The sequence below is a fragment of the uncultured Chryseobacterium sp. genome, from assembly GCF_936933875.1.
In the GTDB taxonomy this organism is placed as follows: Bacteria; Bacteroidota; Bacteroidia; order Flavobacteriales; family Weeksellaceae; genus CAKZIK01.
Genome location: NZ_CAKZIK010000078.1, coordinates 1 through 42,126 on the forward strand (window position 1 = coordinate 1; position 42,126 = coordinate 42,126).

Consider the following 42,126-nt stretch of genomic DNA (forward strand, 5'->3'; position numbering starts at 1 on the left):
TAAAGCTAGAATGCAAAAATCTATCGACAACTTATCACGTGAATTAGCTAATATTAGTGCTGGTCGTGCTAATTCAAACTTATTAAATGGTGTAACTGTTGATTACTATGGTGCACCAACTCCAGTACAACAATTAGCAAGTATCAATGTTCCTGAAGCGCGTTTATTAGTCATTTCACCATATGACAAAACTTCAGTTGATGATATTGAGAAAGCAATCATCGCCGCAAACTTAGGTGTTAATCCAACTAGTGACGGTGAGGTTATTCGAATTTCAGTTCCTGCATTAACAGAAGAAAGACGTAAAGAACTAGTTAAAAACGTTAAGAAAATTGGTGAAGATGCTAAGGTTTCAATCAGAAATATTCGCCGTGACATTAATGACCACCTTAAAAAGCAAGAAAAAAAGGGTGACATTACTGAAGATGACTTACGAAGCCAAACTGATGACGTTCAAAAAGCTACTGATAATTCTATTAAAGAAATAGATCAGTTAGTAGAGGATAAAGAACAAGATATCATGTCTGTTTAATAAAGAGATTGAGTGAATTAAAAATATTTAATTTAAAAATGACCTTCGACAGGCTGATTTTTTTTTAAAATAGATTTTTTTACTAATTAGAATGTATGTAAATGAAGAATAAAATGGCATTGTTTTATATTTCTGTATAATTTAATTAACAAAAATTAACAAATTTATTATGATAAATCAAATTTTGTTAGTTTAGTTAAAATTAAATTATCAATAAGTTAGTGTTATGATTATTAATTTTTTTTCAATAATTAATTATTTATTAATTATTATAAAATAAAACTGATTTTATAATGAATAATTTATTGTGAATTGAGAGTTTTTGAAATCTTAAAAAGGGTGTTTTCACCCTTTTTGTTGTAAAATAGAACATATTTTAGAATTTCTTGTGTAGAATATCCTTTGTGTTTATTACCTTTGATGAAAATTATTTCTTTAAGAAATGATTTGAAAAAAACACAAACACAAGCTTGAAAGAAAAATTATTCTTTAGAGCAACAAAATCAATAATCCAAAATTGGAAATTTAATTCCTTGTTTTTGAAATTGATTTTATTGCCTCTTCTTTGCATATCTTCATTTTTTAATGCGACTGCATTAGAGATTAATGAGCCGCAGCAAGACCAACAACCTATAATTTATGTTTCGGGTGCTTCTATTGTAATTGAAATAGGAGAGGCAACTAACTCAAAAGTTGTAAAGATAAATGATTCTTTGGATGGTAAAATTGCTAAAGAAGTTCGAACGGTTAAGATCAAGAAACAGATACCCGTTTCCAAGGAAGAATCTAAAAATCAAATTAAAAATCTCCCGAAAAGTCCTGCGCCCAGATTTGTTTTTAAAAGTACCAAATTAGAAGATTTTTTTAATACAGCTACTTTTACCAATACTAAAAACTCGGTAATTTCTCTTACTTTTTTTTCAAAGAATATCGTTGCTTATTATGTTATTGCAAGTAATATTCATGTGTTCACCTATTTAATGAATATTTATACAGTAGATTTTGAGAGAACAGAAGAGTTATCCCAATTTTTGTTTTCCAGACCGCCACCTACTTGTTAATATAAAAATTATTTCTAAATGAAATTATATACAAACAATTTACTTTTTTATAGTTTTCATTTTTTTAATACAAAATATTAACAAAACAAACAAATTCATGAAATTAATAATATACTCATGTCAAGAATCTCTACGTTTATTTCGCGTAATGATGATTTTTGCCGCCATCCTCTGCAGCAATTCTCTGTTTGCCGATGGATCCAAAGATCTTTATCCATCTGGCGCTACAGGTGTACGAGCCTATCTTCGATCCAGCAACGCAACTACGGTTAGCTGGCCTTTTGCAAACCAAGGATTTCATTATGTTTATGCCAAAGCTGGTGAAAGGATTACAATGGCTTCTAGTGCACAAAATACTGGGGGAAATGCCAAAATAAGATTGTATTCTCCAAATGGAACTCTAGTAGTTGATAATACTTCTGCTGGAGTAATAACTAATCGTACGGCAGAATTAGCAGGCCCGCAATTATCTGGACAAACTGGTGGGAATAGTTATACACCTATCTATTATTTAGTACCTAATGGAGGTGATGGAATTTATAGGGTAGAATTTGTAGCAAGAGCAACAAATGATCCCCAAAATACTTTTAATGCAAATGATAATTGGACTCAAAGTATTGGTGATGCAGGTATTATGGCTTGGGACGTTTCAGTAATTAACCCCGGCAATACCGCATTTATTCCTGGAAGGGTTTATACTAATGTTCTAAATTTAACTAACGGAATAGGGCAAGCTAACTCTAGTGGCTTTTATGGGAAATTATACACTCTTACCAAAGATGGCTATACCTACCGGGTGAGCAATAATGGAAATAATGGTTTTTACTTTACTTTTTTTGTAAATAACAATGGTTTTTTGGATGCCAATACTCAGCTCCCTATTTATCAGAGTTTGCCGAGTTCCTCAGCATCAGATTTGGCGGGCAAAGTGCAAAACCCAAACAATGCAGATACTAACCAAAACATTACTCACAAAATGTTTTATACTTTGCCAAGCTCAGATTTGCCTGCTTCGTCTGTTGGTGCAGTTCCTGGTAATACAACATGGTTGAAAAACACCGTGGTGACACCGCATGTTAGTAATGTAACCTTAACCGGGGTTGAAGGTACTCCGGGGCAGGTGAGTAATAAAGGGGGTTATATTAAATTCAATGCAGATGTGCAAGGCAATTACACCATCTCAATTACGGGAACTCCTGCAAACCCAAGTTTTGTAACCCGTGTACTCACAGGAGCTTCTTCAGCAGGATTAAATCAAATTTATTGGGATAGCAAAGATGGTGCTAATAACGCATCCCCAGTAGGCACGTTTCCGGTTACAATTACCATCAGATTACAAGGTGCAGAAGTGCATTTCCCTTATATGGATATGGAATACAATAGATTTGGAACCATTGTAGAATTATTGAATTATGCCAATTTGAATCAAGTTGTTTCAGATATTGTTTATTGGAATGATAGTAATATCCCAAATGCGTCAAATGGTTCTAATCCAAATCCTAAAAACAACAGCCATTTGCCACCTGCAAATAGCACGGGACTTAGCAGTAATACAAATGGTCATATCTGGGGAGTTGGAGGATCCGGGACTTCTGGGCAATTTGGAGATATGCGAGCTATTGATACGTGGACATTTATTAAAGGTCAAGAAACATCAGTAACAGCAAGTGTTGTAGTGAAAAGTGCAGATTTAATGGTTTCTTCAATAACTCCTGATCAAACAAACCTTCATCTAGGTGAAGCAGTAGCCTATACGGTGAAAGTGAAAAATGGGGGTCCAAGTGATGTAACGGGCGCTCCTTTTACCTTTAAAATTCCGAGTGGTTTGTCGCCTCAAAATATTCAGTTTATTGCAAATGGATGCGGAAGCGAAAGTGTGGCATTGAGTTATAATGCAGGTACAAATACCTATTCTTCGTCTCTTAACCTCCCAAATGGTTGTGAAATTACATACGTTATTACAGTAACGGTGAGTAATACTGCAACAGCAGGAAATCAATTTGTAGAAGCAGCAATTCTGCGTACCAATGATGTTACAGATCCTGATGCTACGGATCCCAATATTAATACGCTTCCAACAAGCGCTCAATCTGAATGTGCTAATAATGGATTAGGAGGTTCTTGTAATAATATTAAGAACAATAATGCTGTATTAGTAACCCTTCCGTGTTATAATAATCCAAATACAACAAATGCTGGAGTCCCAGTGGTACACGGTATTACCTTGTTGCAAAGAGCTGGCACCGACAACGGAAACTGGCCGATGATTAGAAATTCGGCGTACACCGTTTTAGAATCCAATACCAAAGGTTTCGTTATTACAAGAATGACATCTGACCCTGCACAATCTACGGCAGCTAATTATATTACAAAAATTACAAATCCTGTTGAAGGGATGATGGTTTACGATACCTTCAGCAAATGTTTAAAAATTTACTCAGACGGTGCTTGGAAATGTTTCAACAAACCCGCTTGTCCGTAATAATTAGTGGGAAAGAAGCATCTGCATAATAAGGATGCTTCTTGAATCCTATTTTAACATTAAATATCATTAAAAATGAAAAATTTATTAATCATAATAACAGTAGTATTTTCGGGGACACTGTTTTCTCAAGTAATTATTGGAGATAATATAGGAACTGCAAGCAATAAAACGTCGGTTTTGTTGGAGTTTGCAAATACCAATAACAAAGGCTTGATTCTTCCTTATGTTCGGACTTTAGCAAGTAGCCCAACACAAGGTGCTATCGTTTTAGATGCTTCTAATTCCTCAGATGCGAGAGTGAAATATTATAACGGTGGTTGGGTAGATCTTAGTGGGCAAGGCGCAAACATAACAACTGTTTTATCCAGCCAGCCAACAACGGCTCAGGTCTCAGAAGCTGTAACAGCTAAAACCATTATTGGCGCAAATTCTTCTGCCGTGAACGATGGGGTTTTGGTTTTAGAATCAAATACAAAAGCAATGGTTTTACCCCAGGTTTCGGATGTTAACAATATCCCAAGCCCTTCGCCGGGTATGATGGTTTATGTTAATAAAGCAACTGCAAAACGCCTTGCTGTTTATAATGGCAGCAAATGGTCGTTTTGGGAACCCTAAAATAACATTTTATAATGAAGAAGCCGTCTCAATATTGAGGCGGCTTTTTTTTATTTTTTAATTAAAACTTTAACAAAAAAGATAAACAAAATCAAAGTTTTCAAAATAGGTTTTATTTGTGTAACTACTTAAAAATGCGTATATTTGCACTCGTTTTGGCGCTAATAATTGTTTGTAAATCAGTAAAATATTGAAATTCAACTCTTTCGGTAGATCCGGAAGGGGTTTCGTGTTTTAGGGATCTATGTCCTTTTATCGCCCAAAGCAAAAATTCAAGAAAAATATTTTGCACTACTCCGTGAAAAGATATACCGGCGTTGCAGTTAGATGGTACATGTGGGAGAGTTTGTGAGGGGGAGCGTTTGAGAGTTGCTGATTATTCTAAAAAATCGCAGCGAAAAGAAGCCAAAAGACAACAGCGCCAAAAGTTTTCTGCATCTTCTTTTATTCTAACCTTACACCCTGCATCCTTCACCCAACATCCAGCCATTTAATATTTTTTAAATAAATCAAAATATTTTTTAACCCTCATTTATCTTAATTTTTATGAGTAAATCAAAAGCAGTTGCAAAGGCTCAGGAAAAAAGGATTAATTTCTCTTCTTCGAAAGGAAGAATTGAAACTCCGAATTTCCTTGATATCCAATTGCAGTCTTTTAAAGAGTTTTTCCAACTCGAGACGCTTCCGGAACAAAGGGTGAACGAAGGATTGTACAAAACTTTCCAAGAAAATTTCCCTATTACGGATTCCAGAAACCAGTTCGTACTGGAGTTCTTGGATTATTTGGTAGATTCTCCACGTTATTCTATTGACGAGTGTGTTGAGAGAGGTCTTACCTATTCAGTTCCGTTAAAAGCGAGACTTAAATTGTATTGTACAGACCCGGAACACGAAGATTTCCAAACGGTAATCCAGGATGTGTATTTGGGACCTGTTCCTTACATGACTCCAAGTGGTTCGTTTATCATCAACGGTGCAGAACGTGTAATTGTAACACAGTTGCACAGGTCTCCGGGTGTATTCTTCGGACAAACTTACCACGCAAACGGTACTAAATTGTACTATTCCAGAATTATCCCTTTCAAAGGATCATGGATGGAATTTACAACCGATATCAACAATGTGATGTATGCGTACATCGACCGTAAGAAAAAATTACCTCTTACAACTTTATTGAGAGCTATCGGTTACGAATCTGATAAAGATATCCTTCAGATTTTTGACCTTGCAGAAGAAGTGAAAGTTTCTAAAGCAGCTTTGAAAAAAGTTGAAGGAAGAACTTTGGCTGCGAGAGTTTTGAACACTTGGTTCGAAGATTTCGTGGACGAAGATACAGGAGAGGTAGTTTCTATCGAAAGAAATGAAATCATCCTTGATCGTGAAACAATTCTTGAAAAAGAACACCTTGATCTTATTTTGGATGCAGGAGTGAAATCAATTTTGATTCATAAAGAAAATTCAAACGAATTCTCTATCATCCAGAATACACTTCAAAAAGACCCTACAAATTCTGAAAAAGAAGCTGTAGAATACATCTACCGTCAGTTGAGAAATGCTGATCCACCAGATGAGGAAACTGCAAGAGGAATTATCGAGAAATTGTTCTTCTCAGAGCAGCGTTATTCATTAGGAGAAGTAGGACGTTACAGGCTAAACAAAAAATTAGGTCTTAACATCCCTGAAACTACCGAAGTTTTAACAAAAGAAGATATCATCGCGATTGTAAGACACTTGATCGAGTTGGTAAATTCTAAAGCTGAAGTAGATGATATCGATCACCTTTCTAACAGACGTATTAAAACTGTTGGTGAGCAATTAGCAGGTCAGTTCGGAGTAGGTCTTTCTAGAATTGCAAGAACCATCCGCGAGAGAATGAACGTTCGTGATAACGAAATCTTTACTCCGGTTGACCTTGTTAACGCAAAAACTTTAACATCAGTAATTAACTCGTTCTTTGGTACCAACCAGCTTTCTCAGTTCATGGACCAAACCAATCCGCTTTCAGAAATCACGCACAAGCGTCGTCTTTCTGCTTTAGGACCTGGTGGTTTATCGAGAGAAAGAGCAGGTTTCGAGGTTCGAGACGTTCACCATACACACTACGGAAGAATTTGTCCGATTGAAACTCCGGAAGGACCCAACATCGGTTTGATTTCATCTTTGGGTATCTACGCTAAAATCAACAGTTTAGGTTTCATTGAAACTCCGTACAGAAAAGTTGATAACGGTAAAGTAGACCTTAAAACTTCTGCAGTTTTCTTAAATGCTGAAGACGAAGAAGAAAAAGTAATCGCACAGGCAAACGTTGAGTTGAACGACGACGGAACTTTCGCTACAGACAGAATTATTGCTCGTTTGGATGGTGATTATCCGGTTGTTGAACCACAACAGGTTGATTTGATCGATGTTGCACCGAACCAGATTTCCGGTATTTCTGCATCTTTGATTCCGTTCTTGGAGCATGATGATGCAAACCGTGCTTTGATGGGATCGAACATGATGCGTCAGGCTGTACCATTGTTGAAACCTCAGGCTCCAATTGTTGGAACTGGGTTGGAACAGCAGGTTGCAAAAGATTCAAGAATCTTAATCAATGCAGAAGGAAACGGTGTTGTAGAATACGTTGATGCTGATAAAATCACCATTAAATACGAAAGAAGCGAAGATGAAGATTTAATTTCATTCGATTCTGCGGTGAAGACATACAACCTTACCAAATTCAGAAAAACCAACCAATCTACTACAATTACTTTGAGACCAAACGTAAGAGTAGGAGATAAAGTGGTAGAAGGACAGGTTCTTTGCGACGGTTATGCAACTGAAGACGGAGAATTGGCATTGGGTAGAAACCTTACCGTTGCCTTCATGCCTTGGAAAGGATACAACTTTGAGGATGCAATTGTAATTAACGAAAAAGTTGTACGTGAAGACTGGTTTACTTCAATCCACGTGGATGAATATTCTTTGGAAGTTCGTGATACAAAATTGGGTATGGAAGAATTAACTTCTGATATTCCGAACGTTTCTGAAGAGGCTACTAAAGACCTTGACGAAAACGGTATGGTAAGAATTGGTGCTGAAATTAAGCCTGGCGATATCATGATAGGTAAGATTACACCGAAAGGTGAATCTGATCCAACTCCGGAAGAAAAACTATTGAGAGCAATCTTTGGTGATAAAGCTGGTGATGTGAAGGATGCTTCTTTGAAAGCAGATTCTTCATTGAGAGGCGTTGTGATCAACAAAAAACTATTCTCAAGAAATATTAAGGATAAAAAGAAGAGAACCGAAGAGAAAATCAAACTTGAAGAAATCGAAAACAGCTACAAAGCGAAATTTGATGATTTAAGAAATACCCTTCTTGAAAAATTAGGAACTCTTGTAAACGGTAAAACTTCACAGGGTGTGAAAAACGACCTTGAAGAAGAAATTATCGGCAAAGGTGTGAAATTCACTACTAAATTGCTTCAGAGTGTTGAAGATTATGTTAACGTAAGCGGTGCAGACTGGACTGTTGATGCGGACAAAAATGAATTAATCAAACAGTTGATTCACAACTACAAAATCAAGTTCAACGATCTTTCAGGTGTTAAAAACCGCGAGAAATTTGCAATATCCATCGGAGATGAACTTCCTGCAGGGATTATGAAGTTGGCTAAAGTTTACATCGCTAAGAAACGTAAACTGAATGTGGGAGATAAAATGGCAGGCCGTCACGGTAACAAAGGTATCGTATCACGTATCGTACGTGAAGAAGATATGCCATTCCTGGAAGACGGAACTCCAGTTGACATTGTATTGAACCCACTTGGTGTACCTTCCCGTATGAACATCGGACAGATTTACGAAACTGTTTTGGGTTGGGCTGGTAAAAAACTGGGTATGAAGTTCGCTACGCCAATCTTCGACGGTGCAAACCTTGATCAAATTACTGAATATACTGAACAGGCAGGTCTTCCTAAATTCGGAAACACTTATCTATACGACGGTGGTACCGGAGAAAGATTTACACAACCTGCAACTGTTGGTGTAATTTATATGTTGAAGTTGGGTCACATGGTTGATGATAAAATGCACGCACGTTCTATCGGACCTTATTCATTAATTACGCAGCAGCCTCTTGGAGGTAAAGCGCAGTTTGGTGGACAGCGTTTTGGAGAGATGGAGGTTTGGGCTCTTGAAGCATTCGGAGCGTCTAACATCTTGAGAGAAATCCTGACAGTGAAGTCGGATGACGTGATTGGTAGAGCGAAAACTTACGAAGCAATCGCTAAAGGTGAAGCAATGCCTGAACCTGGAATTCCTGAATCTTTCAACGTATTGCTTCATGAATTACAAGGTCTTGGTCTTGATGTAAGACTTGAGGAATAATTTTAAATATTTAGTTAATTAATTATGAAATATTCAATTTTATGTATGTTACCTTTCTTGGTTCTAATTATTTCATGTAATAGAGATGATTTTCAAAATGTTACCAAGAAGGAAATTAACCTTTCAGATAAAGAATATATTAAAAATGCAAGCAAGTCCGAACAATTAGTCTATAAGGAATATTATTTAAAACAGGCGCTTTTGGAAATTACTCAGCATAAAATAGATATCAAAAATATTGCATTTGATACTAAAAGAAAGGGCACAAAAAATGTGATTTTGTTAAGCGAAATTTTTTCTGAAATTAGAAAAAATGATAAAAATTTAACTAAACGAACAGAAGATAAATTTAATGAAATTGAAGATGCATTCAATGGTTTGGACGGGCATAATTATGAAATTTCTTTTTATATACCTTTTGATTATTTATTGGATAAATCTCTAGCAAAGGGTATTACCAGTCAAATGGAACCTGAAAATATCTATATATTTGAAAAAGAAGAAATCTCTGAACAAGTTTCTTTTGAGGGGGTAATTCTAAATGAAGATGGTGAATTTGTTTCTTATGAGCATTTAATTACTGAAGAGATGGCTGAAGACTTTGCTGAAGCAGGAAAAGCTGTAATTATTGTAGGATTACAAGAAGAAAGTTTTATTAACCCTGAAGTTGCAACAAGTACACAAATGTCATCTTATAACCCTTACTTTAATATGCTTGACATGGCAATTAAGCAACATAAGGAAAGTTGGATTGGCGGGCGTTCCGAAATTACGTTCGATGGTAATATGATTGCAGGAGGTTATGTAGGAGGAATAAATCTAGCTAGTTGGAATTATTTTACGCAATATCAATTTTGGACTCCAAGCAGAAAACAAGTAAGAGATCAACAGATGTTTTCTGTAAATAGAACTTTGGGTTATATTTTTACTGAAAATCCAAATGCACAATTTTATACTCCTGTCTTTCAGGACGATTATGCACTAAATAGTTTAATCTATGAATATGATAATTGGCCAACAGGTAATAGATCAGTAACTTTTAATTATAAAGGAACAAGTGTTAATATTTTATATAGATCTGCCGATCCTCCATATGATTATCGTTCATTCATAGGGCATAACGTTCCTCAATCCTTTATTGAAAATGAGGGAATTAAATACAGATTGAGTTATGGATCTAAAAATTTAACTTACCCATACTAATGAAAAGAATATTAATTTTTCTAATGTACCTATATTCCCTATCGTATTTTCAATCACAAAATGTAGATGGGAAAAAAAAATTTGACTTGAATATGGGTTTGGAATATAGAATGACACCATTTAATTTCGATAGTAATAGTACACAATATAGTCAAAATGTTACATATGATAGAGATAATCAATTAAACGGAACATCTTTGCTTATTGAGATTAATTATGAAATACTAAAAAAAATTAAGATAGGGTTAGGACAATCAGTTAGATACGATGAATTATATTATTCTCAAACTGATGCAAAAATGATTAACAGCCTTATATTTGATACTCATGTGAGTTTAAAATATCCATTTTTTATAGGTAAACAAAAATTATTTGCTTTATTTGGATATTCGTTCATGAATAATAATTCAAAATATAAAGAAGAAAAAATCTTTGAAACCGATGAAAATGGCAATCCAATTTTATCAGCATCAACACTAAATGATTTTACTTTCGATGCGTATCACTTAGGTTTGGGTTACACATATAAAAAATTTAATTTTTTGATAGGAACTTACTATATTGAAAAAGAACATAATTTTTCTGCTTATGGCACTTCTGCTATAGGTATGCCATATTTGCAAGTTAATTATAACCTATACAATTTTTAAGTTTATATAGAAAAATTATTAACCAGATTTTAACTAAATCTAAAATTTCAAAAATGTCAAATAAAAATAAATCAAGCAGATTTACAAAAATCACCATTGGTTTGGCTTCGCCGGAATCTATCCTGCAGGAGTCTCGTGGTGAAGTTCTAAAACCTGAAACCATCAACTACAGAACGCACAAGCCGGAAAGAGACGGTTTGTTCTGTGAAAAAATCTTCGGTCCTGTGAAGGATTACGAATGTGCTTGTGGTAAATACAAAAGAATCCGTTATAAGGGTATCGTTTGTGACCGTTGTGGTGTGGAAGTTACTGAAAAGAAAGTGCGTCGTGAAAGAATCGGGCACATCAACTTGGTAGTTCCAATCGCGCATATTTGGTATTTCCGTTCATTGCCGAACAAAATCGGTTACCTTTTGGGATTGCCTTCCAAAAAGTTGGATATGATTATCTACTATGAAAGATATGTAGTTATCCAGCAAGGTATCGCGAAAAAAGCAGACGGTTCCGATTTCGACGAAATGGAATTCCTTACAGAAGAAGAATATTTGGACGTATTGGAAACCCTTCCAGTTGAAAACCAGTATCTTGACGATTCTGACCCTAATAAATTCATCGCGAAAATGGGTGCAGAAGCTGTTGAAGAATTGTTGAAGAGAATCGACCTTGATGCCTTGTCTTTCGATTTGAGACACAAAGCACACAACGAAGGTTCAAAACAAAGAAGAACAGAAGCGTTGAAGCGTCTTAACGTTGTTGAAGCATTAAGAGGTGCAAACACAAGAATGATCAACCGTCCGGAATGGATGATTATGAGAGTTCTTCCTGTTATTCCACCAGAATTGAGACCATTGGTTCCGTTGGATGGTGGACGTTTCGCAACTTCCGATTTGAACGACCTCTACAGAAGGGTAATCATCAGAAACAACCGTTTGAAGAGACTTTTGGAAATAAAAGCTCCTGAAGTAATCTTGAGAAACGAGAAGCGTATGCTTCAGGAGTCAGTTGACTCACTTTTCGATAATACAAGAAAATCTTCAGCCGTAAAATCTGAATCAAACAGACCTTTGAAATCTCTTTCAGATTCATTGAAAGGTAAGCAAGGTCGTTTCCGTCAGAACCTTTTGGGTAAAAGGGTAGATTATTCAGCGCGTTCGGTAATTGTTGTTGGTCCAAACTTGCAACTTCACGAGTGCGGTATCCCGAAAGATATGGCTGCAGAATTGTACAAACCGTTCATCATCAGAAAACTGATTGAAAGAGGTATTGTAAAAACCGTAAAATCAGCAAAAAGAATCATCGACAGAAAAGAACCTGTTGTTTATGATATCCTTGAAAACGTGATGAAAGGACACCCGGTTCTTCTGAACAGGGCACCTACTTTGCACAGATTGGGTATTCAGGCGTTCCAACCAAAAATGATCGAAGGAAAAGCAATTCAACTTCATCCATTGGTAACAACGGCCTTCAACGCCGACTTCGATGGTGACCAGATGGCGGTTCACTTGCCTTTGGGACCTGAAGCAATTTTGGAAGCTCAGTTGTTGATGTTAGGTTCTCAAAATATCTTGAACCCTGCAAACGGTTCTCCAATCACCGTACCTTCGCAGGACATGGTACTTGGTCTTTATTTCATGACTAAAGAAGCGTCTTCAACAGAAGATCACAAAGTGAAAGGAGAAGGTTTGGCGTTCTATTCTCCGGAAGAAGCAGAAATCGCTTATGCAGAAGGAAAAGTTTCCCTGAATGCAAAAGTAAGATGTAAACTTCCTGTGAAAAACGAAGAAGGACAGCTTGAAACCAAACTGATTGAAACAACTGTTGGTAGAATTCTTTTCAACCAAATTGTACCGAAAGAAGTAGGATACATCAACGAATTGTTGACGAAGAAATCTTTGAGAAACGTTATCGGTAGAATTTTGGCTGATACAGATTTCCCTACTACTGTGAAGTTCTTGGATGATATGAAAAACCTTGGATATTCTAACGCATTCAAAGGTGGTCTTTCATTCTCGCTTGGTGATATCGTAATCCCTGCTGAGAAAAAGCAAATGATTGCTCAGGCTGTTGAAAATGTGGATGAAATCAAGGCAAACTATAACATGGGTCTTATTACAGACACCGAAAGATATAACCAGGTAATCGACGTTTGGACAAATACCAACGCGGGATTAACAGAAATGATTATGAGCAGAATGAAAACCGACCAAGGTGGATTCAACTCTGTTTATATGATGCTTGATTCCGGAGCAAGGGGTTCTAAAGAGCAGATTCGTCAGCTTTCAGGGATGAGAGGTTTGATGGCAAAACCACAAAAAGCAGGTTCTACAGGTGCTGAAATTATCGAAAACCCAATTGTTGCAAACTTTAAAGAAGGTCTTTCCATCTTGGAGTACTTTATCTCTACTCACGGTGCTCGTAAAGGACTTGCGGATACCGCTCTTAAAACTGCTGATGCTGGTTATTTGACCAGAAGATTGGTAGACGTGGCACAGGACGTTATCATTACTGAAGACGACTGTGGAACTTTGAGAGGTACTGAAGTTTCTGCATTGAAGAAAAACGACGAAATTGTTGAGAAAATCTCTGAAAGAATCTTAGGTAGAGTTTCTCTTCATAACGTATACGACCCGGAAACTGATGAATTAATTGTAAACGCTGATGAGTTGATTAACGAAGCATTGGCGAAGAGAATTGAAGAATCAGGAATTGAATTTGTAGAAGTACGTTCTCCGCTTACTTGTGAAGCGAAGAAAGGTATCTGTGCAAAATGTTACGGACGTAACTTGGCAACAGGTAAGATGATTCACATGGGAGAAGCTGTAGGTGTAATCGCAGCACAGTCTATTGGTGAACCAGGAACTCAGTTAACACTTAGAACTTTCCACCAAGGGGGTACTGCAGGAAACATTTCAGAAAATCCTTCTATCGTTGCAAGAAGAGACGGTATCGTAGAAATGGACGAAGTAAGAACCATTACTTCTGAAGACGAAAACGGTAACAAAGCTGAGGTTTTGGTGTCTCGTTCAACTGAATTCCGTTTGGTTGCAGATAATGAATCCAGAACTCCGCTTATGGTTGCGAACGTTCCTTACGGTTCCATCCTTTCTGTAAAACCGGGTGATAAAGTGAAAAAAGGAGATCTTATTGCGAAATGGGATCCTTATAACGCGGTAATCATTGCGGAAACTGCAGGTAAAGTTGAGTATGAAGATATCATCCAAGGTATTTCATTCCAATTGGAAATCGACGAACAGACAGGTTTCGAAGAGAAAGTAATTTCAGAATCAAGAAACAAAAAAGCGGTTCCTACCCTTAAAGTTGTAGATTCCAAAGGTGTTGAGCAGAAAGCATACAACCTTCCTGTTGGAGCCCACTTGATGGTTAACGATGGTGAAAAAATTAAGGCTGGTAAAGTCTTGATTAAAATCCCAAGAAAATCTGCAAAAGCGGGGGATATCACCGGAGGTCTTCCAAGAGTTACCGAATTGTTCGAAGCAAGAAATCCTTCTAACCCAGCGGTTGTTACAGAAATCGACGGTGTAGTTTCTTACGGAAAAATCAAGAGAGGTAACCGTGAATTGATCGTTGAAGCAAAAACAGGAGAAATCAGAAAATATTTGGTGAAGCTATCCAACCAGATTTTGGTACAGGAGAACGACTTCGTAAGAGCGGGTGGAGCACTTTCTGACGGTTCTGTTACACCGGATGATATCCTTAAAATCAAAGGGCCAACTGCGGTTCAGGAATATTTGGTGAATGAAATTCAGGAAGTTTACCGTTTGCAAGGGGTAAAAATCGACGACAAGCATTTCGAAATTATCGTTCGTCAGATGATGACGAAAGTAGAAATCGTGGACGGAGGGGATACTCAGTTCTTGGAAGGAGCGCTTGAACACAAGTACGATTTCTTGGAAGAAAACAACAGAGTATTCGGACTGAAAGTAGTTGTTGAAGCTGGAGATTCTAAAGAATTCAAGCCAGGTCAGATGATTACCGCAAGAGAACTTCGTGACGAAAACTCTAAACTGAAGCGTGAAGACCAAGCTTTGGTAGAAGTAAGAGAAGCACTTCCTGCAACAGCAATGCCTGTATTGCAAGGGATTACGAGAGCGGCACTTCAAACCAAGTCCTTCATGTCTGCAGCATCGTTCCAGGAAACTACAAAAGTTCTTAACGAAGCAGCCGTAGCTGGAAAAGTAGATGAACTAAACGGACTGAAAGAAAACGTTATCGTAGGACACAGAATTCCTGCAGGTACGGGTCTTAAAGATTACCAAAGCTTCATCGTTGGTTCTAAGAAAGAATTCGAAGACCTTAACTAAATAATTATGAATTTTGAATTATGGATTTTGAATTAATTTCAATTTCCATAGTTCAGAATCATTTAAAATTAATAATTCAAAATTAAAAAAAGAAAATGGACAACAATCAGAATCCACAAGACGGAAACATCAACATTCAATTGAACGAAATGGTAGCAGGAGGAGTATATTGCAACCTTGCATTGGTAAACCACTCTCCATCAGAATTTGTATTGGATTTCATCCAATTGATGCCGGGAGTTCAGCAAGCAAACGTAAGATCAAGAGTAATCTTGGCTCCACTTCACGCGAAGAGAGTTCTTACAGCGCTTCAGCAAAACATCCAAAACTACGAGCAACAGTACGGAGAAATCAAAGAAGTTGAGCCTTTCGTTGTTGGACAAAATAACGTGAACGCTTAATTCTTTTAAGAATTTAAATATGAATCCCGGTCAGTTTTGGCCGGGATTTTTTTTATTGAATATTTAACAGAATATTAATTTCTGATTTTTTAAATCGTTGTAATTTTGTTGTGTAAAATTCAGTGATGAAAAATATACTTCAAATCTTATTTCTTCTTTTTACGACCCTGGTATTTGCTCAGAAAAAAGAAGCCGATACCGTACAGGTTGTCATTTCCAACCGCTACAATTCGGTAGAAGCACAAACCAAACCTTATGTCATTATGATTTCTGCAGATGGTTTCCGTTACGATTATGCGAAAAAATATAACGCCCAAAACCTTCTGAGATTATCAGAGAACGGCGTTGCAGCAAAAGCTATGATTCCAAGTTATCCAACGATTACCTTTCCAAATCACTGGAGTTTAATTACCGGTCTTTATCCCTCGCATCACGGACTGATTGATAATTTTTTCTACGATTATAAGCGGAAGCAATTTTATGCGATGAGCAGTAAGGAAAATGCCGAAGATGGAAGTTGGTACGGCGGAACTCCTCTTTGGAGTTTGGCCGAAAAGCAGGGAATGCTTTCGGCGTCTATGCATTGGGTAGGTTCTGCCAGTGATGCAGGTGGAATGAGACCGTCGTATTATTACCATTATCATGAAAAATTTAGCCCGAATGAAAAAGTGGAAAAAGTAGTGAACTGGTTGAAATTGCCAATGGACAAAAGACCGCACTTTATTACCCTATATTTCCCGGAAGTGGATGGAAACGGACACAAATTCGGGCCTGAATCCGGCAAGACAAAGAATTCTGTGCAGCTGATCGATGCTGCAGTTGGAAGTCTGGTTCAAAAAGTTCAGAATTTGGGTTTGAAAAACGTCAACTTTGTTTTTGTTTCCGACCACGGAATGCTGGATGTGGACAATGAACATCCAATAGAAATTCCGGAAATGTTATTAAACAAAGAAAAATTTGACATCTATAATTCCAATACGCTGCTGAGAGTTGTGGTGAAAAATCCGGCAGAAATTAATTCTGTATATAAAGAATTGAAGAAAAGTAAAAATGCCGAATACAAAGTAATTTTGGACAAAAGGCTGAAACGAAAACTGTATTTCGCCAAACGTGATGACAAGTACAACCGTATCGGAGATATTCTTCTCATTCCAAATGCACCAAAAGTTTTTGTTGAAAAAGGCAAAACCACTTCTGACGGAAAACATGGCTACAATCCTTTCACAACTCCGGAAATGAAAGCTACTTTTTTCGCTTGGGGAAATAATTTTAAACAAAATCTAAAAATTGATGAGTTCCGAAACGTAAATGTTTATCCTTTAGTTGCTGAAATTTTGGGATTGAAAATTAATGAGAAGATTGATGGTGATATTAAGGTATTGGAGAAGGTTTTGAAGTAGAAAAGCTCCGAATTTCGGAGCTTTTTTTTTAAAATTTAATTCTATCTACATTGGTCAAAAAATTCGATATCTCCAACTTTATTTTTATCCGATGATTTTCCTCCAGAAGGTATATTATAAAGATGAGGCCAACCTGTACAATTATAATCGATATATAAATCATTGGTTTTATTTATAGAAACATTTGAATTGTTTCCAGAGCTACTCATACCTTGAGCTCCATAAACATAATTTGGATATCCACCATTAAGTAATATTGTTGGCATATAATTTCCTGTTCCCCAAACAATATCATCTGTTACAAAGCTAGAACCAACTTCTCTGTCACTATAATCTACACCTCCTGCAGAGTTTCTTCCTTTTAAGTAAATGGGATTTGAAAATGATAAATCACCACCTAAATAAAAATTATTTCCTGAAGACCAAGTTCCACCACTGTTAACAAACTCAAAAATTCCTGATGCATGTGCATTTCCACGTTCTGCAACTAGCATTCTTCCAGAATTTGAGAAAGCGATATCCGTTACTTTTGTTTGTGTTCCCGTTGTTAAGGAGATTTCTTTTTTTATTAAACCGCTCGCAATAGTTGCTGTAAAATTTCCAATGCTGGAACCAGGAGTTGCTACAAATTCACCATTTGAATCTAATGCTACAGACCAAATTTCTACACCACCTGGAGCAAGACTATTACTAACGTGAGGTAATGTTGTTCTAGCAAAATAAACTTTCGTTATACCCATATTTGTATAAACTCCAATTCCCCATAATTGATCTCCCACTGGAGAAATGCCAGCCATTCCACTATCTGAATTAAATGGATCTAAAGTACTCTTAACTTTTCCTGATGTTGGATCAATTCTATAAATTTTTCCGTCTTCCAGATTTGTTGCAAAAAGCTGATTATTTTCAAAATCAAAAGCAATATTTCCGATGCTGTTTCCAACAGAAGTTGAAAAACCTGTGCTAGGAATTTGATTAGTTCCAACTGTATTAGCATTAGAACTATTTAGTGTAGTTACTAATGAAGTAGTTGTATTTATTGTATTGTAATTGGTGTAATAAATTCCTGCTGCTCCTGCAGAACCAATTCCAGATGCGTCTCCTATTCCAGGATTGTAAGGAAAATTTTGCAAATAATCAAAATGGTACACATCTGTTGCACTTAGATAAATTCCGTTATTGTGATCCAATGCAATACCGAAGACTTCGCCAATTTTGTTGGAAACCCAGCCTAAAGGTTGTATTGCTTGTACTCTGTTTGGAGCTGCAGTTGGATCATTCCAATTGTTTCCAACAGGAGCTACAGCATTATGCAAAGTTTTATAAAGAGTTGCAACTTGGTTGATAGGAGATGCATTTGGATCTGATGCTTTTGTAGCAATCATAAAACCTCCAGTTTCCTGATTTGTACAAGAAGGTATAGAAGTATAAGTACACGCTTCATTTCTACAGCTTTGAAACATTAAAATCATTAATGAAAAAGAGAAACTGCAATAAACTATTTTTTTTACATATGATTTATTATTCATGATTTTTTAAGTTATTAAAGCATTTGGGAAATAAAACTCCCCAAATGCTTTGATTACAATTTTATTTAGGACAAATAACTTTTACTTCTGTTCTTCTGTTGATTTGGTGTTCTGGTTCTGTACAAGGAACACCATCAGCACATCTGTTTAGAAGTCTGGTTTCACCATAACCAATACCTGTTAATCTGCTTCTGGAAATGCCTTGCGAAACAATATAATCTACAGCAGCATTTGCACGATTTTGAGATAATGTTGCATTGTATTTATTGGAAGCTCTGGAATCTGTATGTGATGAAAGTTCCACGCTTACTCCAGGATTATCTGTCATGAATTGTACTAACCTATTAAGTTCTGGTTTTGCATCATCTCTTATGAAATATTTATCTAAATCATAATGAATATTTTTCAAAACTATTGCTTTACCACAATCTGCAGGATCTAAACAGATTTCTAATTTTATAAATAAAGTTTTATTTCTGTCATAATCTTTAGTAGAAACTATTTCAGTTTGAGAAAGATAGTTGGATTTTTTGCCATATATAGAATAGTTAGCATTTTGTAAAGCATGGAAAATAAATTCGCCCTTATCATTAGTGTTAGTAGATTTTTGTACACCTAAATTATTATTTTTTAACACAACCGAAACCCCATTTACAGCACTATTTGTATTACAAACCACTACTTTTCCTTTTACAATGAAGTTTTCGTCTGTAAATAGAATTTCTTTTTGGATAGATTTACCATCTACTTGGCAGTTTTTAAATTCATCTGCAGAAATAGAACTTTGCTCTAGATTAATATCATTTAATTTACCTTTTACAGTATAATTTCCTGAAGGCACATTATTGAAAACTACTACACCATAAGAATTAGTAGTGGCAGATTGTGCTACATTACCTTTATCATCTAATAAAACCACATCTGTATCTTCTAATAATGTATTTGTAAATTTATCTTTAGCAGTAATGGTAATAGTGCATCCACAAGTTTTACAACATCTAGGATAATGGTCTTTACCACATACTTCGCATACTTCTACTTTCTTTTCTTTAGCCCCAAATTTGTAAACCAAACCAGCATAAACACCAATAGAATGAATTTCACAATTACAAGCTTCTTCTCTTACACTTAAACCAGATTGAGGGTTTACAAAATTCATGTCCTGTTCATTTGTAAAAGGCATATAACCTGCAGAAATACCCTGTGTAGCATCTACCAATTCTGTTCCGTCAAAATGCTGTAAATAATAGGCTCCTAAATGGAATCCCCAATTATTAGAGAAAAATTTATTAAACTGTAATGAAGCTTTTGCGGCGAGAGAATTTTTTAAATCATAACCAGCATGGAAATTTAATAAAGTAGCAGGAGGAACCACACCATACAATTCTGTTTTACCTCCTTTTATAGTAGATAATCCACCTCTTAATTTAAATTCAAAATCTGAAGTTGGTTTTTTTAGAAATCTAAAACTAGGACCTATTCCGTAGAACATTCTGGTAATTTTATTTTCTGTAAGAGTAAAATTGGTCAGAGGTGTAGAACCAATCATTAGATTAGTAGTAGGATAAGTGCTTTGCGGTTTATTATTAATATAATCGAAATCAGCACCGATACCAATCCAATTCCAATAGTAATCTAGAGAAGCTCCAGCTTCCAAACCACCTTTATAGTCAATATAAGGCGTGTTGTTTCCAAAAGCTGGGATATCATATCCAGCACGAATGGAAAGTCTAAGTCCAGAATTATTAGTTTGTGAAAAACCAATAAAACTAATTCCGAGTAAAACAATACATAGAAGGTTTTTTAAGATTTTTGTTTTCATAATTTATTAATTTAAAGTTTTTTAATTTTTAAGAATTTTTCTTCAAAATTTCAAAAATCCCAAACACAAAAAAATCCCTAATTGTAGGGATTATAATTCTATGAAGATATTTTCTATACTCCTCTTATGTTTTTAAAATACCAAGCTACAGCTTCACCAAGAGAAGAAACATGAAGTTTATTATAGATGTTTTTGATATGTGAATTTACAGTAGAATAAGACACCCCTAATTTATCTGCAATCATTTTATAACTTAAACCATCAGAAAGAAGTTTGAGAACTTCTTTCTCTTTTTGGGTTAAGATTTTTTCTACTGATTTTGGCTGAAAATATTCTAATATTTTCTGTGCAATAGCAGGATTCATACTTGCGCCACCTTCATTTACCTCTTCTATTGCTTGTAGAATTCTCCTTGGGTTGTCAGATTTTAGAATATAACCACTTGCGCCATTAGAAATTGATAGAAAAATTTTTTCGCTGTCATCATAAGCAGTTTGAATGAGGACTTTTATATGTGGGAAATGTGTTTTTATTTGCTTTAGACCTTCTATTCCGTCTACTTTCGGCATGTTAATGTCCATCAAAACTACATCAGGAAGATGTTCTTCCATTTCTTTTAAAACATTTTCACAGCAATCTGCATCACCTAGATAAATCATGTCATCACTTAGAGAAATAAGTGCTTTCAGACTTTCTAGACGCTCTTTAGAATCATCATATGCGAAAATTTTAATCATGGCATAGTCTTTTCCTTAATTGGCTTTACAAAAGTATTAGTAAAAGTATTTTACTTTCAATCCCTAATTTTAGGGATACAGATTTTTATGGTTGTTCCATCTTTAGAAAAAATTTCAAATGTGCCTCCAATTTCTTCGGTTCTTTTTTTCATATTTTGCAGGCCGTTTCCTTTATTGAAGTCAGGCTCAAATCCAATTCCGTTGTCTTTAATTTCCAAAATAAATTCTTTTTCAAATTTTTTGAAGATGATAAATACTTCCGTTGCCTGGCTGTATTTTACAGTATTGTTCAGGGCCTCCTTTACGATGAGTACGAGGTTTTTCCGCGCGCTGAACTCCTGAAATTCTTCGTTGATTTCTTTGTCGATTTTTATGTGATAGTTGATGTCCGAACTTCCCAGGATTTCACTTGCCGAATTCCGGATCCTGGTACTCAAAGTCATCAGTGCATCTTTGTTGGGCTTCAAACTCCAGACAATATCGCCAATATTTTCGGAAAGTTTTCGAGACTGGGTTTCTATTTTCTTCAGAATTTTTTGTGCTTCGGATACTTTTTCCTTCTCAATCATCTTATTGGCAATTGCCGAGTTGATTTGCAAACTGCTTAATGTAGCACCAATATCATCATGTAAATCTGCGGTGATTTTATTGCGTTGGTTTTCTAAAGCTAATTTTTGCTTATAATAATTTTTTTGCTGAAGAAATCTCCATCTTCCATATAAACCAAAAATACCCCCGAAAAATAAACCACCAACTAATGTCCAAAACCAAAATGTTTGGTAAAATGCCTTTTCTATGTAGATTGATAAGGTCTTTTGGTGAATGATATTAGTGTTGAATTTATCATTAATCCCGAACTCTATTTCATATTTTCCTGGCGCAAGAGTATTAAGCGTTAAAGGTGATTTTCTAGAAATTTTCTTCCAAATATTTTCATGATTTTTTATTCTATAAAATAGATTTCTTTTAGACGAATTTTCTAAATCTTTAATAAAAGTTTTTATAGAAATATTGTTTTCATCATTTTTTAAATCGAGATTTCTAAGGGTGTTAAATCCTTGTTTGTTTTGATAGGTTTTGTTATTAACCAGAATTTCATCAATATAGATTTCGGGTTTGTAGAAAGCGTTAAATTTCAGTGGAGGTTTAAAATAATTAAAACCATTTACACCACCAAAAAATAGTGTGCCGTCTGAAGCTTTCAGAAAAGCACGATTGTTAAAATCCCATTCTTGTATGCCGTCACTTTTATCAAAATTGATGATTTGGTATGTTTTAGTATCTATAGAGCTTAAACCTCGTTGATGACTGCACCATACTTTCCCAAAATCATCTATGAGAATGCCATAAATGTAAGTCCCTGCAAGATTATTATTGCTATCAAATTTCTTCAGAATTTTAAAATTTTTATCTAAAAGATAAACTCCTTCATTGGTTCCTGCCCAAAATTGCTTTTTCTTTTCGTCTGCTTGCAGATAAAAACTTTGTACGTTTGGTAATATTTTTTTGATTAATTTTATTTGATTATTCGGAAGCATTTCAGCCAAAATCATATCATTATTAAGATAACTTATGGCAATTTTATTATTGCTTAATACATTAATGAAAAACGGATTTTTATCGGGTAAAGATTCTACTTTTACAAGTTTTTTTTCTTTTTCATTAAGAGTGAAAATTCCATTAGAAAAAGATAAAAGTGGCGAAGAATTTTTGAAGGTTTTTAAGTCTTGAAGAATTCCAAATTCTGTTTTATTAATATTGATAATCTTTCTAGGTATTTTATCATTTTCATTCATGAAAATTAAATCAGAATTTTTATTGTTAAAATCATCTAAGTACCAAATGCCCTTTCTATAAAGATCTTGATAGTGTTTTTTATCGTGATTATTGAACAGTTTGTAGGTGTTTTTTTTTGTGTTAAAAACTGCTTTAGATTGTATATAAACGTTATTATTTGATAACTCTGAAAAATAACCAACTCCTGCTGTAAATTTAAAATCAGATGATTGAATGTCATTAGAATTTTTAAGAAAATTCCCAGAAAAATTTAGAATTACTTCACCAAAACCGTCTTTACAAGTCCATAATCTACCAATCTTATCAAAAGTGTAATAATTGGTTGTGTTATGTTGTGGTATTGCAATTTCCTGATTATTTTTTCTATTAATTAGAAAGAATTTTTTATCTGTATTATATGCAATATAATTTTCATTAGCACCAATACAGCCAATAATTTTGTCTTTACTTTTAATGTTAGATATAGAGGTGTAATTGTTTTTGAAAAGTAAAATTCCTTTAGATTTTGTACCAATAAAAAGTTCGTCAGTAGACTTTACATAAGAAGAGCATAAAATTTCTGTACTATTATTAAATGTTACTTCTTTTGTGTTTTTTGTTTTCGTGTTGTACAATATAATTTTGTTTTTTCCGATAAAACAAATTTGATTGCGTTTATCAAAAAATGGCATCCTGAAATAGAATACATTACCTGCATTATCATAAACGTGTACTGATTTTATTTTTTCTAAAGGAATTTTTGTTTCAAAATTTAAAATTTTTGATTTTGTATCATATGAAATCACATCATAATTTTCATTAAAACACCATACTTTTCCATCAAAAAATCCGAAAGGCATTATGGTTTTAGAACTACTATTTTTTAAAGTAGAGTTTTTATTAATACCAATTAAAGTGAAAATGTCTTTCTGATAATTATATTGATACAAACCTCTTGTACTGCCTACATAAAGAGAATTTCCATCCTCGGTAATTCCGTATCCTTGTTGTAAAGTAGGGCAATTTTCAAAATATTTTTTCAGATTATATACTTTTACATTTTCTCCGTCATATCTATTAAGTGCATCATTTCCTGTAATCCACATAAAACCATGACTATCTTCAAATCGGAAATAATTAGAACCTTGCGAAAGTCCATCATCCTGTGAAAGTGTTGAAACAGAGAAATAATTGAAATTATTCTGTGAAAAAGTAAAATATCCGAAAAAAATAAAGAGTAAAAGCAATATGTTTTTACGGAATTTCATTGGTTTTTATTTTTTAAGTAAAAATAACCAAAATAAGTTATCATGAGAAGGATTTGTTATTCCAAAAATAATCCCGGTAAGTTTTGACCGGGATTGTTTTTGGAATTTAAAATTTACGCGGTGAAGCCGCTGCCGAATTGTTTTTAAATAAAGAAAAATTAATTCAAATACCCAATTCTTTCTTCTTCCAAATCCAGTCTTCGGAGATGTTTTTTCACCAAATCTTCATTCAGCAATAACTCCTCCCTATTTTTGGCAATAAGCCATTGTCTTTGGGTTTCCAAAATATCGTGATAAATATCTTTGAATTCATCAAAATTTAAGATGATTTCTGTTGAATTGGCACGTCGCTCATACTGTTGCAACTGTTCTTCCAAAGCGGGAAATTTCAGCAGTTTATGATGATAAGCATTTCGGATTTTATCTGCTGCAATTTGAGCCAGTTCGTTATGTAGCTCGTTATCAATTTCCTTTTCAGGTCTTGTAAAATCGCGGTCTTCAATGGTTATTTTATTTAGAAGAACAGGAAGCGTTAATCCCTGAACTACCAATGTCAAAAGAATCACCACAAAAGTGATAAACAAAATCAAATTTCTATGCGGAAAAGGTGTTCCATCCTGCAAAGCCACCGGTATTGAAAGCGCTGCAGCTAAAGAAACTACACCACGCATTCCGGTCCAACCAATCATCAGCGGACCTTGCCATCCCGGATTTTGCGCATCTGCAACAGTGATGAAATTTCGCATAATTAAAGTGGTAATTACAGCACTATATGCTGCAATAATGCGGATGACCACCAGTACCAAAGTAATTAAAACACCATAAAGAATAGCTTCAGAAAGTGGAACATCTAAGCCTGCAACAATTTGGGGCAAATCAAGCCCGATCATCATAAATACTAAACCGTTCATAATAAAACTCAAATTTTCCCAAACCTGAAGTCCCTGCAATCGCGAAGAGCTTGTTAAAAAAATTTGATTTCGGACGGAGAGAAATAATCCACCGCTAACAACAGCTAAAACTCCTGAAGCATGAACTTCTTCTGCAGCTAAATACATGATAAAAGGTGCAATTAAACTCAAAATAACATCCATATTGGTGTCTGTTGGCAAATATTTGTGCATTTGTATAAAGATCAATCCAATCAATACACCAATTCCAACACCGCCAATGCACATCCAAACGAAACTTAGGGCTGCTTCATGCCAAACAAACAGTCCTGTTGCAACGGCAATCATCGCAAATCGAAAAACAATAAGCGACGATGCGTCGTTCAGTAAACTTTCGCCTTCAAGAATGGATGAAAATCTTTTCGGAACTTTTACGAATTTCAGAATTGCTCCCGCGGAAACTGCATCGGGAGGAGAAACAATTCCGCCCAACAAAAATCCTAAAGCCAAAGAAAAGCCGGGAATAAAATGATTCGCCACAAAAGCTACCGCAAGTGAAGTCAAAAATACCACCAAAAAGGCGAAACTCAGCACAATTCTTCTCCAGCGCCATAATTCTTTCCAGGAAGTTGCCCAGGCTGCTTCGTACAACAAAGGCGGAAGAAAAATGAAGAATATTAATTCTGGTTCGATATGAATTGTTGGTATTCCGGGAATAAAACTAATTAAAAGTCCCGCTAAAACCAACAATATGGGGTAGGCAACGTTTATTTTTTTTGCCAGCATAATCAGCAGAACGATGACGATTATTAATCCCAAATAAAATGAAAGATTTTCCAGCATTGCTTTTTTTTTGACAAAAATAAGGAACAATATGTTTAAAAATAATCTGAATATAAAATATTAAAAAAAATGGGCGGCCTCGTTGAAAACGAGGCCGCCGAAATTGTAAAGTTTAAGCTTTTGCTGTTTACGGTTTTGTTGAAAATGTTACACGCGATAAATTACGTTTCTACTCTCATTAATTGTTTTTCAGGCTCGCCATATCAATCACGAATCGGTATTTTACGTCGCTTTTCAACATTCTGTCATAGGCTTCGTTAATTTCCTGCATGTTAATCAGTTCTATATCGGCAACAATATTTTTTTCGCCGCAAAAATCTAATAATTCCTGGGTTTCCTTAATTCCGCCGATAACAGAACCGGCAATAGAGCGTCTTCCGCCAATCATAGGTCGTGTAGACAACATTTCCTCAACACTTCCGATATAACCGACCAACACAAGGGTTCCGTTAATGGCTAAGGTCATCACGTAAGGATTTAAATCGTGGTCGTAAGGAACGGTATCGATAATCACGTCAAATTTTCCTTTTACTGCGTCCATCTTATTTTTATCCGTAGAAATAATGACTTCATCTGCTCCTAAATCTTTTGCGTCCTGCTCTTTGGATGACGTTCTGGAAAATAGTGATACGTGGGCTCCCAAACCTTTCGCGAGTTTCACGGCCATATGCCCAAGTCCGCCCAAACCAACGACAGCCACTTTGGAATTTGGGCCTACGTTCCAGTGTTTCAGCGGTGACCAGGTGGTGACTCCCGCACAAAGAACCGGCGCAACTGCTGCTAAATCTAGGTTTTCAGGAACTTTTAAAATATAATTTTCGTCCACAACCACTCTTTCAGAATAACCTCCGAAAGTATGACCGCCTAAGTGAAGATCTTTTCCGTTGTAAGTTCCCACCATTCCATTTAAACAGTACTGTTCTTCATGGTTTTGGCAGCTTGAACAAGTTCTGCAACTGTCCACAATGCAGCCAACCGCAACTTTATCCCCCACTTTTACTTTAGTAACGTTACTTCCAACTTGGGTTGCAACTCCTACAATTTCGTGTCCCGGAACTACAGGATATTTGGAGCCACCCCAATCGTTTCTTGCGGTGTGAAGGTCGCTGTGGCAAACGCCACAAAATAAAATATCAATTTCTACATCGTTCGGCTGAACTTCGCGACGGTTGATTTGCATTTCTTTCAAATCTTGATCTTTCGCTTCAGTACCAAATGCTTTTACATTAAAAGTTTCCATATTTATTTAATTAATGATTGCTTGAAGAGAATTCTTCATCACAAATTTACCTGAAATTCTACAAAAATCAGTTTAAAAAGATTGTTAAAAAATACCAAGAAATCGAAGATTCGACGAAGTAAATGCACGAATTTTAGATTTAATCCGTGTTGAATGTTAAAACTCTTCCACACTCAAACCCTCAAACCCAAACTACTCCGGAATCCAAACACTTACATTTCCAGCCGGAACTGTAAAATTTCCCCAACCGTTTTCGTCAATCGTAATTTTATGCTCAAATCTTCCAAGCAGATCATAAAAATTTTGTCCTGAATATTGTTTCCCGACTTCCATCGGCTTGTCGTATTGGTCTTTATTGCTTAAAACCACTGCGCAACCTTTGTTGTGGCCATCGCCTTCGCGAGTCCAACCCAAACAATTGGCGTCTTCAAAATAATCGCGTTGAAGTCCGTAAGCATTTTCCTTTCTGGCTTTTAGCATACCTTCAATGCCATCAACTTTATTCAGAAAAATTTCGTAATCGTTGCCATCATCTCCTTTGTCCCAATAACTTACGCCATACAAATCCGGATAAAAAACGCACGGATAACCGTTTTCTCTCAATAAAATTAAGGCATAAGCCAAAGGTTTAAACCAAGGTTCAACCGGTGCTTCCAATTCCTGCATGGGCTGTGTATCGTGATTATCCACCAAGGTAACAGCCAAATCAGGTCTTGCGGAAACCAATGTTTCGTCGAAAATTTTTCTTAAATCGTAATTTCCGCCTTGTGTTGAAGCTATATGAAAATTATGCTGAAGCGAGGCATCGAACAAACTCATGCAACCTTCTGTCGCATTAATGTAATCTAACATCAAAGGCAAAAGTCCGGGAGCCCAATATTCGCCCACAGCAAATAAATTTTTTCCGGTGTTGGAACGTAACAAAGTTAGCCACTCTTTATAAAATTTAGGAGACTGGTGTTTCACAGCATCCAAACGAACACCATCAAAAAAAATCTGATCATGGTACCATTTTCCCCAGCTATTCAATTCCTCCCGAACAAAAGGATTTTCGTGATTTATATCATTAGCCATCAGATAATCATAATTTCCCTTTTCATTCCCTACCATTTCTTCCCAGTTTTCAGTGTGTTCGTTTATAATTCTATAGATTCCTTGATCTTGTCCTTCAGCAAAGTCCACACCTGCAAAACATTGAAAATTCCATTCGAAATCCGAATATTTTTTGCCTCTTCCCGGAAAGGTAAATTTGGTGTAACTTTCAATCTCAAAAACATCGGAAATGGTTTTATTGCGGTTATTCTCATCCACTTTTACCACTTGAAATTTTTCTTTTTCGTCGCCACCTGCCTTATGATTGAGTACAATATCTGCAATTACAGAAATTCCTTTAGATTGCAGTGTTTTGCAAACATTTTGGTAATCTTCTTTTGTACCATATTTTGTAGGGACAGTTCCTTTTTGGTCGAATTCTCCTAAATCATACAAATCATAAGAATCATAACCTACAGAATAACCGCCACCTGCACCTTTATAAGCCGGCGGAAACCACACCGCGGAGATTCCTAAATCTTGCAGCCAATCCGAAGAATCTTTAATATGATTGTATAATGTTCCGTTTCCTTCGGAATACCAGTGGAAACTTTGCAGCATTGTTGTGTTCATCGTAGTATGTTTTGATTTGCAAAACTAAATGTTCAGTTTCAGCAGTAAGTTACAGAATTTTGAATGAATGTTCCACAAAAAAGACCGCAATTTCTTGCAGTCTCTTATATTCACTATGAAAAAAAAATGTTTGTTATTTTTTTGCTACGATGTTCAAATCTAAATCAACATCTTTGGAAATCATCCAGTCTTTTGGGTCGCCGTCTGTTCCGTAAGCCAATCCCCAATCCGCTCTGTTGATGGTGAATTTAGAAACCAAAGAAACTTGGTCTGCAGTTACATCCACTTTCGCAGGGAAAGTTACGTTTACGGTTTTGTCTTTAATGGTAAGGTTTCCGCTTACTTGCTTGTTTGCGCCTTCAACTTTGCTTTTTTCAGCAGTTGCAGGAAGGTCTTCTACTTTTGTGATTTCAAATTTTACAGATGGATATTTTGCAGCATCAAAGAAATCCGGGCTTTTCAAGTGTCCGTCCAAATCCACAGAAGTTTTTCCGTCGCTTAATTTTGGATCAACTGAAGTTGGGTCTGTCAACAAAGAGTTTACATCGGAGTTCAAAGTTCCAGAAGTAAGATTACCATCTGCTGCAGAAAGTGTACCTGTGGTTTTCATGGTACCGAATCTTGGGTTTAATCCACCTTTGTGATAGGCTGTCCATTTTAAAACACTGCTTTCTGTATTTACGGTAAATTTGTCGCCAGACTGAGCCGCTGCAGTTTGTTCTGTTGAGGTTGTTGCGCTGTCGGTTTTGTTTTCTTTACAAGCCACAACGAACAAAGCCCCTGATAGAGCCAAAATTGATAGTTTTTTCATTTTTAATAATTTGTTTATTTAAATACTGGGGCAAAGATAGGTTTAGAAATTGTTCTTCGAATTGATGTATGATAAGAAAATCTAAGAACGCGAAAAAGATGAAATCTATCATTCAAGAATTGACGAATAGATTTTTTTGAATCTGTAGAGACGCGATTCATCGCGTGTCACATAAAAGTTTCAATTTAACAAATCTGCGTAATCCGCTAAATCTGCGGGCATCGGCAATAAATCAATACTCGTAATCTGGAAAATCAATCTTCAGTTGCACCGAAATATTTTTCTTTTCTTCTGTATTGAGATTGGAAAGCGAAATGCCCAACAAACGTATTGGTTTGTCATAAGGTCGCAGCTCCCATAATTTTTTTGCGGTTTTATAGAAATCATCAGCATTTTCATAATATACTTCCTGCGTTTTACTTCTCGTAAACACAGAAAAATCTTTGTACTTAATTTTGAGTGTAATTGATTTTCCTTTGATTTGCTTTTTTGAAAGCCTTCCTTCCAGTTCATCACAAATCATCCTCAAATTTTTGAAAACTGCTTCATCATCCAACAAATTTTCCCAGAAAGTTTCTTCAACTCCTACACTTTTTTGGATACGATGCGGTTTTACTTCACTTCTGTGAATTCCCCGCACAACGTTGTAATAATATCTCCCGGATTTTCCGAACAGATTTTCCAAATATTCCAACGATTTTTCTTTCAAATCTCTTCCGTTAAAAATATGCAGTTCGTGCATTTTATTGGCCGTTACTTTCCCGATTCCGAAGAATTTTTCAATCGGAAGTTCCTCCATAAATTCCATAATTTCTGATGGATGGATGGTTTTTTGTCCGTTCGGTTTTCGGTAATCAGACGCTACCTTTGCCAAAAATTTATTCACTGAAATTCCGGCTGAAGCAGTTAATCCCGTAGTTTCAAAAATTTTTCTTCGAATTTCTTTTGCGATTTCGTTCGCGCTTTCGATTCCTTTTTTGTTTTCCGTTACATCAAGATAGGCTTCATCCAAGGAAAGAGGTTCCACCAAGTCGGTATATTCGTAAAAAATTTGTCTTACTTGTTGCGAAATTTCCTTATACCGCTGAAATCTTGGTTTTACAACAATGAGTTGCGGACATTTTTCCATTGCCATTCTTCCGGGCATTGCAGAACGGATTCCAAATTTTCGGGCTTCATAACTTGCGGCTGCAACCACGCCATATTTTCCACCACCTACACCAACCGGCTTTCCGCGAAGCTCCGGATTGTCGTGCTGTTCTACAGAAGCATAAAAGGCGTCCATATCAATGTGGATGATTTTGCGCTGTTGCATTCGCCAAAATTAACACAAAAAAAACTGATGATTCTGCTTGGGATTTTGACATCCTTTTGCTGAATCATCAGTCCGTTAAAGTTTCCACTTTTCAATTATGAAATATTTAATTCTTCTCTGTTCATCGTAACCTTTGCTGCGTAGCTCCGGTCTAAAGTGACAAACTCAAAATTAAAAGAACCGATATCTCCAATGTTCAAAGTTTCAACTGTAATCTTCCACTTTTGGTTTCTTCAAATCTGTCTTGCGACTTCTTTTTCAAATTCCTCGAGTATGGATTTTTTAAGCCTTACTAAAAAAGTTTTGATTGGCTTTCTAATCTTCCCTTTGTTTGAGTTCTGATTTCCGGTTTGCACTTTCCATCAAAAACAAAAGTCCGATTTTATTGAAAGTTCATCTCTGCTTTTTTTGAGTTCTGAAATTTTCAATCTTGCGATTTCAATTTTTTGTTCTCTGCAGTTAGACTTGATTGTTGATTCAAAGATAGAATCACTGAAAACGAAATGCAAGAAAAAACCAACAGTTTTATCAAGATGTTTTCCACCTGATTTCCACAATGTTAGAAGTTAATAACTACAATCATTTTGATTAAATACTGAATAGAAATTAACAACGAAATTTTCAACAATATCAATTAAAAATTGTTAGTTGTAATGTCATGCTGAGGTTCTCTAAGAATCTTTCATAGAAAGTTAATCAAAACAAGCATCCAAAATATGAATGCATTTCTATAAAATTTTTAATGTTTATTCACGTAGTTCAAAATCATTTGGTTGAATTCTTCTTTACGGTCAATATTCACATTAATTGGCCAATAATACACCAAATCTCTCAGATAATCAAAGGTTTTCAGCCTTACATAATCTTTCTCGGTGGTTAAAATCAATTTGTATTCGCCTAACTTTTTGTATTCTTCCACAATTTTTTTGATATCAGCATCAGTAAAGTTGTGGTGGTCTTTAAATTTCAAATGCTTTACGCGCTGCGAAAATTTAGATAAATGATTCAATAATGGTTTTGGATTGGCAATTCCGGTAATCAAAAGAATATCATAATAATTCAGATTATTATCCGGCAAAAATTTGTCTTTAGAATACACATTTTCATCATACCCAATGCTCGAGAAGAACACTTTCTGATTGTGTTGAGGTTTAATTCTCGAAATATAATATTGCTTTTTTTCCTCCGTTAAATCATCCGGACATTTCGAAACCATAATTGCCTGTGCTCTTTTTGCGCCGGCTCTGCTTTCGCGCAGATCTCCTGCAGGAAGCAGAAAATCCTTGAAATAAGGATCGTTATAATCCGTCATCAAAATGTTGAAACCTGCTATTATGGCCCTGTGCTGAAAAGCATCATCCAATATCAAAACATTCAGATCCATATCCTCAATTATTTTTTTCGCACCGGGAACTCTTTCTTCTGAAACACCAATCACGAAACGGTTTTTGAATCTCTCGAAAAGCTGCATGGCTTCATCTCCAACGGTTTTGTAATTACTGTCGTAGTTGGTTACTCCGTAACCTTTGGTAATTCTTCCGTACCCGCGGGAAAGAACTCCCGTTCTGTAATGTTTAGAAAGGAAATCTGCCAAATACATCACCATCGGAGATTTTCCGCTGCCTCCAACGGAAAGATTTCCAACGTTAATAATTGGAGTTGAGAATTTTGTAGATTTAAAAATCCCCAGATTATACATCATATTTCGGACTGCCGTCACCCAATGATAACCCAGAGAAAAGGGATAGAGATACCATCTTTTCATATGGCTGCAAAAGTAAGGCTTTTGAAACAGATTTTAAAGTAAACTGCTTGAAATTTTTCCACAATATTAAAAAACAAAAACCTCTGAAAATCAGAGGTTTGTGGTGGAGTTGGAGGGATTCGAACCCTCGTCCAAACAAGCAATACATAAGATTTCTACATGCTTATTCTGCTATTGGTTTTCGTCGTAAAGCAGACAGCAAACAGCCAACTTTACGCTTATCTTCTAAATTTTTCGACTGTTAGCCGAAGTTTCTAACAGCTTATTTCTGCATTACTATGCCCCGAATTCAAACGCCGCAGAAAAAGGCATTTGTGGGACATCTTGTTTCCTTACTATACTTCGGGAAAACGCTGAATCCTACTAAACTTCAGATTAAGCAGCAAGAGCAAACTCTTGGTCGCCAGTTAAATTCTGTTGCAAGGGATTTAAGAGATCGCGCAACGGTTCTCTGCATGCTTACTTACCCATTGATCTTGCTGTCGAAACCAGTCAACCCCAATTTTGTAATTGTGCAAAGGTAATGAAAATATTATACCAATTGTTATATAATTAATGTGTAAAAAAATGACGTCTTTTGTAACAAATGCTTAATTTCAGCGTCTAATAAGTTTATAATTCAAAATCTCAAAAATATATGTTTAGAAGAAAGATTCTTATGCTTTCAGCTGCTGCTTTTGTGTTTCTTGCGAAAGCGCAGGATTACCAGTGGAAGGAAGCGAAAAGTGGCGGTTACACTTATAAATACGTAACCAACGACCCAACTCAGGCAAGATTTTATACTCTGAAAAACGGTTTGACAGTTATTTTAAGTCCAACCAAGAAAGACCCGAGAATTCAGGCTTATGTTGCAACAAAAGCAGGAAGTAAAACCGATCCGAAAACCAATACCGGTTTAGCGCATTATTTGGAGCACATGCTTTTCAAAGGAACAGATAAATACGGTTCTTTGGATTGGTCTAAAGAAAAGCCGGAATTGGATAAAATTGATGCTCTGTACGAGCAATACAACAAGACCAAAGATGAAAACCAAAGAAAAGCGATTTACCACAAAATCGACAGTATTTCCGGAGTGGCATCCAAATTTGCTATTGCAAACGAATACGACAAAATGATGTCTGCAATGGGAGCACAGGGAACCAATGCTTGGACGAATTTCGAAGAAACAGTTTACACAGATGACGTTCCAGCAAGTTCTTTGGATAAATATTTGACGGTTCAGGCAGAGCGTTTCAGAAATCCAATTTTAAGAATTTTCCATACCGAATTGGAAGCAGTTTATGAAGAGAAAAACAGAACTTTGGATAACGACGGACGTCAGGTTTTCGAAACTTTGTTTTCAAACTTATTCAAAAATCACAATTACGGACAACAAACCACAATTGGAACGATTGACCATTTGAAAAATCCTTCATTGGTTGAAATCCGTAAATATTTCAATACCTATTACGTTCCGAACAACATGGGCGTAATTATGTCCGGAGATTTCAATCCGGATGATGCGATTGCGAAAATCGATAAGGCTTTCTCTTATATGCAAAGCAAGCCGGTCCCGAAATATAGTTTCACGCCGGAAGTTCCAATTGCAGCTCCTGTAATTAAGGAAATTGTAGGTCCCGATGCAGAAAATATTGCGATTGGTTACAGACTTCCAGGAAACAAAGACAAAGATGTTCTTTTGGCAGATTTGGTAGGTTCTATTTTAACGAATGGAAAAGCAGGTTTGCTTGATTTGAACTTGGTTAAAAAACAGAAACTCCTAAGAGCAGGAGCTTTTACTTACACGCTTCAAGATTATGGAGTTCTTTGGCTGAATGCGGCTCCTACAAACGGACAGACTTTAGAAGAAGTTCAGGCTTTGGTTCTGAATGAAATCGAAAATCTTAAAAAAGGAAACTTTGATGAAGATTTGTTGGCTTCAATTGTAAACAACATTAAAAAGCAGAAAATTCAGGAAACGGAGAAGTATTCGGACCGTGCTTCAATGTTGCAAAGTGCCTTCAATGCTGAATTGGACTGGAAAGACCAAGTAGCTTATGTAAGCGACCTTTCAAAAATCAAAAAGGCAGATGTTGTGGCTTTCGCGAATAAATATTTAGGAAACAATTACGTTGCAGTACTGAAAAGAAAAGGCGAGAAGAAAGACAAACTAAAAATTGAAAAACCTACGATTACTCCGGTAGAAACCAATGCAGGAAAACAGTCGCCGTTTGTGAAAATGGTGGATGCTATGCCTTCAACGCCGTCACAGCCTGTATTTTTAGATTATAGTAAAGACATCAAAAAATCTAAAATTGGTAAAGCAGAAGTGCTTTATGTTCCAAATACAGATAACCAGTTGTACAGACTTCGTTACCGTTACAAAATCGGAACAGGAAACGATTTGAAGCAATCATTAGCTTCTTCTTACTTGCAGTTTTTAGGAACCGACAAAAAATCTTCAGAAGAAATTTCTAAAGAATTCTACAAAATTGCATCAAGTTTCAATGTTTCTTCAGGAGAAGAATACACAACAGTAACAATTGAAGGACTTCAGGAAAACTTCGATCAAGCGGTAAAATTGTATGAAGATTTGGTTCTGAATGTAAAACCGGATGAAGCTGCACTTTTAGCTCTTAAAGCAAGAATTGCAAAAGGAAGAAAAGATTCAAAAGCCAACAAAGGAGCTATTTTGCAAGGATTGACAAGTTATGCACTTTATGGTCCGAAAAATAAATTCAACAACAACCTTACTGATAATGAAATCAATGCGGTTACTTCCCAGGAATTGGTGGACAGAATTAAAAACCTGAACAACTACGAACAAACCATCATTTATTATGGTCCGGAAACTTTGAAAAATCTGACTTCCAAATTAGGTTCACTTCACAAAGTTCCTGCAACTTTTGCAACGCCAAGTCCGCTGAAAGTTTTTGCACAGGTTCCACAAACCAAAACTCAGGTTTTGTTTACAGATTACGATATGGTTCAGGCGGAAACACGTTGGATTAGAAATACCGAAAAATTTGATCCTTCAAAAACAACCATGGTAAATGTTTTCAACAACTATTTTGGTGGAGGAATGGGATCTTTGGTGTTCCAAACGATTCGCGAAAGCAAAGCGTTGGCTTACAGCACTTACGGATATTATGTACAGCCTGCAAAGAAAACCGAAGACTATTATATGATGAGTTATGTAGGTTCGCAGGCAGATAAATTCAACGAAGCAGTTGCAGCGATGAATGAATTGTTGACGAAAATGCCTGAAATTCAAGGAAACTTGGATTTAGCAAAAAGTCAGGTAAAAAAAGACATCCAAACCGAAAGAATTACGCAGGACGACATTATTTTCCGCTATCTTGCAGCACAACAATTAGGCTTGAAAGACGATATCAGAAAACAGGTTTATAACAGTGTTGATAAAATTTCGATGGCAGATGTGAAGAATTTCCACAACACCTATTTCTCCGGAAAACCTTACACCTATGCTTTGGTCGCTTCTGAGAAGAAAGTGAGTATGGAAGATTTGAAAAAAATCGGTGAAGTGAAGAAAATTTCTCTGGAAGAACTTTTCGGATACTAACTTTTAGTGAAAAGTGAATAATTGAATTGTCAATTTTTAAAATTCAGCATCACTCATTAACCTCAAAAAGGCTGTCTGTTTTCAGGCAGTCTTTTTTTTGTTTGGGCGCCTTTTTCCGTCTTCCGCTCCCGCTTTTTTGCTCCACTTCGTTCCGCAAAAAGAGCTCCGCTCAAGCCGGGGCGCAAAACCCGTCTACAAAACACTATTCGTAGAATAAAATAAAATCCCGAAAATTTTTCAGAAAACAGTAAATTTAGAACATCAAAAATCAGATATCTGAAATCTTAAAAAATATGAAATACACCGAAGGAATGTTGCGCGAAGACGCACTAAAAGATAAAGTTGCCATCGTTACAGGTGGCGGAAGCGGCTTAGGAAAAGCAATGACGAAATATTTCCTGCAATTGGGCGCAAAAGTCGTGATTACCTCCAGAAATTTAGAAAAATTACAGGCAACGGCTGCAGAATTAGAAGCCGAAACTGGCGGAAAAGTTTTATGTGTTTCCTGCGACGTCAGAAATTGGGACGAAGTGGAAGCTATGAAAGAAGCCACCATCAAGGAATTCGGAAGAATTGACATCCTTTTGAACAACGCAGCCGGAAATTTTGTATCACCAACCGAAAGATTAACGCATTCCGCTTTCGACAGTATTTTGGATATTGTTTTAAAAGGAACCAAAAACTGCACACTTTCCATTGGAAAATATTGGATAGACAATAAAATTCCGGGAACCGTTTTGAATATTGTGACTACTTATTCGTGGACAGGTTCCGCATTCGTCGTTCCTTCTGCTTGTGCAAAAGCCGGCGTTTTGGCAATGACAAGAAGTTTAGCAGTAGAATGGGCGAAATATAATATCCGTTTCAACGCAATTGCACCTGGTCCGTTTCCTACAAAAGGAGCTTGGGAAAGACTTTTGCCTGGAGATTTGGCTGAAAAATTCGATATGCGCAAAAAAGTTCCATTAAGAAGAGTAGGAGAACATCAGGAACTTGCCAATCTTGCGGCATATTTGGTTTCCGATTATTCTGCTTATATGAACGGAGAAGTTGTCACCATTGATGGTGGAGAATGGCTTCAGGGAGCCGGAGAATTCAATATGCTTGAAGCGATTCCGCAGGAAATGTGGGATATGTTCGAGCAGATGATTAAGGCAAAAAAATCGAATTAAATTTTCAATTAGCGCGAGCGAAGCGAGCGTCAGTAAAAAGTTTAGTATTAGCGATGTCACGCTGAGGCTCTCGAAGCGGCCAAAACAACTTGTGAAAAGTGCATCTTTTCACACCATAATAATTTGTAGTGGGGAAATGTTTGTTTGTCATGCTGAGCGAAGTCGAAGCATCTGTTTGAAATCCACATAAAATTTACGTAATTTGCAATGTATTAAATACTATTGAAAAAATGATTATTCAACCAAGAACAAGAGGATTTATCTGTTTGACAGCGCATCCGGAAGGAGCACTTAAAACAGTTCAAAATCAAATAGCATACGTAAAATCAAAAGGTGAAATAAAGAACGGGCCGAAAAAAGTTTTGGTCATTGGTGCTTCCACAGGTTTTGGAATTGCTTCTAGAATTTCTGCGGCATTCGGTTCCGGAGCTGCAACCATCGGCGTTTTCTTTGAAAAACCGGCTTCCGAAGGAAAAATGGGAACTGCAGGTTGGTACAATTCTGCGGCTTTTGAACAGGAAGCGCACAAAGCAGGTTTGTATGCGAAAAGCATCAACGGTGATGCATTTTCGGATGAGGTAAAAAAGCAGACCATCGATTTAATCAAAAAAGATTTAGGTCAGGTTGATTTGGTAGTGTACAGTTTGGCTTCTCCAAGAAGAACGCATCCAAAAAACGGAACGGCTTATGCTTCTGTTTTGAAACCAATCGGACAGCCTTTTACCAATAAAACCGTAGATTTTCACACAGGAGCTGTAACGGATATCACGATTGCGCCGGTTGAAAATGACGAAGATATACCAAACACTGTGGCTGTAATGGGTGGTGAAGACTGGAAATTCTGGATAGAAGATTTGAAAAACGCAGGTGTTTTAGCAGAAGGTGTGAAAACCGTTGCTTATTCCTACATCGGCCCAGAATTGACTTTCCCTATTTATAGAAACGGAACAATTGGTCAGGCGAAAAATGATTTGGAAGCAACTGTTCCTGTTCTGAATGATTTATTGAAAGATTTGAACGGAAAATCTTATGTTTCTGTTAATAAAGCTTTGGTAACACAGTCCAGTTCAGCAATTCCGGTAGTTCCGCTGTATATTTCGCTTTTATTTAAAGTGATGAAAGAAAAAGGAACACACGAAGGAACGATTGAGCAAATGCAAAGACTTTTCGCAGACAGATTATATACGGAAGACGGTAATGTTCCATTGGATTCTGAAGGAAGAATCAGAATTGACGACTGGGAAATGGCAGAAGACGTTCAGGCTGAAGTAGCGAAATATTGGGACAAAGTAACTTCCGAAAATCTTTCTGAAGTTTCTGATATCGAAGGTTACAGAAAAGATTTCTTTAATTTGTTCGGATTTGAAATCGACGGAATAGATTACGAAAAAGACACCAACGAAAACGTTTCAGTTCCCTCAATTGAAGCATAAAATAAACTTAAAACTCGAACTGTAACAAGTTGGAGTTTTTCTTTACTCATTATTTAAAATCACCCTATGAAATTTTCGAAAATTTTTGCTGCAGTAGCTTTCTGTACTTTTTCCTTGGGATTTGCACAGGATGCTGCAAAGTATAGTTACACAGAGGCTTTTAAGCCATTTTTTTATCAGAATAAAGGAACCGAAACGCGTTCTGCAAGTGGACAACCGGGACATAATTATTGGCAAAACCGTGCAGATTATGTTTTGAATGCGAGTCTTAACGATGCTAAAAAAGAAATTACAGCCACCGCGGAAATCACTTACACCAATAATTCATTTGATAATTTAGATTTTCTTTGGCTTCAATTAGACCAAAATTTATTTAAAAAAGATTCGCGCGGAAATGCGATTATTCCTCAAAGCGGAAGTAGAAACGGAGCACGCGGACAGGAATTCGATGGAGGTTATACGATTAAATCAGTTCTGATTGACGGAAAACCTGCAAAATACACTGTTTCTGATACCAGAATGCAGATTGATTTGGCGAAAGAACTCAAATCAAAGGGCGGAGTTGCAAAAATTAAAATTGATTATTCTTTTGTTTCTCCGGATTACGGTTCGGACAGAATGGGTGTTGAAGAAACCAAGAACGGCAAAATTTTCACGATTGCGCAATGGTATCCAAGAATGTGCGTTTACGACGATATTTATGGCTGGAACACGCTTCCTTACCTTGGTGCAGGAGAATTTTATCTTGAATACGGCGATATCACAGCGAATTTAACGGTTCCTTCCAATCATTACGTTGTAGCTTCCGGAGAATTATTGAATGCAAAAGAAATGTATTCGTCCGAACAGAACAGAAAATGGGATCAGGCCAGAAATTCAGACAAAACAGTAATTATCCGCTCTGCAAACGATGTGAATTCCGCTGCTAAAACAGCTTCAGGCACAAAAACGTGGAAATTTAAAATTAATCAGACGAGAGATTTTGCTTGGGCATCTTCTCCTGCTTTTATTTTGGATGCCGCAAAAATTAATCTTCCAAGCGGTAAAAAATCTTTGGCAATTTCTGCTTATCCTGTTGAAAGTGATGGAAATGCTGCTTGGGGAAGATCAACTGAATACACCAAAACCTCTATTGAAAATTATTCAAAAAGATGGTATGAATATACGTATCCAGCTGCTGTAAATGTTGCCGGAAACGAGGGCGGGATGGAATATCCGGGAATTGTTTTCTGTCATATGGATTCCAAAGGTTACGATTTGTGGGGCGTTACAGATCATGAATTCGGCCACAACTGGTTCCCGATGATTGTGGGTTCTAACGAAAGGCTCTATGCTTGGATGGATGAAGGTTTCAACACATTTATCAATTCAATTTCGGAGAAAGATTTTAATAACGGCGAATATTACCAGCCAAAATCATTGCAAAGCATGTCGTTCGCTTTCAATAATGATAAAATGGAACCGGTAATGACGACGCCAGATAATTTGAAGGAAATGAACCTGGGGTTTTTGGCTTATTATAAGCCGGGAGCAGGTTTAACAATGCTTCGTGAAAATATTTTGGGTGAAGAAAAATTCGATAAAGCATTTAGAGAATACATTAAAAGATGGGCTTTCAAACATCCAACGCCTGAAGATTTCTTTAGAACAATGGAAAATGTTTCTGGCGAAGATTTAAGTTATTTCTGGAGAGGTTGGTTTGAAAATAAATGGAAAATTGATCAGGCAGTAAAATCTGTTAAATACAAAAACAACGATTATAAACAGGGAACATTAATTAAAGTTGAAAACATTGGTCAGCTGCCAATGCCGGTAAATGCTGAAATTACGTATAAGGACGGCTCAAAAGAAACCGTAAAACTTCCTGTCGAAATTTGGAAAAGAAACACGGAGTGGACTTTCGAAGTGCCTTCAACAAAAGAAATTACTTCTGTAAAACTGGATCCGAAAGGAACTTTACCTGATGCAAATCCGTCCGATAATACTTTTAAAATGGATGGAGCCGCTTCAGTTGCAGAAAAAGTAGATTTATCCGGTTATGCGGGAACTTTTGGAAGCAAACAAATTCCTTTGAAGATTGTTACCAAAGTGGAAAATGGAAAATTAACAGCTCAGGCTGGAAATCAACCTGCATTTCCTCTGGAATACGACGGTTCGGATAAGTTTATTTTTGAAATGGCCAACATTGAATTGCAGTTTGCAAAAGATAAAAAAAGCTTTGAACTTTCGCAGAGCGGACAGAAATTTACTTTCACAAAAGAATAATTTCATTTGAACATTTTAATAAAACTTCCTCAATCCGGGGAAGTTTTTTAATTTTAGAAGAAAATATGAGAACAAAATTTTTTCTATTTTTTGTAATGCTGGGTTCTTTGATGTTTGCTCAGGATTTAAAAGTGATGACCTACAACATCCGTCTTTCACTGGAATCGGATAAAGAAAACTCGTGGACAAACCGAAAAGAGGAAGCTTTAGGTTTGATGAATTATTACCATCCCGATTTTTTTGGAGTTCAGGAAGCGGTTCCGCAACAGATGGTTGATGTAAAAAACGGAATTAAAAATTATGATTTTGTAGGCGTTGGTCGTGATGAGGGCGCAAATAAAGGTGAATATTCAGCGATTTTTTATGATACAGAAAAGTTGCAGGTGCTGAAATCCGGAACATTCTGGCTTTCCCAAACGCCTGAAAAACCTTCGAAAGGTTGGGACGCTGCTTACAACAGAATTTGTACGTATGCTTTATTCAAAATGAAAAAAGGTGGGAAGAAGTTTTGGGCTTTTAATGTACATTTCGATCATGTAGGAAATGTAGCACGTGTAAATTCTTCAAAATTAATTCTTGAAAAAATAAAAGCATTTAATCCTAAAAATTTACCTGTTGTGCTTACCGGAGATTTTAATTTAAACGAAAAGTCAGAGCCGATTAAAATTATTTCAAAGTCTTTGGATGATTCTTTTTATCATTCTAAAACTAAACCCTACGGACCGAAAGGAACTTTTCAGGCTTTCGACATCAATACCGTTCCAAAAGATAGAATCGATTATATTTTTACCCAAAAATTTGAAGTTTTAAACCAAAGAACAATTAACGACAGACGGGAAAATCTTTTGTATCCTTCGGATCATTTTCCTGTAATTGCAGAATTGAAATTCAAAAAGTAATCAACTCAGAGTAAAAATAAAATCCCGAACGAATTATCGGAGGCCACTGAAAAACCGTATCAATTTTAGGATTTATGGTTTTCGGTCATTAACT

The 42,126-nt window shown here is 36.1% G+C and carries 25 protein-coding genes and 1 other RNA gene; 15 read left to right on the forward strand and 11 right to left on the reverse strand.

The features are described 5' to 3' along the window. The 10 genes from frr to Q0252_RS10930 all read left to right on the forward strand — a co-directional run. Positions 1-532: ribosome recycling factor (gene frr / locus Q0252_RS10885; RefSeq protein ID WP_367174839.1), on the forward strand; the 532-nt coding region annotated here is incomplete at its 5' end. 539 nt (positions 533-1,071) lie between these two features. Then, the gene (locus tag Q0252_RS10890; protein ID WP_297986204.1) at positions 1,072-1,593 is read left to right on the forward strand and encodes a hypothetical protein; all 522 of its coding nucleotides are present in this window, start codon (positions 1,072-1,074) and stop codon (positions 1,591-1,593) included. A gap of 97 nt (positions 1,594-1,690) precedes the next feature. Next, on the forward strand, positions 1,691-4,075 hold the full coding sequence (locus tag Q0252_RS10895; RefSeq protein ID WP_297986205.1) for a hypothetical protein: 2,385 nt from the start codon (positions 1,691-1,693) through the stop codon (positions 4,073-4,075). Between the two features lie 75 nt (positions 4,076-4,150). Further along, positions 4,151-4,693 carry a hypothetical protein gene (locus Q0252_RS10900; RefSeq protein WP_297986206.1) on the forward strand — a complete coding sequence of 181 codons (543 nt, stop codon included), beginning with the start codon at positions 4,151-4,153 and terminating at the stop codon, positions 4,691-4,693. Between the two features lie 546 nt (positions 4,694-5,239). Continuing rightward, positions 5,240-9,064: a DNA-directed RNA polymerase subunit beta gene (rpoB, locus tag Q0252_RS10905; RefSeq protein ID WP_297986207.1), complete on the forward strand. Its 3,825-nt coding sequence runs from the start codon at positions 5,240-5,242 to the stop codon at positions 9,062-9,064. A 24-nt stretch (positions 9,065-9,088) separates the two neighbouring features. Further along, positions 9,089-10,267 carry a hypothetical protein gene (locus tag Q0252_RS10910; protein ID WP_297986208.1) on the forward strand — a complete coding sequence of 393 codons (1,179 nt, stop codon included), beginning with the start codon at positions 9,089-9,091 and terminating at the stop codon, positions 10,265-10,267. Then, the gene (locus Q0252_RS10915; protein ID WP_297986209.1) at positions 10,267-10,917 is read left to right on the forward strand and encodes a hypothetical protein; all 651 of its coding nucleotides are present in this window, start codon (positions 10,267-10,269) and stop codon (positions 10,915-10,917) included. The genes Q0252_RS10910 and Q0252_RS10915 overlap by 1 nt, the downstream gene beginning before the upstream one ends. Before the next feature lie 53 nt (positions 10,918-10,970). After that, entirely contained in the window at positions 10,971-15,239 is a 4,269-nt protein-coding gene (gene rpoC / locus Q0252_RS10920; protein WP_297986210.1) for a DNA-directed RNA polymerase subunit beta', read from the forward strand. A 95-nt stretch (positions 15,240-15,334) separates the two neighbouring features. Further along, on the forward strand, positions 15,335-15,640 hold the full coding sequence (locus Q0252_RS10925) for a DUF3467 domain-containing protein (protein WP_297986211.1): 306 nt from the start codon (positions 15,335-15,337) through the stop codon (positions 15,638-15,640). Between the two features lie 125 nt (positions 15,641-15,765). Beyond that, complete coding sequence (locus Q0252_RS10930) at positions 15,766-17,040, forward strand: ectonucleotide pyrophosphatase/phosphodiesterase (protein ID WP_297986212.1); 1,275 nt, start codon at positions 15,766-15,768, stop codon at positions 17,038-17,040. 41 nt (positions 17,041-17,081) lie between these two features. On the opposite strand, the gene Q0252_RS10935 is transcribed toward Q0252_RS10930, so the two are convergent. The 11 genes from Q0252_RS10935 to ssrA form a co-directional block, all read right to left on the reverse strand. Further along, positions 17,082-18,569 (reverse strand): hypothetical protein, encoded by a 1,488-nt coding sequence (locus Q0252_RS10935; RefSeq protein WP_297986213.1) that lies wholly within the window; start codon positions 18,567-18,569, stop codon positions 17,082-17,084. Positions 18,570-18,630: 61 nt separating this feature from the next. After that, positions 18,631-20,391 carry an OmpA family protein gene (locus Q0252_RS10940; RefSeq protein ID WP_297986214.1) on the reverse strand — a complete coding sequence of 587 codons (1,761 nt, stop codon included), beginning with the start codon at positions 20,389-20,391 and terminating at the stop codon, positions 18,631-18,633. Positions 20,392-20,504: 113 nt separating this feature from the next. Beyond that, complete coding sequence (locus Q0252_RS10945; RefSeq protein WP_297986215.1) at positions 20,505-21,128, reverse strand: response regulator transcription factor; 624 nt, start codon at positions 21,126-21,128, stop codon at positions 20,505-20,507. Positions 21,129-21,184: 56 nt separating this feature from the next. Then, complete coding sequence (locus Q0252_RS10950; protein ID WP_297986216.1) at positions 21,185-24,172, reverse strand: sensor histidine kinase; 2,988 nt, start codon at positions 24,170-24,172, stop codon at positions 21,185-21,187. A 158-nt stretch (positions 24,173-24,330) separates the two neighbouring features. Next, on the reverse strand, positions 24,331-25,905 hold the full coding sequence (locus tag Q0252_RS10955; protein ID WP_297986223.1) for a Na+/H+ antiporter: 1,575 nt from the start codon (positions 25,903-25,905) through the stop codon (positions 24,331-24,333). 178 nt (positions 25,906-26,083) lie between these two features. After that, on the reverse strand, positions 26,084-27,145 hold the full coding sequence (locus tag Q0252_RS10960) for an NAD(P)-dependent alcohol dehydrogenase (protein ID WP_297986224.1): 1,062 nt from the start codon (positions 27,143-27,145) through the stop codon (positions 26,084-26,086). A 192-nt stretch (positions 27,146-27,337) separates the two neighbouring features. Beyond that, positions 27,338-28,810, reverse strand: coding sequence for an alpha-amylase (locus Q0252_RS10965; protein ID WP_297986225.1), 1,473 nt, complete (start codon positions 28,808-28,810; stop codon positions 27,338-27,340). A gap of 133 nt (positions 28,811-28,943) precedes the next feature. Further along, a complete protein-coding gene (locus tag Q0252_RS10970; RefSeq protein WP_297986227.1) occupies positions 28,944-29,621 on the reverse strand; it encodes a YceI family protein in 678 nt (225 codons plus the stop codon). Positions 29,622-29,853: 232 nt separating this feature from the next. Next, positions 29,854-30,936, reverse strand: a complete 1,083-nt coding sequence (gene dinB / locus Q0252_RS10975) for a DNA polymerase IV (protein ID WP_297986228.1) — start codon at positions 30,934-30,936, stop codon at positions 29,854-29,856. 739 nt (positions 30,937-31,675) lie between these two features. Continuing rightward, positions 31,676-32,701, reverse strand: a complete 1,026-nt coding sequence (gene lpxK / locus Q0252_RS10980) for a tetraacyldisaccharide 4'-kinase (RefSeq protein WP_297986231.1) — start codon at positions 32,699-32,701, stop codon at positions 31,676-31,678. Positions 32,702-32,802: 101 nt separating this feature from the next. Next, positions 32,803-33,201, reverse strand: a transfer-messenger RNA (tmRNA) gene (gene ssrA / locus Q0252_RS10985). Positions 33,202-33,338: 137 nt separating this feature from the next. Here ssrA and Q0252_RS10990 point away from each other — a divergent pair. The 5 genes from Q0252_RS10990 (at position 33,339) to Q0252_RS11010 (ending at position 42,032) form a co-directional block, all read left to right on the forward strand. Further along, the gene (locus Q0252_RS10990) at positions 33,339-36,263 is read left to right on the forward strand and encodes a pitrilysin family protein (RefSeq protein WP_297986232.1); all 2,925 of its coding nucleotides are present in this window, start codon (positions 33,339-33,341) and stop codon (positions 36,261-36,263) included. Between the two features lie 293 nt (positions 36,264-36,556). Next, positions 36,557-37,435 carry an SDR family oxidoreductase gene (locus Q0252_RS10995; protein WP_297986235.1) on the forward strand — a complete coding sequence of 293 codons (879 nt, stop codon included), beginning with the start codon at positions 36,557-36,559 and terminating at the stop codon, positions 37,433-37,435. A 230-nt stretch (positions 37,436-37,665) separates the two neighbouring features. Then, entirely contained in the window at positions 37,666-38,868 is a 1,203-nt protein-coding gene (fabV, locus tag Q0252_RS11000) for an enoyl-ACP reductase FabV (protein WP_297986237.1), read from the forward strand. 66 nt (positions 38,869-38,934) lie between these two features. After that, entirely contained in the window at positions 38,935-41,133 is a 2,199-nt protein-coding gene (locus Q0252_RS11005) for a M1 family aminopeptidase (RefSeq protein WP_297986239.1), read from the forward strand. 65 nt (positions 41,134-41,198) lie between these two features. Next, entirely contained in the window at positions 41,199-42,032 is an 834-nt protein-coding gene (locus Q0252_RS11010) for an endonuclease/exonuclease/phosphatase family protein (protein WP_297986240.1), read from the forward strand. Positions 42,033-42,126: the final 94 nt, after the last annotated feature.

What these genes read in the sequence shown, in the direction of transcription:
- Q0252_RS10990 (WP_297986232.1), top strand. Translation starts at nt 33,339, where the DNA reads ATGTTTAGAAGAAAGATTCTTATGCTTTCAGCTGCTGCTTTTGTGTTT.
- Q0252_RS10900 (WP_297986206.1), top strand. Translation starts at nt 4,151, where the DNA reads ATGAAAAATTTATTAATCATAATAACAGTAGTATTTTCGGGGACACTG.
- Q0252_RS10945 (WP_297986215.1), bottom strand. Translation starts at nt 21,128, where the DNA reads ATGATTAAAATTTTCGCATATGATGATTCTAAAGAGCGTCTAGAAAGT.
- Q0252_RS10930 (WP_297986212.1), top strand. Translation starts at nt 15,766, where the DNA reads ATGAAAAATATACTTCAAATCTTATTTCTTCTTTTTACGACCCTGGTA.
- Q0252_RS10915 (WP_297986209.1), top strand. Translation starts at nt 10,267, where the DNA reads ATGAAAAGAATATTAATTTTTCTAATGTACCTATATTCCCTATCGTAT.
- Q0252_RS10995 (WP_297986235.1), top strand. Translation starts at nt 36,557, where the DNA reads ATGAAATACACCGAAGGAATGTTGCGCGAAGACGCACTAAAAGATAAA.
- Q0252_RS10935 (WP_297986213.1), bottom strand. Translation starts at nt 18,569, where the DNA reads ATGAATAATAAATCATATGTAAAAAAAATAGTTTATTGCAGTTTCTCT.
- Q0252_RS10960 (WP_297986224.1), bottom strand. Translation starts at nt 27,145, where the DNA reads ATGGAAACTTTTAATGTAAAAGCATTTGGTACTGAAGCGAAAGATCAA.
- Q0252_RS10910 (WP_297986208.1), top strand. Translation starts at nt 9,089, where the DNA reads ATGAAATATTCAATTTTATGTATGTTACCTTTCTTGGTTCTAATTATT.
- Q0252_RS10940 (WP_297986214.1), bottom strand. Translation starts at nt 20,391, where the DNA reads ATGAAAACAAAAATCTTAAAAAACCTTCTATGTATTGTTTTACTCGGA.
- rpoC (WP_297986210.1), top strand. Translation starts at nt 10,971, where the DNA reads ATGTCAAATAAAAATAAATCAAGCAGATTTACAAAAATCACCATTGGT.
- rpoB (WP_297986207.1), top strand. Translation starts at nt 5,240, where the DNA reads ATGAGTAAATCAAAAGCAGTTGCAAAGGCTCAGGAAAAAAGGATTAAT.
- Q0252_RS10895 (WP_297986205.1), top strand. Translation starts at nt 1,691, where the DNA reads ATGAAATTAATAATATACTCATGTCAAGAATCTCTACGTTTATTTCGC.
- Q0252_RS10925 (WP_297986211.1), top strand. Translation starts at nt 15,335, where the DNA reads ATGGACAACAATCAGAATCCACAAGACGGAAACATCAACATTCAATTG.
- fabV (WP_297986237.1), top strand. Translation starts at nt 37,666, where the DNA reads ATGATTATTCAACCAAGAACAAGAGGATTTATCTGTTTGACAGCGCAT.
- Q0252_RS10970 (WP_297986227.1), bottom strand. Translation starts at nt 29,621, where the DNA reads ATGAAAAAACTATCAATTTTGGCTCTATCAGGGGCTTTGTTCGTTGTG.
- lpxK (WP_297986231.1), bottom strand. Translation starts at nt 32,701, where the DNA reads ATGAAAAGATGGTATCTCTATCCCTTTTCTCTGGGTTATCATTGGGTG.
- dinB (WP_297986228.1), bottom strand. Translation starts at nt 30,936, where the DNA reads ATGCAACAGCGCAAAATCATCCACATTGATATGGACGCCTTTTATGCT.
- Q0252_RS10950 (WP_297986216.1), bottom strand. Translation starts at nt 24,172, where the DNA reads ATGAAATTCCGTAAAAACATATTGCTTTTACTCTTTATTTTTTTCGGA.
- Q0252_RS10965 (WP_297986225.1), bottom strand. Translation starts at nt 28,810, where the DNA reads ATGAACACAACAATGCTGCAAAGTTTCCACTGGTATTCCGAAGGAAAC.
- Q0252_RS11005 (WP_297986239.1), top strand. Translation starts at nt 38,935, where the DNA reads ATGAAATTTTCGAAAATTTTTGCTGCAGTAGCTTTCTGTACTTTTTCC.
- Q0252_RS10955 (WP_297986223.1), bottom strand. Translation starts at nt 25,905, where the DNA reads ATGCTGGAAAATCTTTCATTTTATTTGGGATTAATAATCGTCATCGTT.
- Q0252_RS11010 (WP_297986240.1), top strand. Translation starts at nt 41,199, where the DNA reads ATGAGAACAAAATTTTTTCTATTTTTTGTAATGCTGGGTTCTTTGATG.